Here is a 57671-nt window from a genome sequence, read left to right as displayed (position 1 = left end):
CCCGCAACACCGCCTATCTGCGCTTCGTCGACATCGACCGGCTGCTGCACACCTTCCGCCTCAACGTGGGCCTCCCCAGCAGCGCCCAGCCCTGCGGCGGCTGGGAGAGCCCCAGCACGGAACTGCGCGGCCACAGCACCGGCCACCTCCTGTCCGGGCTGGCCCTCGGCTACGCGGGCACCGGCGACACCGCCCTGCTCGACAAGGGCCGCAAGCTGGTCTCGGCACTCGCCGCCTGCCAGGCCAAGTCCCCGGCCGCGGGCTACGGCCAGGGCTATCTCTCGGCGTTCCCCGAGAGCTTCTTCGACCGGCTGGAGGCCGGTACCGGGGTGTGGGCGCCGTACTACACCATTCACAAGATCATGGCCGGGCTCGTCGACCAGTACCGGCTCGCGGGCAACGCCGAGGCCCTGGAAACCGTGGAGCGCCAGGCAGCCTGGGTCGACTCCCGCACCGGCAAGCTCAGCTACGACCAGATGCAGCGGGTACTGCAGACCGAGTTCGGCGGCATGAACGACGTCCTCGCCGATCTGCACGCCATCACCGGCGACAGCCGCTGGCTGAAGGTCGCCGAGCGCTTCACCCACGCCCGCGTCTTCGACCCGCTGGCCCGGAACGAGGACCGGCTGGCCGGACTGCACGCCAACACCCAGATCCCCAAGATGGTCGGCGCGATGCGGCTGTGGGAGGAGGGGCTCGACAGCCGATACCGCACCATCGGCGAGAACTTCTGGAAGATCGTCACCGATCACCACACCTATGTGATCGGCGGCAACAGCAACGGGGAGGCGTTCCACGAGCCCGACGCCATCGCCGCCCAGCTCTCCAACAACTGCTGCGAGAACTGCAACAGCTACAACATGCTCAAGCTCACCCGGCTGATCCATTTCCACGCGCCGGAGCGCGTGGATCTGCTCGACTACTACGAGCGCACCCTGCTCAACCAGATGCTGGGGGAGCAGGACCCGGACTCGGCCCACGGCTTCAACATCTACTACACGGGCCTCGCCCCCGGCTCCTTCAAACAGCAGCCGTCCTTCATGGGCACCGACCCCGACCAGTACTCCACCGACTACGACAACTTCTCCTGCGACCACGGCAGCGGCATGGAGACCCAGGCCAAGTTCGCGGACACCATCTACACCCACGCCGACCGCAGTCTGCTGGTGAACCTCTTCATCCCCTCCGAGTTGCGCTGGCAGGACAAGGGCATCACCTGGCGCCAGACCACCGGCTTCCCCGACCAGCAGACCACCACCCTCACCGTCACCTCCGGCGCGGCCTCCCTCGAACTGCGCGTCCGCATCCCCTCCTGGGCGGCCGGGGCCCGCGCCACGCTCAACGGCACCACCCTCGCCGACCGGCCGGCCCCCGGCAGCCGGCTGATCATCGACCGCCAGTGGAAGACCGGCGACCGGGTCGAGGTGACCCTGCCGATGAAGCTGACGTTCGACCCCACCCCCGACGACCCCGACGTCCAGGCCGTGCTCTACGGGCCGGTGGTGCTCGCCGGGGCGTACGGCGGCCGCACCGGAATGACCATGCCGCGTCTGGACACCGGATCCGTGTCCCGGACGGCCACCAGCCCCCTGCGGTTCAGCGCCACGGCCAGTGGGGAGAGCGTGACCCTGCTGCCGGTCGCCCGCGTCCACCACCAGCACTACAACGTGTACTGGCTGACCGGGCAGCCACCCACCCCGCCGCCCGCCTTCGCCGCCTGGCACCGCTTCGACGAGACCTCCGGCACCACCGCGGCCGACGCCACCGGCCGGGAGAAGACCGCCCGGCTCGTCGGCGGCGCCTCCTGGGCGTCGGGCAGGACCGGCGGCGCGGTCGCCCTGAACGGCACGGACGGCCATGTCGTCCTCGCCGACGACCTCCTGGCCGGTGCCCGTGCGTACACCCTGGCCACCTGGGTCCGGCTGGACGGCACCCCCGCCACCTGGACCCGGATCTTCGACATCGGCACGGGTGTCACCGCCAATATGTTCCTCACCCCCGTGGCCGACTCCGGGAAGCTGCGCTTCGCCATCACCGCGGGCGGCGGCGGGGCCGAGCAGCGCATCGAGGCCGCCCCGCTGCCCACCGGCCAGTGGGTCCATGTGGCCGTCGCCTACGGCAGCGGCACCGCCGTCCTCTATGTCGGCGGGCGCGAGGTGGGGCGCAACACCGCCATCACCGTCGAGCCCGTCCACTTCGGCAACCACATCCGCGCCGGCTACCTCGGCAAGTCGCAGTACCCGGACCCGTACCTCAAGGCCGCGTTCGACGACGTCCGTGTGTACGGCAGGACACTCAGCGTTAATGAGGTCGCCACTTTGGCCCAAAGCTGACAAGCTCATGCGGGCGGGCCGTCCCCACGGCCCGTCCGATCCCAACCGCACCGTACGGACAAGGACGACGCGCATGGTCCACCTCGCCGCCGAGAACCGCTACGACTCCATGCAGTACCAACGCTGCGGCCGCAGCGGTGTGCTGCTTCCGAAGGTCTCGCTCGGCCTGTGGCACAACTTCGGCGACACCCACCCCCTGGAGACCCAGCGTGCGGTGCTGCGCCGCGCCTTCGACCTCGGCATCACCCATATCGACCTGGCCAACAACTACGGTCCGCCGCCCGGCAGCGCCGAGAGCAACTTCGGCTCGATCTTCGCCCAGGACTTCCGCCCCTACCGCGATGAGCTCTTCATCGCCACCAAGGCGGGAAACCTCATGTGGCCGGGGCCGTACGGCGATTGGGGTTCGCGCAAGTACGTCCTCGCCAGCCTCGACCAGTCGCTGTCCCGGATGGGGCTGGATTACGTCGATGTGTTCTACTCCCACCGCTTCGACCCGGACACCCCGATCGAGGAGACGATGGTCGCCCTCGACAGCGCGGTGCGCCAGGGCAAGGCGCTGTACGCGGGCGTGTCCAACTACCCGCCGGAGGCGATCGCGGAGGCCGCCGCGATCCTGAAGGAGCTGCGCACCCCGTACCTGATCAACCAGTACCCGTACTCGATCCTCCAGCGCGGGGTCGAGGGCGGGGTGCTCCAGGCGTCCGCCGAGGCGGGCGTCGGGGTCATCGCCTTCTCGCCGCTGGCGCAGGGGCAGCTCACCGACCGGTATCTGCACGGAGTGCCCGCCGATTCGCGCATGGCGCTCGGCCATTTCCTCAAGCGCGAGACGCTCACCGAGGACCGGCTGGCCCTGCTGCACGCCCTCAACAAGCTCGCGGAGGGGCGCGGTCAGACCCTCGCCCAGCTGGCGCTCGCATGGGTGCTGCGGGACCCCCGGGTGGTCTCGGTGCTGATCGGCGCGAGCAGCGTCGCCCAGCTGGAGCAGAACGTCTCGGTGCTGGACGCGCCCGACTTCAGCGACGCCGAGCTGGCCGAGATCGACCGGCTCTCGGCCGAGGCGGGGATCGAGATCCCCTGACGGGCCCCGCCCGGGAGCACGAAGGACCTGAGGCCCGCCACGCCCGGCGTGGCGGGCCATGGTCACGTGCGCGACATGGTCATCGGCGGCCGGATAACATGAGCGGTCCGCCCGAGATCACCACGGACCGCCGCACGGAGACACAGCCTTGGCCACACAACGGATTCCGGTCATTCTCGTCACGGGTTTTCTGGGCTCCGGCAAGACGACGATGCTCAACCATCTGATGCGGGACAGCGTGGGCACCCGGATCGGCGTCATCGTCAATGACTTCGGATCGATCAACATCGACGCCCTGGCCGTCGCCGGGCAGGTCGATTCGATGATCCCGATCGAGAACGGCTGTCTGTGCTGTGCGGCGGACGCCTCCGAGATGGACGAGATGCTCGAGCGGCTCACCGATCCCGAACTGCGCATCGACGTCGTGGTGATCGAGGCCAGCGGGCTCGCCGAGCCGCAGAGCATGATCCGCGCGCTGCTGTCCAGCAGCAATGAGCGGATCGTCTACGGCGGCCTGGTGGAGGTCGTGGACGCCGCGGAGTTCCCGGACACCCGCGTCCGTCACCCCGAGCTCGACCGCCATGTCCGCGCCGCGGACCTCGTCGTGCTCAACAAGACGGACCGCGTCGCCGAGGACGAGTGGCGGGGCCTGCTGGAGACCCTCCAGGAGATCGCCCCCGGCGCGCCGGTCGTGACCGCCGCGCACGGGCGTGTGGACCCCGCTCTCCTCTTCGACCACCGGCCCCGCGAGACCGCCGAGGAGGGCTTCCGGCAGCTCTCGTTCGCCGATGTATGGGCCGACGAGACGGGTGGCGCGGACGGGTGCGGGGACGACAGCCGCGGCCACGGCCATGACCACAGCCACCACCTCCACGCCGCCTACCAGAGCGTGGAGTTCTCCACCGCCGAGCCGCTCCATCCGCGGCGGCTGATGGAGTTCCTCGACAGCCGCCCGGTGGGTCTCTACCGCGCCAAGGGGTACCTCCACTTCGCGGGCGCTGGCCGGGAGCGGAAGTTCGGGCTGCACGCGGTCGGTTCGTATCTCCGCTTCCAGATCTCGCCCTGGGAGCGCGGTGAGCCCCGCACCACCCAGCTGGTGATGATCGGCACCGGGATCGATGCCGACACCCTCACCAAACGGCTGGCCGAGTGCGTGGCGACGCCCGAGGAAGAGATCGACGAGACGCACATGATGGGCGTGCTCCGCTATGTGAACGAGACGGACTAGGGAAATCCTTGGAAGCGGTCGTGCAACCCTGAGGAGGCGTCACGGGTCCTGCTGGGTGTACATGAGGTAAACGCTCATCAACGAGCAGGAGGAAGTGTGCGCCCCCGTTCCCTCACCACCGTCGTGCGCTGCGCGACGGTGGCCGCACTTGTGACCACCCCCGCCTTACTCGCCGTACCCTCCGCGGGTGCCGCCGAGGCCCGCCCCGCCGCGGCCGCCGCCCCGAAGGTCGACTTCAACAAGGACGGCCGCGCCGACCTCGCCGTCTCCGCCCCCGCCGGCACGGTGGGCGGCAAGACCAAGGCGGGCTATGTCGCCGTCGTCTACGGCTCCGCCTCCGGCGCGGACACCGCCCACCGCCAGGTCGTCAGCCAGGCGACCGAGGGCGTCCCCGGCGACCCCACCGCGTCGGCGTTCTTCGGGGCCCACACCGTCGCCCGCGACCTGGACGGCGACGGCTACACCGATCTGGCGGTCCAGACGGGCGACTCCCCGGCCATCACGGTCCTGTGGGGTTCGCCCAACGGGCTGACCGGTGGCACCCAGCTGCCCGCCGGCAACGGCGACCACTGGGGCTACAGCGACATCGTGGGCGGCGACTTCAACGGTGACGGCCACGCCGACCTGGTCGACGTGGTCACCACCGACGAGGGCTCGGATGACGAGAAGACCGGAGTGCGGGTCCGTCTCGGCCCGTTCACCCGCGACGGCAAGGACGCGGGCAGCTCCTTCTCCGACACCGGCCGGTTCGACGGGCCGACCAGTCTGACCGCGGGTGACATCACCGGCGACGGCAAGGACGACCTCGTCTCGACCCATGCCTTCGAGGAGATGTCCCAGTCCAGCCTGTTCTTCAAGGGCGACGACAAGGGCCTGTCGCAGAAGGCCGCCGACCTCACCGACGCCGCCTCCGCGACCATCGGTGACGTCGACAAGGACGGCCACGGCGATCTGGTCCTGCGCACCGTCCCCGGTGACGTCATCGAGAACCTGCCGTACGACCACGGCACGCTCAAGGTCCTCTACGGCACCGCGTCGGGGCCGAGCACCACCCGCACCACGACCATCGACCAGAACACCGCGGGCGTCCCCGGCGTCAACGAGGACGGCGACCAGTTCGGCTACTCGCTGAGCTCCGGCGACGTCAACGGCGACGGCTACGCGGACATCGCCGTCGGCATCCCGTACGAGAGCCTGGACTCGGTCAAGGAGGCGGGCAGCGTCGTCCAGCTCTACGGCGGCCGGGGCGGGCTGTCCGGCACCGGCGCCCAGGCGTTCACCCAGGACACCGCCGGTGTCCCCGGTGCCGCGGAGGCGGGCGACCACTTCGCCATGGCGACCGGGCTCGCCGATACCGACGGCGACGGCAAGGACGACCTGGCGGTGGGCGCGCCCGACGAGGACGGCGCCCAGTCCACCAGCGGTGCGGCCTGGGCGCTGCGCGGCCAGGCGGGCGGCCTGACCACGAGCGGTGTCGTCTCCTTCGGGCCGGACTCCCTCGGGGCGCCGGAGGCCGGTGCGGCCCTGGGGCGCGGTTTTCAGCGGTAACCACATCGCCCCGGCATCCAACTGCTCTTCGAACGTAAACAGTTGACGATCCCTCAGGTTTACTGGACGGTAGGTCCATGCCGACTCATGAGACACGAGGGATACGGATCGGCCGCCCCCGACCGGGTCGCACCCGGCTGCTCGGGGCGGCCGTCCTGCTGCTGGCGGCGGCCGCGGCCCCGGGCACTCCGGCGGCCGCGGCCGAGGCGCCCTGGTTCGACGGCCGGGCGGCGGACCAGGTGGCCGTGGACGGCACCCGGTTCGCCGATGGCCACGGCCGCGAGGTCGTGCTGCGCGGCTTCAACGTGTCCGGCGAGACCAAACTGGAGGAGAACGGCGGGCTCCCGTTCGCCACCACCGCCGACGCGAGGAAGTCCGCCGCCGCCATGCGCCACCTGACTGGCGCCAACGCGGTGCGGTTCCTGCTCTCCTGGGCCCATGCCGAGCCCGAGCCCGGCCAGGTGGACACCGGCTATCTGGAGAAGGCCACCGCGCAGATGAAGGCGTTCCTCGACGCCGGAATCCGGGTCTTCCCCGACTTCCACCAGGACCTGTACTCCCGCCATCTCTTCGACAAGGACAGCTGGTACAGCGGCGACGGCGCCCCGAAGTGGGTGATCGACGCGGGCGGCTACCCCAAGGAGTCCTGCGGCATCTGCATCCACTGGGGCCAGAACATCACCCAGAACCAGGCGGTCAGAGGCGCCACCCGCGACTTCTGGCGCAACCGCGCCCTGACCACCGGCGCGGGGACCGTCCGCGTCCAGGACGCCTTCCTGGCCACCGCCGAGAAGACCATGACCTACCTCGCCCGGCAGCTCACCGACGACCAGTTCACCCGCGTCGTCGGCTTCGACCCGCTCAACGAGCCGTACGCGGGCGCGTACGACGACGGGCAGAACAGCCGCACCTGGGAGAAGAGCGTGCTGTGGCCCTTCTACGAGAAGTTCCGCGCCCGTATGGACGCCGCGGGCTGGCAGGACAAGCCCGCCTTCGTGGAGCCCAATATGTTCTGGAACTCCAACCTGGACTTCCAGCGCCAGGAGGGCGGGCTCCTCGACGCCGGAAAGCCCGGCCCCGACTACGTCTTCAACACCCACTACTACGACCAGAAGGCCATCTCCGGGATCTTCATGCCCGGCAAGGCGGCCGACGGCCAGTACGCGGGCGACTTCGGCGCCCTGCGCGACCGCTCCACCGCACTCGACCTGCCCGCCGTCATGAGCGAATTCGGCCATCCGCTGGCCGGCTTCACCTCGGACAAGGCCCCCACCGTCGTCAAGGGCATGTACCAGGCGCTGGACTCCCGCCTCCCCGGCGCCTCCTGGTGGACCCGGCCGGCCGCCTCCGGCGCCGTGCTCTCCTCCACCCAGTGGCAGTGGGACATCTACAACGGCCGCCACCACGAGGCCATGAACGGCAACACCGGGAAGATTCTCACCGAGGGCGACGCCTGGAACGACGAGGACCTCTCGGCAGTACGCCTCGACGACTCCGGTACCGCCGCCCTGCGCCAGGACGCCCGGCTGCTCGACCGGATCTATCCGCGCGCCGTCGCGGGCCGCACCCTCGCCTTCACCTTCGAGGACCGCTCACGCGACGGCTCCACCACGCTCAGCTGGGACCGCGTCCCCGGCAGTCTGCCCAACGTCGCCAAGGTCACCGGCTCCGGCCGCTACGGCATGCTGGTGTGGCGCTCCGACGGCGCCACCGACGCGCCCACCGAACTCCGGCTGCCCCGCGACTTCGACCCCGCCCGGACCACCGTCGTCTCCGATCTGGGCACCCTCACCGGCCCGCCCGCGTACACCGCACACGGCCACACCGCCGACCACCCCGTCGCCACCGCGGCCGAGCCCGGCGACAGCGACGGGAACCGGCTGGTGCTCTCCGCCCCGGCCGATGAGTCCACGGGCACCCTGCACTACGCGCTGATCGCCGACGGCACCGCCGCCCCCTCGGCGGAGCAGCGCGCCGCCGCCCAGCGCGAACTCGCGCAATGGGCGGCGGACGCCGGCTTCTGAGCACCGCGTGCCACCGTTACCAGCGATGGTGCACCTGGGCCCGGATCCGCCGGTCGTACAGGTCGCCGACGGCCGCCAGCGTGGCGCCCGGCAGCGGGGGCAGCCCCGCCGCGGCAGCGTTCGCCCGAGCCTGCTCGGGCGAACGCGCCCCCGGGATCACCGAGGTCACGCCCGGCTGCTGGATGATCCACCGCAGCGCCGTCTGCGCGGGGGTGGCTCCCGCCGGGGCCAGCCCGGCGAACTCCACCGCCGCCTCGACGCCCTCCTCGAAGCCCACGCCCGAGAACGTCTCGCCCTGGTCGAACATCTCGCCGTGCCGGTTGAAGGTGCGATGGTCGTTCTCGGCGAAGACGGTGTCCTTGGTGTACTTCCCGGACAGCAGACCGGACGCCAGCGGCACCCGCGCGATGATCCCCACACCGGCCTCCCGCGCCGCCGGCACCACCTCCTCCAGCGGCTTGAGCCGGAACGGGTTGAGGATGATCTGCACACTCGCCGTGCCCGGACGCGCGATCGCCGCCAGCGCCTCCGCGCATGTCTCGACGCTCACCCCGTACGCCGCCACCCGCTCCTCGGCCACCAGCGTGTCCAGCGCGTCGAAGACCGCGGCCGAGGAGTGCACCGAGGAGGGCGGGCAGTGCAACTGGACCAGATCCAGGGTGTCCACGCCCAGATTGGCCCGCGAACGGTCGGTCCACGCGCGGAAGTTGTCCAGGGTGTAGTTCTCCGCGAGCTGAGGCAGCCGCCGCCCCATCTTGGTGGCCACGAAGATCCGGGCGTCCGGTCGCTCCCGCAGGTACCGCCCGATGAGCTGCTCGCTGCGCCCGTCCCCGTACACATCGGCGGTGTCGAAGAACGTCACGCCCGCTTCGACGGCCGCGTCCAGCACAGTCAGGGCGTCGTTCTCGTCGACCTCGCCCCAGTCCGCGCCCAGCTGCCAGGTGCCCAGGCCCACGACCGAGACCTTGCGGCCGAGCCGGCCGAACTCACGCTGCTCCATGCTCCCTCTTCTCACTTACGGCGACGCGGCTCACCGTACCTCGGTTCACCAGTCGTGCACCGTGCCGTCCGCCAGCCGGTTCACCGGCAGATACGCGGGCTGGTACGGGAACCGCCCGGCGGCCTCGGCGTCCAGCTCGACACCCAGACCCGGGGTGTCGGACGGGTGCAGCAGCCCGTCCTCGAAGCGGAAGGAGGTGCGGAAGACCTCCAGCGTGTCGGCGGTGTGCGGCATGTACTCCTGTATGCCGAAGTTGTGGACGGCCAGATCCAGGTGGAGCGCCGCGGCCATGCCCACGGGGGAGATGTCGGTCGGACCGTGCATCCCGGACTTGATCCCGTAGACCGCGGCCAGGTCCAGCAGTTTGCGCATGGCGGTGACCCCGCCGGTGTGGGTCACCGCCGAGCGCACATAGTCGATCAGCCGCTCGCTCAGCAGGGTGGTGTAGTCGTGGACGTGGTTGAAGACCTCGCCGATGGCCAGGGGAGTGGTGGTGTGCTGCCGGATGAGCCGCAGCGCCGCCTGGTCCTCGCCGGGCGTGGCGTCCTCCAGCCAGAACAGGTCGTACGGCTCCAGCGCCTTGCCGAGCCGGGCCGCCTGGATCGGTGTCATCCGGTGGTGGCCGTCGTGCAGCAGCGGCAGCTCCGGGCCGAACTCCGCCCGGACGGCCTCGAACACGGTCGGCAGATGGCGCAGATAGGCCCGGGTGTCCCAGCTCTCCTCGGCGGGCAGCACCCGCGGCCCCGACCCGCGGCGCGCCGGTTCGTAGTCGTAGCGCTCCCCGCCGCCCGCGCTGGCGGAGGCCACCCCGTAGACCGAGGCCAGCCCCGGGATGCCGGTCTGTACGCGGATCGCGCGATAGCCCTGCTCCAGATGGGCGCGGATGGAGTCGAGCAGCTCGGGGACGTCCCGGCCGGAGGCGTGCCCGTAGGCCAGCGCCCCGCTGCGCGACGCCCCGCCCAGCAGCTGGTACAGCGGCATCCCGGCGGCCTTGGCCTTGATGTCCCACAGCGCGGTGTCGACGGCCGCGATGGCGGCCATGGTCACCGGCCCCCGCCGCCAGTACGCCCCGCGGTACAGATACTGCCAGGTGTCCTCGATGCGCGAGGCGTCCCGGTCGAGCAGCAGCGGCACCACATGGTCCCGCAGATACGAGGCGACGGCCAGCTCACGGCCGTTGAGCGTGGCGTCCCCCAGACCCGTGACACCGTCCTCGGTGACGATGCGCAGGGTGGTGAAATTGCGTCCCGGACTGGTGACGACGACCTCGGCCGACTCGATCCTCACCGCATACCCCATTCCTCGTGGCCGGTCCCTTCGGCGATCACGCCGTACGGGCAGCTCTACCCGCTTCCAGCCGCCGGGATCCGGAGGCGACGGCCCCTCGCGAACCCACCTCGTGCGCGGGTAGCGTGGCGGCGATGCTTTGACACCCGCCCCGCCCCCGGGGCCCACCGGGACACCTCCTTCGCATCGCCCACACGTCATCAGGTACCGAAGGAGGCATCCGCCATGACCACCCTCACCGTCGCCCTGCTCCAACTCGCCCCGCCCGGGCCCGATCTGCCGGTGAACCTCGCCCTCGGCGAGGCGGCCTGCCGCCGGGCGCGGGCGCTCGGCGCGGACATCGCGCTCTTCCCCGAGATGTGGAGCAACGGCTACAGCTGCGCCGTCCCCGAAGGCTCCGCCGACGGCGACGTCTACCGTCATCCGTCGTTGTGGGACGGCGCCCGCACCCCGGCCGGGCCGTGGCCCGAGCCCGTCTGGCTCGGCGAGCCGATCACCCGCGACTCGCCCTTCGTCACCCGCTTCCGCGAGCTGGCCGCCGAGCTCGAGATGGCCATCGCGCTCACCTATCTGGAGCGCTGGGACGGACCGCCGCGCAACTCCCTCTCCCTCATCGACCGGCACGGCCGCCTGGTGCTGACCTACGCCAAGGTGCACACCTGCGCCTTCGATCTGCCCGAGGCCGGTCTGACGCCGGGGGAGGGGTTCGAGGTGTGCGCCCTGGACACGGCGGTGGGCGAGGTGATGACCGGGGCGATGATCTGTTACGACCGCGAGTTCCCGGAGAGCGCCCGCGCCCTGATGCTCGCCGGGGCGGAGATCGTCCTCACCCCGAACGCCTGCGAGCTGGAGATCAACCGGCTCTCCCAGTTCCGCTCCCGCGCCGTGGAGAACATGACCGGGATGGCCATGGCCAACTACGCCGGTCCCGGCTGGGGCCACTCCGTCGCGCACGACGGCGTCGCCTTCGTGGGCGGGCGGTCGCGGGACACCCTGGTGGTCGAGGCGGGCGAGGCCGAGGGGGTCTATCCGGCGGTCTTCGACCTCGACGCGCTGCGCGACAACCGGCGCCGGGAGACCTGGGGAGACGCCTTCCGCCGCCCCGCCGCGTACCGGAGCCTGCTGGACCGGGAGGTGCGTGAGCCGTTCGTCCGGGTCGGGCCCGACGGCGGTCCCGTCCCCGGCCGCAGCCGTCCCTAATGGCTGGAGAGGGTTGTCAAGTACCTACAAAAACATGATCTGAGCTGCGGCGATTGCTGACGGGGTACCTGATGAGTAGGGTGTCCCGCATGTCAGCACTCAACGTGGAATTCAGCGATCGGGAACTTGAGGACCTCCGCCAGATCGCCAAGGAGCGCGGTACCACCATGAAGGCCCTCGTCCGCGAGGCGACCGTGGCCGACATCGCGCGTCACCGCGCTCTGCAGGAGGGTGCCGAGGTCTTCCGGCGGTTCTTCGCGGACAACGCCGACGCCTTCGCGGACGCGTTCCCCGACGATGAGCACCGCCAGCCCGGGCAGGCCGCCTGACCATGGCCCCGCTGCTGCAAATCGACGTCCCCTGGCTGCTGCAGCGCCATGAGGAAGTCATGCCGGAACAGCCGGCCATCTCGGACTTCTCGGGTCTGGTCGCGGCCGTCGCCCGCCACCGCGTCGACCCGCCACGCCTGGGCGTCGATCCCGACCCCGCGTGGCGGGCCGCGGCCCTGCTGCACACCATCGCGTTGCTCAGACCGCTTCCGGCGAGCAACGCGCGGTTCGCCGCGGCGACCGCGGTCGCCTATATGCACGCTTCCGGCGAGGGCATCGACCCGCCGTACGGGGCGCTGATCGACCTGGTCCGCGACATCCTCTCGGGGAAGTCCGATGTCTTCGACGCGGCCAGCCACATCCGCTCCTGGCGGATCTGAGGCTCCCGGCGGATCTGAGCGGGGACGGGCGGGGCCCTCATGGACGGGGCCCGCCGGGGCCCCGTCCCGCGTCAGCCCGCCGAGCCGAGCTCCTCGGCCAGCGCCTGCTTCTCCAGCCTCTCGCGCCGCTCCTCGGCCGGGGTGTGTCCGGCCGCCTCCGCCGCCTGGACGCGCTCGGCCTCGGCGAGCAGCGAGTGCCCGGTGGCCAGGACGCCGATGCCCAGTGCGACCGCCGCCGCCCCGATGTAGAAGGGCAGATGCACACCGTTGTGCTCGGCGATCTTGCCCGCGGCGTACGGGGCCAGACCGCCGCCGATGAAGCGGACGAAGCCGTAGGAGGCGGAGGCGACGGGCCGTTCGACGGGGGCGACGGTCATCACCGCCTGGGTGGTGATGGTGTTGTTGATCCCGATGAAGGCGCCGGCCACGATCACCGCCACGATCAGCGTCGTCCTGGAGTCGGTGAACAGGCCGATGACGAGGATGTCGAGGGCGAACAGCGCCAGATTGAGATACAGGGAGCGGGCTATGCCGAGCCGCGCCTGCAGCCAGGGGGCGCCGAAGACCGAGAAGACGGCGACGAGCACACCCCAGCCGGTGAAGACGTAGCCGAGTTCATGGGTGCCCAGGTCCATCGGGAACGGGGCGTAACCCAGCACCGTGAAGAAGCCCCAGTTGTAGCAGAGCGCGGTCAGCCCCATGGTGAGCAGTCCGCGGTGGCGCAGCGCCTTGATCGGGTCGGCGATCGAGGCCCGGCGCGCCGGGGTCGGGGTGGGCTGGACCAGCACGATGGTCGCGATCAGCGCGATGGCCATCAGGACCGCCACGCCGACGAACGGCCCGCGCCAGCTGATCGCGCCGAGCTCACCGCCCAGCAGCGGCCCGATCGCGATGCCGATGCCCAGCGCGGTCTCGTAGAGGATGATCGCGCCGGCGAAGCCACCGCTGGCCGAGCCCACGATGACGGCCAGCGAGGTGGCGATGAAGAGGGCGTTGCCCAGCCCCCATCCGGCGCGGAAGCCGACGATCCCGTCGATGCTGCCGGACGCCCCGGCCGCCGCGCTGAAGATCACGATGAGCACCAGACCGGCCACCAGGGTGCGCTTGGCGCCGATACGGCTGGAGACGAACCCGGTGATCAGCATGGCGACGGCGGTGACCACCAGATAGCTGGTGAACAGCAGCGACACCTGACTCGGCGTGGCGTGCAGCTTGGCGGAGAGGGAGGGCAGGATCGGATCCACGAGGCCGATGCCCATGAAGGAGATCACACAGGCGAAGGCGACCGCCCATACGGCCTTCGGCTGCTTGAAGGGGTTGGGGGCGCTGGGATGAGCGGACAAATGATGCTCCGTCGTTCAGGGCCCGAGCCGTGACGACATGGGGAGCCGTGGCGCGGCAGGGTGCCGGTTGATCAGGAAGCGGTGTTTCCCGGGGACTTCCGCGCCCGTGCCGCGCTCTCGACCAGCCGCTGGAAGGCGGGGGTGGCGGCGCGGACGGCGGTGGCGAGTGCCTGTTCGTCCTCGGGGGAGAGGGTGGCCAGCAGTTCGGCGAGCCGGTTCGTACGGCCGCGGCGCCGCTCGGCGAGCAGTTCCCGCCCGGCGTCGGTGATCGCCACCAGGACCACCCGCCCGTCGTGCGGATCGTCGACCCGGGTCACCAGACCCTGCCGCTCCAGCCGCTGGATCAGCTGGGTCATCGAGGGCTGGGTGACGCCCTCGTCGGCGGCCAGGGCCGTGAGGCGGGACGGACCCTCCCGGCTGAGCCGGCCGAGGGTCGAGGCCGCGGTGAAGCTGATGTCCCGGTTGGTCAGATGGCGCACCGCGAGGAACGCCAGCTGCTCCAGCGCCTCCGCGACCTCCTCGCGGGTGGCGGGGGTGTCGGATTCCCGGGCACCGGACTGCTGTGTGTATTCCACATCTAGTTTTATATCATGCCTCTATATAGGCAGGCTATGCAGATGGTCACAGGCCCCGGCGGGCACCCGCGGGAATACCGGCTCAGCGGAAGATTCCGGTGTGGCCGAGGGAGTAGCGGCCGGGCTGGGGGTAGATCGCGAGCCCGTGCGGGCCGCCGCCGACCGGGATCCGGGCGCGCAGCCGGCCGGTGCGGGTGTCGATCGCGTAGACCTCGGCGTTGTAGCGGCCCGAGAGCCACAGCACCTTGCCGTCGGCGGACACCCCGCCCATGTCGGGGCTGCCGCCGCCGGGGAGCCGCCACCGCCGCACCAGCTTGCCGGTCGTGAAGGACAGCACCGAGATGGTGCCCTCGCCGCGGTTGGAGATGTACATGGAGCGGGAGTCGCGGCTGACGTAGAGGCCGTGTGTGCCCTTTCCGGTGGGCAGCAGCCGAGGCTTGCCGAAGGTGTCGCCGTTGAGCACCCACAGGCCGTTCGCCACCATGTCGGCGATGTACCAGGTCTTGCCGTTGGGCGAGATCTTGACGTCCTGCGGCATGGCCCCGGCGATCGGCAGCCGCTGCTTGGCGATCACCTTCTTCTTCGCCGTGTCCACCTTCAGCAGCTCACCGGAGAACTCGCACGAGACGATGAAGTAGCGCCCGTCGGGTGAGAAGTCCGCGTGGTTGACGCCGTAACAGTCCACCGGCACCGACTTGATCACCTTCATGGTGTGCGCGTCCCGGAAGACCAGCGCCCGGTCCATGGACGCCATCACCACGGCGTACTTCCCGTCCGGGGTGAAGTAGAGGTTGTACGGGTCGTGGACGTCCACTGGGCGGCCCACCCGGCCGTTGGCGGGGTTGATGGGGGTGAGGGTGTTGCCCAGGTCGTTGTTGACCCACAGCGTCTTCAGATCCCACGAGGGCACCACGTGCTGCGGCTGGTGGCCCACCTGGATCGTGCGGACGACCTTGAACTTCTTCGGATCGATGACGCTCACCGTGTCCGAGAGGGTGTTGGGTACGTACACCCGCGACGGATAGTCCTTCACCGTCCGGGACAGCTTCCCCGGCCGGTCGGCCGCGTAGAGGTCATGCGGGTCCAGCGGGGGCGGCATCCCCGGCAGCAGCCGGGCCAACTCGGCCTTCTTCTCGGCCTTCTTCTTCGCCGCTGCCGACGCCTGGAGCGCGCTCTGCCGCGCCGACGCCGACGCCGCCCGGTCCGGCCGGTGTTCGCTGGAGGAGGCGCAGGCCGGAACCGCTGCCCCGCACAGCAGCAGGATCGCCGCGGCCCGGACCGTGGCACGCCGCCGGTGTGCGCGGGAGGGGAAGCGGGACGAGCCACGGGCCACGGGTTCCTCCAGCGGTGAGGGTGGGCTTCGGCCGTCACCCGCACCGTGGCCGGCCATGGCCTCACCCTGGCACCGCCCCGGCCCACCGGCATCCGCCCGCGGCCAAGCGGGGGAGCGGCGTACCGCCCTCGGCCGAAGAGGCCGGGCCGCACGGGCGTAGGATCGCGGCCGACGCCCGGGGAGGGCCCCGGGGCTTCGCACGGAGGGGGACGGACAGTGCGGTTCGGAGTGCTGGGCACCGGACACTGGGCGGCCGAGACCCACGCGGCGGCGCTCGCCGCACACCCCGTGGCCGAACTGGCCGGGATATGGGGGCGCGATCCGGTGAAGGCGAAGGCGCTGGCGGACCGCTGGGGCACTCGCGCCTACCCGGACGCCGACGCGCTGATCGCCGACGTGGACGCCGTGGCCATCGCCCTCCCGCCGGACATCCAGAGCGGCCTCGCCGAGCGGGCCGCGCTGGCCGGATGCCATCTGCTGCTGGACAAGCCGCTGGCCTTCGGCACCGAGGAGGCCGACCGGATCGTGCGGGCCGTGGACGAACGCGGGCTGGCCTCGGTCGTGTTCTTCACCAACCGCTTCGCGGCGCCCGTCGAGACCTTCCTCCGGCAGGCCGCGGCGGACGGCGGCTGGGACGGCGGCCGTGCCACCGCCTTCGCCTCGATCTTCCAGCCCGGCGGCCACTACGGCGACTCCCACTGGCGGCGGGAGCGCGGCGGGCTGTGGGACGTCGGCCCGCACTCGCTGTCCGTCCTGCTGCCGGTCCTCGGTCCGGTGGCCGAGGTCACCGCCCTGGAGGGCCCGCGCGGCGCGGCGCATGTGCTGCTGCGCCACCACTCCGGCGCCATCGGCACCCTCGCGCTCACCCTGGACGCCCGGCCCGCCGCCCAGGGCTTCTCGTGCGACTTCTACGGCGAGCGGGGGATCGCCGTGGTGCCCGAGGCGGGGACCACCGCCTTGGACGCCTTCGCCACGGCCGTCGACCGGCTGCTGAGCGCCGCCCGCGACGGCGGCGCGGCCGACCCCTGCGACGTACGGTTCGGCCGCGAGGTCGTCGCCGTCCTGGAGGCCGCAGACCGCTCCGGCCGCGAGGGGCGCACCGTCGTGCCGCGCTGAGCTAGCGCCGTTGCGTGGTGAGCGAGCGCTGTCCCGTGGTGGACGAGCGCCGCCCCGCGCTGAGCGCCCGCCCCTCGCCGAGGGCGCGCCGTGCTCCGCTGAGTGGGGGAAGGCTTCCCCTCCCCCGCATATTCCGGCGTTCCCGGGGGAGTCGGGGGCCATGACCAAGCTCTGCCTGCCCGATGGCATCCGAGCCTGCCTGTTCGACCTCGACGGCGTGCTGACCAGGACCGCGGTGGTGCACGCGGCGGCGTGGAAACAGATGTTCGATGAGTTCCTGCGGCGGCGCGACGGCCCCTCCTTCCGCCCCTTCGACTCCGGCCGTGACTACGACGAGTACGTGGACGGCCGTCCGCGTGCCGACGGGGTGCGCACCTTCCTGGCCTCCCGGGGCATCGAGCTCCCCGACGGCGAGCCGGACGACCCGCCCGACCAGGACACCGTGCACGGCCTGGGCAACCGCAAGAACATCCTCGTCCTGGAGAAGATCCGGAAGGAGGGAGTGGAGGTGTACCCGGGCTCGGTGCGCTTCGTGGAGGCAGTCCGTGCCGAGGGCCTGCGGACCGCGGTCGTCTCCTCCAGCGCCAACTGCCGCGATGTGCTGATCGCCGCCGGTATCGAGCACCTCTTCGAGGTGCGGATCGACGGTGTGGTCGCCGCCGAGCGCAAGCTGCCCGGCAAACCGCACCCCGACACCTTCCTGGCGGCCGGACAGGAGCTGGCCGTCGGGCCCGAGGAGGCCGCCGTCTTCGAGGACGCCCTGGCGGGCATGGAGGCCGGGCGCTCCGGGCACTTCGGCTGTGTCGTCGGCGTGGACCGAGTGGGCCAGGCCGACGCGCTGCGCGCACACGGCGCCGACATCGTGGTCAAGGATCTCGCCGAGCTGCTGGAGGACGACTCGTGATCATCGATTCCTCGTACGCCGTCGACCCCTGGACGCTGCGGGAGACCGATCTCCTGCTCGATCTGCTGCCCCAGAGCGAATCGGTATTCGCCCTCTCCAACGGCCATGTGGGCTGGCGCGCCAACCTCGACGAGGGGGAGCCCCACGGCCTCCCCGGCTCCTACCTCAACGGGGTGTACGAACGGCGTCCCCTGCCCTACGCCGAGGCCGGATACGGCTACCCCGAGGCCGGTCAGACCATGATCAACGTCACCAACGGCAAAATCATCCGGCTGCTGGTGGACGACGAGCCCTTCGATCTGCGCTACGGACGGCTGCGCTCCCATGAGCGGGTGCTCGATCTGCGCGGCGGACTGCTCCACCGCACCTGCGAATGGACCTCTCCCTCCGGCGTCAGCGTGCGGGTCCGCTCCACCCGGCTGGTCTCCCTCACCCAGCGGGCCATCGCCGCCGTCGCCTACGAGGTGGAGGCCGTCGACGCCCAGATCCGCGTCGTCGTCCAGTCCGAACTGGTCGCCAACGAGCAGCTCCCCGAGCGCGGCGGCGACCCCCGGGTGGCCGAGGCCCTGGAGTCCCCGCTCAAGCCCGAGGAGAACGCCGCCGACGACAAGCGGCTGCGGCTGATCCACTGCACCGACGCCAGCTGTCTGCGGGTCGCGGCCGCCGCCGACCACCTGATCACCGGGCCGCCGCCCACCCGCCACTCCAGCGAGAGCGCCGACGACGTCGCCCGGCTGACCGTCACCTCGGTGCTCGAGCCGGGCCAGGTGCTGCGGCTGGAGAAGCTGGTGGCCTACGGCTGGTCCGGCGCCCGCTCGCTGCCCGCCGTACGGGACCAGGTCGAGGCCGCGCTGGCCGGGGCCGCCAGCGCCGGCTGGCGCGGCCTGGTGGACCAGCAGCGCGCCTGGCTGGAGGACTTCTGGTCCCGCGCCGACGTCGAGGTCGAGGGGGACGCCGAGATCCAGCAGGCGGTGCGCTTCGCCCTCTTCCACGTCCTCCAGGCCGGCGCCCGCGCCGAGGAACGGGCCATCCCCGCCAAGGGCCTCACCGGCTCCGGCTACGACGGCCACTCCTTCTGGGACACCGACACCTTCGTCCTGCCCCTGCTCACCTACACCTTCCCCGAGTCCGTGGCCGAGGCGCTGCGCTGGCGGCAGTCCATCCTGCCCGCCGCCCGGGACCGGGCCCGGCAGCTCGGTCACGAGGGCGCCGCCTTCCCCTGGCGCACCATCGACGGCTCCGAATGCTCCGCCTACTGGCCGGCCGGCACCGCTGCCTTCCATGTCAACGCCGATGTGGCGGACGCGGTGGTGCGTTATGTGGCCGCCACCGGCGACGACGAGTTCGAGCGCGAGACCGCCGTGGAACTGCTGGTGGAGACCGCCCGGCTGTGGCGCTCCCTCGGCCACCACGACCACCACGGCCGCTTCCACATCGACGGGGTGACCGGCCCGGACGAGTACAGCGCCGTCGCGGACGACAACGTGTACACCAACCTCATGGCCCAGTCGAATCTGCGGGCCGCCGCGGACATCGTCGAGCGCCACCCGGACAAGGGCGCCGAACTGGGCGTCGACGACGAGGAGTCCGCCGCCTGGCGGGACGCCGCCGAGTCCATGTCCGTCCCGTACAACAAGACCCTGGGCGTCCACGAGCAGTCCGCGGACTTCACCGGCCACCAGGAGTGGGACTTCCAGGGCATGCGCCCCGACCAGTACCCGCTGATGCTCCACTTCCCGTACTTCGACTTGTACCGCAAACAGGTCGTCAAACAGGCCGACCTGGTGCTGGCGATGTATCTGCGCGGCGAGTGCTTCACCGAGGAGGAGAAGGCACGCAACTTCGACTACTACGAGCGGTTGACGGTCCGGGACTCCTCGCTTTCCGCGTGCGCCCAGGCCGTCATGGCCGCCGAGGTCGGCCATCTGCGGCTCGCCTACGACTACCTGGGCGAGGCGGCCCTGATGGACCTGAAGGACCTGGAGCACAACACCCGCGACGGTCTGCACATCGCCTCGCTCGCCGGCACCTGGATCGCCCTGGTCGCGGGATTCGGCGGGATGCGGCACCGCGACGGCAGGCTGGAGTTCTCGCCCAAGCTGCCCGAGAAGCTGGCCCGGCTCGCCTTCACCATGCAGGTGCTGGGCCGGAGGCTGCGCGTGGAGATCAGCAACCGCTCTGTCACCTACTCCCTGGCCGAGGGCGCTCCCCTGGAGATCCGGCACTACGGCCGGCCCATCACCGTCTCCGAGAAGACCCCCCGGACCTGCGACATCGACGAGCTGACGGCACGTCCCGAACCCCATCAGCCCCCCGGCCGCCGCCCGAACCGCCGCGCCTGAGGCACGGACGCCCTACGTCACGACACCCCGCACGCCACGCCACCCACAGCGAGGAGCGCCCGATGGACCCCCTGGAGGCCCTGGACCGGATCGCGTTTCTCCTGGAGCGCGCCCAGGCGCCGACCTACCGGGTGCGCGCCTTCCGCACGGCCCAGTCGGTGCTCGCCGGCCTGGACCCACAGGAGGTGGAGCGGCGTGCCGCGAACGGCACCCTCCGGTCGCTCAAGGGTCTCGGCCCCAAGACCTCGCAGGTGGTCCAGGAGGCGCTGAAGGACCAGGTGCCCGGGTACCTGGCGAAGCTGGAGGCCGAGGCCGCCGAGGCCGGGCGCGAGCCCGACGAGGACGCGGTGAAGCTGTGCGCCGCGCTGCGCGGGGACTGCCATATGCACTCGGACTGGTCCGACGGCGGTTCCCCGATCGAGCTGATGGCCCGTACGGCGGCGCGGCTGGGGCACAAGTGGGCGGTGCTCACCGACCATTCCCCGCGGCTGACGGTGGCCCGCGGCCTCTCGGCGGACCGGCTGCGCGCCCAGCTGGACGTGGTGGCGGAGCTGCGCGCGAAGCTCGCCCCGTTCCAGCTGCTCACCGGGATCGAGGTCGACATCCTCCCCGACGGCTCCCTGGACCAGGAGCCGGACCTGCTGGACCAGTTGGACGTGGTGGTGGCCTCGGTCCACTCCAAGCTGCGGATGGACGCCCGCCCCATGACCCGCCGGATGGTCACCGCCGTCAGCGATCCGCTGGTCGATGTGCTGGGCCACTGCACCGGACGGCTGCTCGGCGGCAAGCGCCCCGAGTCGGCCTTCGACCATGAGGAGGTCTTCGGTGCCTGCGCGGAGGCGGGCACCGCCGTGGAGATCAACTGCCGCCCGGAGCGGCTGGATCCACCGCGCAGGCTGCTGCGGGAGGCCGTCCGGGCGGGGACGTTCTTCTCCATCGACACCGACGCCCACGCGCCCGGCCAACTCGACTGGCAGCCCAACGGATGCGCCCGGGCCGTGGAATGCGGGGTGCCGACGGAGCGCGTCATCACCACCTGGACGGCCCGGCAGCTGGTGGACTGGACCCGCACGCGTCGGCCCCCGCGCCGTGCGGGACACGGGAGTTGACGGCGGCTATACGCGAAAGGGGCGGAGACCTCGCCTATTCGCCTCGGCGCGCGGACCCTCACGTCGATGGCCGCCTTCGTCCTCACCCTGACCGGCGGCCTCTACGCCAACAGCCGCGCCCGTCGTGCCCTGGTCACGCTGATGGAGATGCGGGCGGACGCCGAGGCCGTCACGGACGCGGAGTCGGCGGACCGGCTGTCCGCCTTCCTCACCACTCAGCAGAGGAAGAACCCGACACGGCAGAAGGCCGACCGGCTGCCGGCCCTCTCCCACGGGCGGACCGGCGGCCACCCCGCCCCCCGCGCCCGTGCCGTCGCCGCCGCATGGGTCTTCGCGGCCGGCGTCTGCCTTCCGGCGATCGGCATCTCCTGGATGGGGTGTCCGTGTGACGGATGGTCAGCGCGGGTCGTAGGGGCGGGTCAGGGGCGGTCGCAGGTCGAGAGACCGGGCCGCCAGCGGCAGGCGATGGCGGCGAACCCGCCGTCCGCCGCGACCGGCACGGACAGGGTCTGCCCGCCGCGCACCACCGTGGGGGTGCGGACCAGACCGGCCGGGCCGTCCAGGATCAGATCGACCAGCCAGCGGCCCGGCTCCAGCCGCAGCGGCACCTCGGCGGTGTGCGCGGGGCCGGTGAACGTACCGCCGATGAACCACCGCGGGCCGCTGGCGCGGGCGAGCACCGCGCTCTCACCCGGCCGCCCCGCCAGCAGCCGGGTGCGGTCCCAGGTGGCCGGGATCTGCTCCAGGAACCGGCGGGCGAGCGGACGGGCGTCGTAGGACTCCGGAGTGCCCGCCAGGTTCTGGATCCCGGACTCGTAGAGCACCGAGAGGCCGACTTCGCCCGCGTCCGACGCCGCGTTGGGGCGCTGGGGCCGGTGGAAGGCCCCGGGGGTGAAGTCCATGGAGCCGATGACATTGCGGGTGAAGGGCAGCGTCGCCAGGTGCTGCGGGGTGTTGGTCCGCTTCTCCTCGCCGTTCACGCCCTCCATCGACATCACCTGCGGCCAGGTGCGCTGAATGCCCTTGGGGATCGTCGAGCCGTGGAAGTTGACGAGCAGATGGTGGGCCGCGGTGTCCTTGAGGATCTCGTCGTACCAGCGCAGCGTCTCCTGGGACTCGGAGTCCATGAAGTCGATCTTCACGCCCTTCACCCCCCACCGCTCCAGCGTGGGGAGCCACTGCTCGCGCTCCTCGGCGGTGTCGAGGTCACGGTGGTGGATCCAGACCTGGATGCCCACTTGCCGCTCGCGGGCGTAGTCCACGAGCTGCGGGATCCAGCTGTTGCGTTGCCAGTCGGGATCGGTGACGTCCCACTGGTCGGGGTCGAAGTACCAGCCCGCGTCCACCACCACATACGGCCATCCGCGCTGGGCCGCGTAGTCCACGTACCCCTGCTGCATCGACAGGCTCTGCCCGGCCGGCTTGCCGCCCGCGAGCCAGGTCCACAGCGCGGGGCCGGGCCGGATCCACGAGGTGTCGGCGACCCGTGACGCCGGTGCCAGATCGTCGGTGAAGGTGGACTGGGTGACGGTCGGCAGATCGCCCACGATCAGGGCGCGCCAGGGTGTGCTGAGCGGCCCGTCGGACTCGACCCGCTCGTCCCACAGGCCGATGCGGTACGTGGGCAGCCCCTGCTGGTGGATCAGCCGGGCGGCGGAGTAGCGGCCGGTGAGATCCGACTCCGCGATCAGGGCGTAGCCGCCGCCCGTCTCGAAGAGCGCCTGCGCCATGTACTCACCGGTGGGCGCGGTCGCCGCGGTGTACTCCTTGAACAGGTTCTCGTTGTCCTTGCGGTAGTCGCCGAGCCACGCGGTCGCGTCCGGGGGCAGGGTGAAGGCCGAGGCCTCGCCGAGGACATCGCCGCTGCCGGAGGGCAGGTCGTAGCGATAGGCGACCCCGTCGTCCGAGACCCGCACCACAAGGTCCAGCCGGGCGTTCCCGCCGCCCCGGAACCGGAAGCGGGACTCGGTCATCCGCGCGGTGCGCGAGCGCTGCTTGCCGACCGTCGACCGGTAGCGCTCCACGACGGTGCGGTCGTGGCGTCCCAGATAGCGCAGCCCGTGCGACAGGTCCGCCCGCTCGGTGACGATGCCCACGGGCGAGGGCTCGATCACCGTCCGTCCACCCCGGGACACCTGGAGCGTCAGCGCTCCCGAGGCGCCGTCAAGCCGCAGCTGGGCGAGGGGACCGGAGTGGGGCGAGGGGCCGCGCACGGTCCAGGCGGAGTCCTTCGCCTGTGCGGGCCCGGTGATGAAGAGCGTCATGGCCAGGACGCCGCAGAGCAGAAATGCCACTGCGGAGCGTCGGTAAGATCTCGGCATCGTTGCCTCCCGAGGCGGATACGTTACCGAGTCATCCGATAACTTGGGAGGGGTTGAGCGACATTACGCCCCGTCAAGGGTCGCTGGCGCATGAGAGATCGGATCTATGGCTTGGCTGCTTCCGGAGGCGACGCCACGGGTAGCGGGTCGGCTGACGGACCCGCGCACGGTCCGGCTGAGGAGGCGCACACGATGAGCGGCACGGCTCGGCCCGGCGACCCGGACCGGGAGACGGCGGACCCGGCGCCCGCCGGGCCCGAGGGCGGGGACCCCGCCTGCTGGCTGGAGAGGGTGTGCGCCGACTGCGGCGCGATCCAGGACACCGCCCGCTTCACTCGCTGTGCGCGGTGCGGAGCCCCGAAGGAGTGAGCGGGGCGCCCGGGATGCGATGATGCCGGGCGACAAAGGCGACGGCGGAACGAGGAAGCCGGTGTGACTCCGGCGCGGTACCGCCACTGTGATCGGCGAGCGGATCCCGAACAGGTCACTGCCCGCATACGCGGGTGGGAAGGCCGGGACGAGCATCGACCCGAGAGCCAGGAGACTCACGCGGTCGCCTCCTCGAGCGACACCGGGGCGGACTTCCCCGGAGGAGGGGTGATGCGTCGTGTCCGTAAGGCCGACCGACCCACTGCCGTGCCGGGTGACCGTGTGCCGGGACTGCTGTTGCGGCAGTCCCAAGGTGACCGGCATCGACCATGCCGCGCAGATCGCGCGGCTCGGTGAGGAGGCGCCCGTACGCGTCTCCGAGTGTCTGGACGTCTGCGACCAGGCCAATGTGATCGTGGTGCAGCCGTCGGCCGCCGGACGGGCCGCCGGGGGCAGGCCGGTGTGGCTCGGCCTGGTCAACGACCCGGATGCGACGGAGGACATCGTGGCCTGGGTCCGGGCGGGCGGCCCGGGGGTGGCACCGCTGCCCGACATCCTCGATCTGTACGCGTTCTCGCCGCGGGGGAGCGCCTCGGCCGAGCCGTCACCGGGCGGTCGCTGAGCGCCCGAAGTCGCCTGTGTGGCACGGGAGTTGGTCTTACGAGCAGAACTCTGGCGGCCTTGCACCCTGTGGGCTACCGTCGGTAACACGTTGCCGGTCGGTAACACGATTCCGTCGCGGCAACCCCCTCCGTACCTCCCGCACCCTCCGAACCCCTTCCGGAAGGCAGCTCATGGAGAACTCCACAGAGAATTCCGCGTCGCCCGCCCGGAACAGCGGGAACAGCGGGAACAGCGGGAACAGCGGGAACAGCGGGAACAGCGGGATCAGCGGGATCAGCCGCCGCCGCGCCCTGACGGCGGCGGGCGGTGTGCTCGCCGGCGCCGCGCTCGCCCAGGCGGCGGTTCCGGCCTTCGCCGCCTCAGGGGCCTCCTCGGACGCGGACGCCATCGTGGTCGGCCATGGGCTCGCCGGGCTGGTGGCCACGGCGGAGCTGGCGGCCGCGGGGCGCAAGGTGCTCCTCCTCGACCAGGAGCCCGAGAGCAACCTCGGCGGTCAGGCGTTCTGGTCCTTCGGCGGCCTGTTCTTCGTCGACTCCGAGGAGCAGCGGCTGATGGGGATCAAGGACTCCCCCGAACTGGCCTGGCAGGACTGGCTCGGCACGGCCGGCTTCGACCGCGGTGTCACCGACCCCGGTGGCCAGGACTACTGGGCCCACAAGTGGGCTGAGGCGTATGTGGACTTCGCCTCCGGGGAGAAGCGGTCCTGGTTGCACGGGCTCGGCGTGCAATGGTTCCCGATCGTCGGCTGGGCCGAGCGCGGCGGCGGTCTCGCGGACGGCCACGGCAACTCGGTGCCGCGCTTCCACGTCACCTGGGGCACCGGTCCCGCCGTGGTCGAGCCATTCGAGAAGAGGGTGCGGGCCGCCGCGAAGGACGGCCGGGTCACCTTCAAGTTCCGTCACCGGGTGGACGAACTGGTGGTCACCGGTGGCGCCGTCACCGGGGTGAGCGGCTCGATCCTGGAGCCGAGCGACGCCGCTCGCGGCAAGCAGACCTCGCGCACCGTGGTGGGCGACTTCGAGCTCAACGCCCCGGTGGTGATCGTCACCTCCGGCGGTATCGGCGCCAACCACGACCTCGTACGCCGGAACTGGCCCGACCGGCTCGGCCCGCCGCCGAAGTTCATGGTCACCGGCGTCCCGGCGTATGTGGACGGCCGCATGCTGGCGATCACCGAGAAGGCTGGCGGACGGATCGTCAACCCCGACCGGATGTGGCACTACACCGAGGGCCTCAGGAACTACGACCCGATCTGGCCGGGCCATGGCATCCGCATTCTGCCGGGCCCGTCGTCGATGTGGTTCGACGCGAAGGGCAGGCGCTTCTCCAGCCCCGACATCCCGGGTTACGACACCCTGCACACCCTCGGATCGATCACCGCCACCGGCTATGACTACTCGTGGTTTGTCACCACCCAGAAGATCATGGCCAAGGAGTTCGCGCTCTCGGGCTCGGAGCAGAACCCGGACCTGACCAACAAGGACATCCTGCAGCTCCTCTCCCGCATCTGGCAGACCCCCGAGCCGATCCAGCGGTTCCGGGACAAGGGCGAGGACTTCGTCGTGGCCAACAACCTGCCCCAACTCGTGGCAGGTATGAACAAGTTGACCGGCGACAACCTGATCGACCTGGCGGACCTCAAGCGGCAGATCGAGGCCCGCGACCGCGAGATCGAGAACCCGTACACCAAGGACGTCCAGGTCATGGGCATCCGCAACGCGCTCGCCTACCCCGGGGACACCCTCAGCCGCACCGCCTCCGCGCACCGGATCCTGGACTCGGGCGCCGGACCCCTGATCGCCGTGCGCCTCAACATCCTCACCCGCAAGACCCTCGGCGGCCTCCAGACCGACCTCTCCGGCCGCGTCCTGGACGCCTCCGGCCACCCGATCAGCGGCCTGTACGCGGCCGGTGAGGTGGCGGGCTTCGGCGGGGGAGGAGCGCACGGCTACCGCTCCCTGGAGGGCACCTTCCTGGGTGGCTGCCTCTTCTCGGGCCGCACGGCGGGCCGCGCGGCGGTGTCCGCGACCGCGGCCTGACCCGGTCGGCGGGCCGACGGACGCGGGCCTCGGTTCTCAGCTGCCGCGGTGGCCCTGGGACAGGGCTTCGGCGAGGTCGGCGAGGGTCTTCGCGAGGTCCGGGACCAGGGCGTCGGGGATCTTGTCCAGGACGCGGCGGCGGGCGCCGCGACACCGCCGCCCCGGCCGCCCGCGACCTGACCGCCCATGAAGTCACCCCCGTGCAGGGGGACTTCTCCCGGCCCGAGACCTGGCGGGGCCACCTGGACGGCACGGACGCGGTGGTGCACCTGCTCATGGACATGAGCGACCCGATCGGTGCCGACCAGCGGCTGTTCGCCGAACTGTCCGCCGCACAGGACCGCGACGGCCGGCGCCGCCACCTGGTGTACACCACCGGCATCTCCGCCTACGGCCGCACCGGTCTCGCCCTCATGGACGAGAACACCCCCGGCCATCCCGACAGCCCCCTCGGCTTCCGCTTCGGCCTGGAGAAGGAGCTCGCCGCCGGCGGTCTCGCGCACACCGTGGTCCGTCCCGGCTTCCTCTACGGCGGCCCGGCCGCCACCTCCATGACCGGCCAGTGGTTCGCCGCCGCCGAGTCCGGCAAGCCCGTCTTCTACGGTGACACCAGCAAGCGCTGGAGCTGGGTCCACGTGGACGACCTCGCCGACGCCTACGTCCGAGTCCTCGACCACCCCGACCGCCGTCGAAGGCGAGGTCTTCGTCATCGCCGACGACCAGCGCCTGAGCGCCCTGGAGATGCAGCGGATCGCCGTCCGGGCGGCTGGCCGCACAGGCGAGATCGGCCTCGAGACGGCCGAAGCGGGCGGCATGCCGCAGATGGCGGCCGACCAGGACGAACTCGTCAGCAGCGCCAAGGCCCACCGCCTGCTCGGCCGGCACCCCCGCCACGTCTCCTTCACCGACGCCCCCGCCACGCACTGCCGCGCCTGGAAGGCCGCACAGCCGGCCGTCTGAAGCCCGTGGCGCACCGGGCACGTGGGAGACTCGTCCCGCACTCCGCGGCCGACCGGGAGCACTCCCGGTCGGCCGCGCGCCGTGGCAGGGAGGACGCATTGGGCGGGGACGATCCGCACATCCATGTCGAGTCGAAGGTCGTCCGTGGCGTAGCCGCCGTCCGCGAGATGATGGCATCCACGTTCGGTCTGGTCGGTGACCTGCCGAGCCTCGTCGATACCGGATGCGGACTGCGGGCCCCGTACGCGATGACCTCACCGCGCCCGGAGAACGTCACCTGCCTCGCCTGCCGTGAGCATGCGCGGCAGGAGCATCTGCGCTCCGCGGACGAGGCTGAACGTCTGGGAGGGATGGCCGGATCGGCCATCAGCACGGCCCGGGCGAAGCCGGCCGCCGACAAGCATCGCGAGCTCGCGGAGAGGTTTTCCGGCCCGCGGAGTGCTGAATGACATCGCCGCACGCGGACGGCCTGCCGTAGCCGGACTCCGCTACGGTGCGGGGTCCGACTGGGCAAGGGTGTGCTCCACCGCTGTGCGCTGCGGCGGCGTCACGCCGTCTCGCCGCTGTCGGCGCCGCCCGGAGACGCCCGCCGGGGCGGTGAGGACGGCCAGGCAGGCGAGGACGAGTGCGATACCGCCCCAGCCGACGGCGGGGAGGCGTTCGCCGATGACCAGCACGGCGAGGACGGCCGCGACGGCCGGTTCCAGCAGGGAGAGCGTGGTCGCCGTGCTGGCGGGCACATGCGCCAGCCCCCAGCCGAACAGGACGTAGCCCGCGAACATGGGCACCAGCGCCATGTACGCCCCGACGGCCATGTTGGACCCGGAGTCGAGGAGCGGGGCGCCGGTGACCAGGAGGACGGGCACCAGGAGCAGCCCGCCCACGCCGAAGACCGCGCCCATCGCCGCGCGCGAGGTGACCCCCTGGGTGATCAGCCGGTGGGCCGCCCAGGAGTAGAGGGCGTAGGTCGTGGCCGCGATGAGGCCCAGCCCCACACCGAGCACCGTGGCGGCCGTGGATGCCCGCTCCGCGCCGCCAGGGGCCCCGGCGGCCTGGCCCGCGCACAGCAGGAAGGTGCCCAACAGGCCCAGGGCGGCGCCGAGTTTCCAGCGGCGCGTCAGCCGGCGCCGGTCCATGACCCGTTCGATCACGGCTGAGGCCAGCGGGGCCATGCCGATCGACACCACGGTGCCCACGGCCACTCCGGCCAGGTGCATCGCGCTGTAGAACGCCAAGGGGTACGCCGCCACCGAGACCGCGCCGAGCAGTACGGTGCCGCGCCGCGCACGCAGCCGCGGGGCCTGACGGGCGATGCGGGGAGCGGCGACCAGGGCCTGGAGCAGTCCGCCGAGGCCCATGGCGACGGCGCCGATGGCGAGCGGGCCGACGTCCGGGGCGAAGGTGGCCGCGGTGCCGGTGGTGCCCCACAGCACGGACGCGGCGAGCACGCACAACGATCCGGCGCCCGCTGAAGAGCGGGCGCCGTGTCCGGGGGCCGTCACAGGCGCTCCAGCAGGGCCGCCGCCATCGCGCGGGCGTGCCGCAGACGGCTGTCATCCCCTTCCAGACCGGCACGGGCCATCGCGCCCTCCAGCAGGAACGCCAGGTGCTCCGCCATCGTGGCAGCGTCCTCGGGACGCTCGGGCAGCAGCTCTTCGAGGTGGCCGGTGATCAGCCGTTCGACCTCCTCCTTGTGGCGGCGTACGACGGTCCGGCCCTCGTCCCCGGCGGGCAGCTCGGCGGCCGCGTTGAGCAGGCCGCAGCCGCGAAAGCCGCGCTCGTAGGCGAACGCCGCGTGATCGGCGTAGGCGTCGAAGACCGCGAGGACGCCGTCGCGGGGGCTTTCGGCCCGCTCCAGCCGTGACCGGTACATCGCGAGCCACTCCTCGTGGCGGGCGTCGAGATAGGCCCTGACGAGATCGGCCTTGGAGGAGAAGTTGTTGTACAGGCTCATCTTCGCCACGCCCGCTTCGGCGGTGATCGTGTCGATTCCGGTCGCCGTCACGCCGTCGGCGTAGAAGCGGCGCGCGGCGGCCGCCAGCAGACGCTCACGCGCCGGCCGCCGCCTCCCGGGCTCCGTCGTCCTCGCACCGGTCTCACTCATCGCGTACACCCTGACAGACTAGGTAGGTAGGTCTACCTACTATAGGAGGCGTCGAGGGCTTCCCGGAAGTGGGTGGGTATGCCGTGCGGCGTTCGAACGGCGACGGATGGGTACCCGGAGCGTTGGGGATGTGCCTGTTCAGGCGATGAATGATCTTCCACGAGCCCACGGAGGGGACGTCATGGCCGAGACCTATGACCCCCGGCGGGCGGCAGTGCTGCTGGTCGATCCCTACAACGACTTCCTCTCCGAGGGTGGCAAGATCTGGCCGGCCGTGGAGAGCGTCGCGCGGGAGGTCGGTCTGCTGGGCAACCTGCGCGCCATCGTCGGCTCCGCCCGGCAGGCCGGAGTGCGGGTGGTGTTCGTCCCGCACCGCCGCTGGGAGCCGGGTGACTACGAGTCGTGGGACCACCCCAACCCGACCCAGCGGAACATCATGGTGAGCCACACCTTCGCCCGGGGCACCTGGGGCGGGGAGTTCCACCCCGACTTCCAGCCGGGGCCGGGGGAGGTGGTGGTCCGAGAACACTGGTCACAGAGCGGATTCGCCAACACCGACCTGAATATGCAGCTCATGCAGCATGGCATCACCCATGTGATCCTCGTCGGGCTGCTGGCGAACACCTGCATCGAGTCCACCGGCCGGTTCGCCATGGAACTGGGCTACCACGTCACACTGGTCCGCGACGCCACGGCCGCCTTCAAACCCGAGATGATGCACTCCGCGCACGAGCTGAACGGCCCCACCTTCGCCCATGCCATCCTCACCACGAGGGAGCTCCTCACCGCGCTGCAAGGGGAGGGTCCGGAGGCGTAGGGGCCGTGTTACGGCATGGAGCCTGAGCCGGAACCGGCAGGCTCCCCCGAGGCCGGCGCAGGGCCGGCAGGTGGCGGACCAGGGCGAGGACGGTGAGCAGCGCGACAAGTGCGCACACGCCCCACCAGCCGGCCCGGCCCCCGGCGCGTACCCCGAGCCAGGAACCCGCGCTGCCGCCCAGATAGGCGCAGGTCATATAGGCGGTGTTGAGCCTGCTGCGGGCGTCCGGGCGCAGGGCGTAGACGCGGGCCTGGTTGGCCACCATGCCGGACTGCATCGCCACGTCCAGCAGCAGTGTGCCGACCGTCAGGGCGGCCAGGCCCGGCGTCCCGCCCAGGGCGCCCAGGGCGAGGATCGTGGCGGAGAGGAGCACTCCGAGCAGGCAGACGAGGTTCACCGGATCGGGTCCTCGGCGGTCCACCAGGCGCCCGGCGAGCGGGGTGCACAGCATGGTCGCCCCGCCGACCAGGGCGAGCATGCCTACGGCCTGGGCGCCCAGGCCGTAGGCGGGACCGGTGAGGAGCAGCGCCAGGCAGGTCCAGACGGCCGAGAATCCGGCGAAGACGGTCGCCTGGTACCAGCAGGAGCGGCGCAGCTCCGGCTCGGTGCGCAGCAGGCGCAGCGGTTCGGCCAGGAGCGCGGGGTAGGACTGCCGGGAGGCCGGGGTCGTGGCGGGGACCGCGAACGCCAGGACGGTGGCGAGCAGCAGGGCCAGGATCGCGGCCACGAGATACGGGGCCCGCCAGCCCAGCCACTCGCCGAGGGTGCCGCTGAAGGTGCGGGCCAGCAGCATGCCGCCGGTCGATCCGCTCAGCAGGGTGCCGATCACCGCTCCCCGGCGGTCGGCGGCCACGAGACCGGCCGCCAGCGGACCGACGATCTGCGCCGCCACGGTGGTCAGGCCGACGAGAGCGCTGGCGGCGACGAGGGGCGGCAGGGCGGGCGCGCAACCCGCGGCGAACAGCGCCAGGCCGGTGAGGCCGAGCAGGACGACGAGGAACGTACGGTGCGGGATCCGGTCGCCGAGCGGCACCAGCAGGACGATTCCGGCCGTGTAGCCGACCTGGGTGGCGGTGACCACCACGGCGGCCGAGTCGGCGGACACCTGCAGCCCGTCGGCCACCAGTGGGCCGATGGCCTGCGGGAAGTAGATGTTGCCCACCGCCACCGCGCAGGTGATGGCGAGGAGCAGGACCATGCGGCGGCTCATCCGGCCGTGGTCCGCACACGCGGGGACCGCGCACGCGGGGTCCGTACACGCAGGGGGTGTCTCACGGAATGCGTCGTGGGATGTGTCATGGGCCGAAGTCCATGGCACCGGAGTTCCGTCGGCAATCGATGTAGCGTATGGCTTAATGATCAGCTTTGTGCTCGATGTCGAGGACCTGGCGGACACGCGGTTCGCCGTATCGCCCTTGAACGAGACGGTGTTCAGCCTGCGGGTACTGCACGATCCGAGCCTGTCCGCGGTGCATCTGCCGTGGCGCAGAGCGGTGCTGGGCAGACTCGGCGCCCTGGACACCGACCTGCTGATGTCCTTGGTGGCGCGGCGACGCACCCTTCCGGACTTTCTGACTCCACGGCCCGCGACCTTCGCCCCGGCCTTCGAGGACGAACTCGCCGTCGTCCGTCAGACCCATCCCGACCTGGTCCGCCGCGATCTGCTGGCCACACACGCGCCGGACCCGCTGCCCCCGGCGCTGCGCGACGCCGCCGTCGAGGACGACGCGTCCGTCGCCGGACTCCGCGACACCATCTGCGCTCTCCTGCGCCAGTACTGGGAGATCGCCGTCAAGCCGATGTGGCCGCGGATGCGACTCGTCGTGGAGGCGGACATGACCTACCGCGCGCGCCGACTGGCCATGGGGGGCGCCCGCTTGCTCTTCGCCGATATGCATCCCCATCTGCGCTGGCACAACGGGGTGCTGCACATCACCAAGATGATCAGCCGGCACCGTGTCGTGGCATCCGGCCGTGGACTGCTCCTCCTGCCCTCCGTCTTCGCGCACAAGCCAGCGCCCCCGGTGAGCCCGGAGGAACCTCCGTCGCTGGTCTACCCGAGCCGTGGCGTGGCGACGCTGTGGGCCTCGGAGCCCACCCACGACGCGTCCGCGCTCGTGTCGCTCATCGGCGCGCCCCGGGCGAGACTCCTCGGCCTCCTCGAGGAGCCCCTGCCCACGGTTGAGCTCGCCCGCCGCCTGAGGGTGACTCCGAGCGCCGTGTCCCAGCACCTGCGCGTCCTGCACGCCACGGGTCTGGTCACCCGGGCGCGCCACGGACGGCAGGTGCTGTACCGGCGAAGTCCCCTGGGCGACCGACTCACCGCCGACCCGCGCGAGTGATGGCTATTCGGACGGGGCCGGGTGTACGGGGCACCTCGGCTCCTCGCTCAACGGCGCGGGGTTCAGGGGCTGTTCGCGGGCCACGGCGACGGCGCGCTTTCCCGGGACCAGGGTGACATGCCACATGCGCTGGGCCTCCGGCGCGGGGTCGGCGGCGGTCAGTTCCACCCTCCGCAGCACCTCCCGAATGATCACCTTCATCTCCATCATGGCGAGTTGCGCGCCGACGCAGTAGCGTCGGCCGCCGCCGAACGGCAGGAATGACTTCTGTGCCGCTTGGGCGCCCTCACCGAGGAACCGCTCCGGCCGGAACTCCTCGGGGTCCGGATACGCCTCGCTGTCCTGGTGGATGAGCGAGAACATGGGGATGGCCACCCATCCGGCCGGAATCTCGTATCCGTCCAGCCGCAGCGGCTTGTCCAGCAGTCGCCCCGAGCCGGTGATCACCGGACGCAGCCGCAGCACCTCCTTGACGACCGCTTCGAGGTAGCTGTCGTCCTCGCCCCGCTCCAACTCCTCCCGCAGCCGCCGCAGTATCTCCGGGGAGCGCATCAGCCGTTCGAAGGCCCAGGAGAGGCCGGTCGCCGTGGTCTCGAGTCCGGCCTCAAGCAGGGTGAGCAGCTCATCGCGGATCTCCTGGTCGCTCATCGAGCGGCCCTGGTCGTCCCGCGCCTGCAGCAGCCGCCCCAGCACATCGGTGGCATCGCTGTCCTCCTCGTCCCTGCGCCGGGCGATCTCGGCGAAGAGGATCTCGTCCACGGCCGCGCTGGCCTTCATGGTGCGGGTCGTCGGCAGGACCGGTATGCGCATCGCCAGCGGCGACTTCTCCGCCCATGCCCGCAGCCGCGCGGGCAGCAGGAACAGGAGCGGGGAGCCACTGGCCTTGGACAGGGTAAGGAGTAACGCCCGCAGCCGGGTCAGCTGGGTGACGTCGCGGATCCCGAAGACCAGCCGCAGGGTGATCTCCAGCGTGATGGCTTGCATATGCTCCTGGAGCGCGAACGGTCTGCCGAGCGGCCACGTCCGGATGTCCTCCGCGGCGATCTCGGCGATGAGGTCCGGGTAGCTCGCGATGGACCGGCCGTGCAGGGCCGGGCTGAGCAGCTTGCGGTGCCGCCACCACGGCTCGCCGTCGTTCGTGAACAGCGAATAGTCGCCGAGCCACGGCACGTATCCCGCGCGCAGCGCCCCGGCCCGGTTGCCGTCGCCGTCCGTGCCGTAGATCTCCGCGGCGAGTTCCGCGGTGGACACCACCACCTGGGGCGGGAAGCCGATCAGCTTCATGCGGAACACCGGACCGTAGCGCCGCCGAAGTGACGCGAAGTAGTTCACCGGGTCGCGCATGCGCATGGTCTGCAGAAGGGCGGGCTGCCGGGAGCCGGGAGGAAGGAGGGACATCGGTTTTCTCCAGTTGTCCAGCGTTCACTCAGTTCTCCGGCGTCCACGGGGCAGTGGCCACTGGTGGCCACAGTGCGACCCACCAGGGATTCGCCACCGGCCGGGGAGAACAAAGGGCGTGGGGGGGCAGGAAACGGGGCGGGAGCAATGGCAAGGATCCTAGCGTTACCAGCTCACTACTACCCTCGGCGAACGCCGAGCGCCAGGGGTGGTGGGTCGGCAATCGCTAGGGAAATACGTAGCAACCAGCCAAAGCGTCAGGGCGTCTTGAATCAAGACGTCATGAAGTGGCCTTGCAAAAGAGGGGGGAAGGATCGCAATCGCCAGACCCGTGGGGTACGGTGAAACTTCCTCGTGATCAAGCGGGGTGTGTTTCGCGACGCGTGCCCGGAGGCCAAGGAAACCGATGCGAGCCATAGTCGACGACAGCCTCCCAGGTGAGGCCGCGAAGCTGGCGGGCGGGAAGGGGAAGAATCTCCATGAGCTCTCCAGGAACGGGCTCGCCGTCCCCCGGTGGGCAGTCGTCGGGCTCGATGTGTTCGAGGAATTCATCGCCGCGCTCGACGAGGCGGGGCGCATCGAGGATCTGCTCGCCGGGGTCACCCAGGACAATGTGAACCGAATCTCCCGGCAGTTGGCCGAAATCATCGAGTCGGGGGAGTTGAGCGACGACGCCGCGTCGGTCGTCGAAGAAGCGTATGCGCATGTGGGGCGCCCCCGGGTCGCGGTGCGCTCTTCCGGCGTCGAGGAGGACGGTGCGGAGCTCTCCTTCGCCGGACAGTTCGCCACCTTCCTCAATGTGTCCGGGCTCCCCGAGGTGACAGCGCACGTCAAGAAGTGCTGGGCCTCGGCGTTCTCCGAGCGATCGCTGCACTACCGGCTGCGGCACGGGCTGCCGCTGCGTGACGCGGGCATCGCCGTCGTGGTGCAGGACATGGTGGATGCCGAGCGCAGCGGCGTCATGTTCACCGCCAACCCGGTGACCGGCAATCGGCGGCAGTATGTGATCAGTTCCGTGTACGGACTGGGCGAGGGCCTGGTCTCGGGCGCGGTGGACGCCGACACCGTCGTTCTCGACGGCGCCACGGGCGCGGTGGACGACACCGTGCTCGGCGACAAGCAGGAGCGCTATCACCTGGATCCGGCGGGTTCCGGATATCTGGTCGCCGAAGTGGAGCGGGCCGACCGGGAGAAGCTGTCGCTGGAGCCGAAGGACATAGCGCGGCTGCACGAGGCCGGGGCGCGCATCGCGGCGGTCTTCGACACTCCGCAGGACATCGAGTGGGCGCTCACGGACGACGCTCTGTGGATTTTACAGGCCCGCCCGATCACCGCGCTGCCGGATGCGATCCAGCCATCGGAGGATGAGTTAGGGCCAAGCGAAGGCGAACTCCGGATCTGGGACAACGCCAACATCATCGAGAGCTTTTCCGGAATCGTTTCACCGCTGACCTACAGCTTCGCGGCCAATGTCTACGGCAGGGTCTACGAATATTACGCCCGAGGTCTCCGGGTCCCGCCCGCCGCACTGCGCGAGATCGAGGAATGGGCTCCCCATATGCTCGGCTATTTCCATGGCCGGGTGTACTACAACCTGCTCCACTGGTACCGGATGGTACGGATCGCGCCACTGTACAAACTCAACAGGAAAGTACTGGAGGTCGCGATCGGCGTCGAGGAGCCACTCGACGACGAAATGGCCGAGACCATCTACCCGTACACCTTCTCTTCTTCCTTGCGCGGTCGGCTGTCCCGCGCGAGGACGGTGGCCGCTTTCGTACGCCGCTTCCTCACCATGAACCGCTCTGTCGAACGTTTCATGGCCTACTTCTACAAGGCGTACGAGGAGTTCGACAACGTCGACTACGACGCGATGGAGGGCCAGGACGTCTACCGGCGATTCCGCGCCCTGGAGAAGGATCTGCTGGAGAAGTGGGGTCCGATGCAGACCCTGGACGCGACGATTCTCTGGTCCATCGGCGCACTCGCCCTGCTGAACAGAGGCTGGCTGCCCGACGCCCCCGAGTGGCTCACCTGGAGTGCCGCCAGCCCCGGCTCCCGGGTGGAGTCCATCGAACCCGCCCGTGCGCTGTCGGCCCTCGCCGCCACCGTCCGTGACGACGCCGAACTGAGCCGCGTCATCCAGGAGACCCCGGCCGCGGACACCTATCAGGCGCTGCGCGACGGCGGCCACACCGCGTTCCTCGCCTCGGTGGACGAGTACGTCGCCGCGTACGGCTACCGCAGCCTCGATGAGCTCAAGCTCGAAGTGCCCGATCTGCGGGAGGACCCGTCGACCCTGTTCGCCATGGTGCGTGCCGCGCTGCCCGAGGTGGACACCAATTCCGGCGAGAAGGCCGACGCCTATCTGGACGAGCACCTGCGCGGGCCGCGCCGGATGCTCTACAACGTCGTCCGCCGCAAGGCACAAACCTCCCTCTACAACCGGGAGCGGCTGAGATTCTGCCGCACCCGCGCCTTCGGCTCGGCGAAGCGGATGCTGCGCGCCATGGGCCGTGATCTCGCCAGGATGCGGGCGATCGACCACTGGAACGATGTCTTCTTCCTGCGCCTCGAGGAGCTGCGAGGTGCCTACGAGGGCACGACGGCGCATACCGATCTGCGCGGCCTCGTGGAGCTGCGCAAGCGTCAGCAGACCGAGGACGAGCAGCTGTCCGCGCCCTCCCGGTTCACCACCCGTGGGGCCGCCTACTGGCGGGGCAATCTGGAGCGGGCCGGCTTTGTGAAGGGCGGCGTGGCGCGCACCGGCGTCCGGGAGTTGCGGGGCACCCCGTCCTGCCCCGGTGTGGTCGAGGCCCGCGCCGTTGTCACGGACACCCCGGTGGATGTGGACGGCGGTGTCCTGGTGACCTACCGCACGGATCCGGGCTGGGTCGCCGCGCTGCCCTCCGCCTCGGCACTCATCATCGAGCGGGGCAGCCCGCTGACACATGTGGCGATCGTCGCCCGTGAGCTCGGCATTCCGACCGTCGTCCAGGTCAAGGGCGCGGTCACGGAGATGGAGACCGGGATGCGGCTGAGAGTGGACGGCGGCACGGGGGTGATCACGTTCCTGGACGACGACACCCCGGCCGAAACCGACACCGGGGCCGGAACGGACACCGGGGCCGAGACCGAGAAGGCGAAGGACGCGACGAGTGAGTAACGCACTGCTCTCCTGGCTGACGGATGCTCCTCGGGCGGCTGCCGGAGACCTCCACGGCCGGGGCATCCACCTCGCCGACGACCGAGGCGGCTGGGAGTTCCACGGCTACCCCGAACTCGCCGCCTCCGCACGGCGGGTGGCCGGATCACTGGCGGCACAAGGGGTACGTCCCGGCGATGTGGTGTGCGTCCTCCTGCCCACCGGTTTCCCGTGTCTGTCGTCGCTCTTCGGCGTCTGGGCCGCGGGCGCCACGGTGTGCCTCATCCCCCCGCCGGCGTTCGCCGCCGAGGCCGAGTACGTGGAGCACACGGCCGGGATCCTGCGGCAGACCGAGGCCGCCGTCACCATCACCGCCGAGGGCCTCGCCCCCCTGGCCGCCCGGGTAATGGCCGCCGCGGGCTCCGACCGCGAGCCGTGGATCTGGCGCGATGACGGCGATGAGATCCAGCCCCGCGAACCCGGCGAACTCGCCCTCCTCCAGTTCACCTCGGGCTCCAGCAGCCGGCCCCGCGGAGTCCGGGTCACCTGGGCGAACCTGGAGGCCAATCTCGCGCTGATCCGGAGCACACTCGGCTGGCGCGCGGGCGACGCCGGGGCCTCCTGGCTGCCGCTCCACCACGACATGGGGCTCATCGGCTGTCTGCTCACCCCCGTGAGCGTGAGGGACGATCTGTGGCTCATGCGCCCCGAGCAGTTCATCCGCGATCCGGCCCGCTGGCTGCGGTGCTTCGCCGTCGCCGCGCACACCGCCGCCCCGCCCTTCGCGTTCGAGTACGCGGCCCGGCGGCTTGGCGACCGGCTCGCGGACCTGGACCTGACCGCGTGGCGCAATGCCATCGTCGGCGCCGAACCCATCAACCCCCGTGCACTGGAGCACTTCGCCAGGCTCGCCGCACCCGCCGGATTCTCGCCCTCTGTCTACCTTCCGTCGTACGGGCTCGCCGAGGCCACGCTCGCGGTGACCGTCCGTACCTCCGACGCTCCCGCGCCGACCGTGCGCGTGGACACCGGCACGCTGCGCTTCGGAGGCCCCGTCACCATCGATGAGGAGGGCGAGTTCGCGAGCTCCGCGAAGACGCCCTCCGACGTTGAGGACGGCTGGCTGATCGGCTGCGGCGGCCCCGGTGACGGGGTGGGCGCCACGGTGGTCGACGACGATGGACGGCCCCTGCCGGACGGCCACCTCGGCGAGATCGAGGTGATGGGCCCCTCGGTGACCAGCGGCTACCACGCCGGGCGCACGGGCTCCACGCGGTTCGTCGACGGCGGCATCAGGACGGGGGACGCCGGGTTCTTCCACCGCGGCGAGCTGTTCGTGCTCGGCCGGATGGGCGACAGCCTCAAGGCGCGCGGACGCAGCGTCTACATGGAGGACCTGGAGGCGAAGGTGGTCTCCGCGACCGGGATCGCCCGGGAGAAGTGCGCGGTCGTCGGCGTCGAGGGCACCGGTGGCACCTCGGTGACGCTGTTCGCGGAGAAGGCCGAGGGCGCGTGGGTGGAGGACGCCACGCTCGTCCTGCGCGGCGCACTCGGTGACGACGTCGCCATCACCGTCGTCACCGGCCGCAGCGGGCTGATCAGAAAGACGTCCAGCGGCAAGCCGAGACGTCGCCACATGTGGGAAGAGCTGCGAGCGGGCCGCCTCAAAGACGCGCGCGTCCTGGAGACGGCCCATGTCACGACCGGGAGGCCCGTGTGATCCTCAGCGAGGACTATCTGCAGAACCTGCTCGACAAGACCATTCCGCAGATCCATTCCGTCGCCAACTGCGCTGTGGTCCTCGAGGGTTCGATAGCCGAGGGCTTCGGCAATTCCTCGTCCGACATCGACTTCCTGCTCATCGCGGACAGCGACGCCGACCTGCCCACCATGCCCTCGCTCCTGTTCCTGGACGGGCGGCGGGTCGAGGTCAGGACCCGCTCGGTGCGGCAGCTCGCCGAGCAGTTCTCCGCGATCACGACCGACACGCGCGACCACGTGGGCGCCGTCCCGGAGGATCTGCTGAACCGCTGTCAGCGTCTGCTGCACAGCTTCCCGCTGCGCAATCCGGACCTGGTGGCGAAGGTCAAGGGGCTGATGTCCCTCGACGACTTCCAGGACACGATGCGGGAGTGGTGGGCACACCACGCACGCCAGTCGATCCGCTACGCGCTCGCCCTGCGGGAACTCGGCCAGGAAGAGGAGGCCGCGGCATGGACCGAAGCCGGACTGCTGCAGGCGGTGAAGTCCTGGGCGGCGGAGCAGGGAGAGACCTATCTGGAGCCGAAGTGGCTGCCCATGCAGCTGGACCGCATCGGTGACCAGCCGCTGTGTGACCGGTATCGGACGCTCGCCTCGGTGGAGGCGTCGGGCCTCGACACCGCCGAGTACATCACCGCGGGCGTCCGGCTCACGGCCGATCTGGGGGTGGCGGGCGCCGAACCCGACTCCGAGCGGATCACCGTGGCCAGGGCCGCCGGGGTGACCACCTGGCAGACCGGCGACCGCGTGCATGTCGTACGCGACAAGCAGGACGTGTTCGTCCTCGGTGACCGCGCGGCGCGGGCCTGGCGTTCGGTCGTCTTCGGCCGGCCCCTGGGGAGCGTAGTGGCCGTGGCGGACGCGTCAGGAGCACCACAGGCGGGCCCGCAGATCGCCCAGTTCCTCCGCTTCGGCCTGGTGAAGGTGGCATGGAAGGGCGACGGCCCGATCGTCCCCGCCATGCCGCTGGCCGCCCCGTCCGGCCCCGTCACACCGCCACCGAGTATCGCGCGGCCCATCGTCACCGTGGGCGGGGCCGCGGTCGGCGGTGAGGAGGGCATCGATCTCGTGCCCATGCCCGCCCGCCGGTTCAGCGCCGCCGCGATGACCCTCGTGTGGTCCAACGTGCTGGTGGAGAACGCCCGCGAGGACCTCACCGGCGCCCTGGACCGCGAGCAGTGGAGCGTCGCCGAACTCAGCGCCCGGAGGATACTGCGGGCCGCGCTGCGCGGCGTGCTCAGCGCATACGGAGTCAACCCGCTGCCGCCGGACTCCGAGGTCGTCCGCAGACTGTCCCTCCTTCCGGCGGGAGCGGACACCGACGAGATCCGGGCGAAGGCCCGGCACCTCGCAACGCTCACGATCGCGTCCGGGGCCCAGGGCAGCGCGGCGCTCACCGCGCTGGACGACTTCGTCGCCCTGGTCCGGCACACGATCGGCGCGCACAGCTTCCCGTCCTCCTTCGACTCCTCGGACGGATGGCGGCAGACCCTGGAGATCGGCTACGACTGGCTGCGCCTCGGCGCCCACCTCGACGCGGACCTGCCCATCGACGAGGCGAGCGATCTGCTGTCCAGCGGTGGCGCGCAGCCGCATCTCGCCACCACCTGACGCTGAGGGAGGAACGTTGACGTCAAGCACCAGCACACCATCGCTGAACGAGGACGAGACGCGGAACAAGGTGTACGCGATCGTCGGCGCGATGGCGCCCGCGGGGGGCGCCACCCTGGCCGACGACACCGAGCTCTTCGCGGATCTGGCCTATGACTCGCTCCGGCTCATCGAACTGACGCTGGCGCTGGAGGAGGGCTTCGGGCTCGGGGAGCTCGCTCAGGAGAGGACCGCCACGGTCACCACGCTCGGCGACATCGTCCGCCTGGTGACAGAAGTACGACGAGAGACCGAAGCACGGCAGGCGGAGGCGGGCCGATGACGGAGCGCTTGAGGATTCTGGTGACCGGCGCGGCCGGGCTGGTCGGCGCGGAGGTCACCGCCCGGCTGGTGGCGGCCGGGCACCAGGTCACCGCCCTGGTCCACAACCAGCCGGCGGTCATACGCAACGACGGCACCCCGCTGGAGCCGGACGCCGTCACCTGCCTGCCGGGCGATGTGACCAAGCCCCGGCTCGGCCTGCCCGAGGCCGCGTACCAGGCGCTGGTCGCGGACGGCCTCGACCGGATCGTGCACTGCGCCGCGATCACCGACTTCGGCCTCCCCGACGAGGTCTACCAGGCGGTCAACGTCGACGGCACCGCCCACGTCCTGGAGCTGGCCCGCGCCGGCGGCGTGCCCCTCGTGCACGTGGGAACCGCCTATGTGTGCGGTGAGCGCGACGGGCTGATCCGCGAGACGGAGCTGGACGAGGGCCAGCGCCTCGCCAACGCCTACGAGGACAGCAAGTTCCGGGCCGAGAGCCTGGTGCACAAGGCCCAGGCCGACGGTGTGCGAGCCGCGATCGTCCGCCCCAGCATCGTCGTCGGTGACGAGCGCACCGGCGTGGTGCGCGACTACAAGAACATCTACGTCGTGCTCAAACTGGCCACCGAGGGCAAGGTCCGCTCCATCCCCGGCCAGTACGAGGCGCGCCTCGACCTGGTGCCCGTGGATTATGTGGCGGACATCATCACCGAGGTCACCCACCGGTTCGAGGAGGCGGCGGGCCGGACCTTCCATGCGGTGGGCGCACCGCTGACGCTGAGGGACTTCTCCGATGTGATGGCCGAGTACCCGCCGTTCCACGTGCCGCGGTTCGTCCCGCCGACGAGCTTCGACGCCCAGCGGCTGCCCCGCCGGGAGCGGGTGTACTACGAGCGTGTCATGACGCTCTACGAGAGCTACTTCCGACGCCGGATGCGTTTCGACGACTCCCACACGGCGGCCCTTGCCACTCGCAGGCCACCGGCGGACGGGCAGGACTTCCTGCGCGCGCTGATCGACCACTGCCTGGAGACGGGCTACCTGGGCGCGCCGCCGGCCGATGCCACCGAGGTGCTGGCCCGGCTGAACATAACGGGCCCGGACGGGACCTCCGCGGCGAACGGGACCAGCCCCGCGAGCGATGTGAACGGAGCCGGCCGATGACCGATGACACCACGAACGGCCGGCCCTTCGGCGACGACATATCCCCGGCCCTCAGCTGCGATCCGCGCAAGCGGACTCTCTTCGGCTCGGACACGTACTTCCTGGAGAGCGTCGAACAGCTCGCCACCCTCACCGCCGACGTCGACGGCTTCCTCCACCGGCACGCCGCGCTGCTGCTCAAGCCCGACGCCGTGGTCAGCAGGCAGTTACCGACGACCGTCGACTGGCTGGCCCGGGAGGGCTTCCGGATCGTGGCCGCGGAACGGACCCGGCTCACCCCCAACACCGTGCGGGCGCTGTGGTACTTCCAGTGGAACCTGGCCACACCGGAGCGCCGCCGTCTCGCCGATCTGTTCACCGACACCTGCGACGCGGTGGTGCTCGTGGTGCGCCAGGACGCCGACGGGGCCGAGGCTCTGCCGAGCGCACCCGCGTCGGTCGTCCTGACCGAGCGGAAGGGCCCGACCGACCCGCGGGCCCGGGTACCCGGTCAGCTTCGCTACGCGACCGGCCGCTACAGCTATCTGCTCAACCTCGTCCACACTCCCGACGAACCCGCCGATGTGGCACGGGAGTTGGGCATCTACTTCGGCGCGGCACTCCGACAGCGGGTCTACGCCTCCGCGCTGGCGGGCGAGGACCAGTCGGCCCGCGCGCGTGAGCTCGGCGAGCGGTTGCACACCGAGGTGCCCGAGCGGGATCTCTCCTTCGAACCGGCCGCGGAACGGCTCAAGCGAGCCGTGGAGGAGGCGGAGGAATCCCTGGCCCCCGGCGCCGTCCGGGACGAGCTCCGCGCGGCCCGGCTCGCCGCCCGGGACCAGGAGGGCTACCGGCGGCTGATCGAAGCCGTCTGGCGGGCCGGGTTGCCGCTCGACGCCTGGGACACGGTGATCGTCGGCTCCCATGCCCTGCCCATGAAGCGCAAGGGGCTGGCACCCGTGCTCGGTGGAGTCAGTGTGTCCGACTGGCATCACCGCCTGGCGCGGTCGGCGGTTCGGTAACACAGAGGGGGAAGCATGGACACGGTGGAATTCAGCCAGACGGTGCCGCGTGAGCTCGTCCATCGGCTGAGCCTGGCCGAGGTGTTTCTGACCGGCGTGCTCGCCCGGGACGAGGACACCCTCGACATCGGGGTGCAGATACCCCGCTCACACGCCTTCTACCGGGACACGGCGGGCTGCCGCCACGTCTACGACCCGATGGTCCTGGTGGAGGCCGTCCGGCAGTCGCTCCTCATGCTGGGCCACGATCTGTTCGAGAACCCGTTCGGCACGAAGTTCATCCTGCGGGACATCGCCCTGCGCGACGCGGACATCACCGCGCTCGCGGTGGGCGACGTACCCACCGAGGTGGTGCTGCGCTGCCGCATCGTGCGCCGCTTCCGTGGCCGCGAGGGCCTGAAGGGGGCGCGGCTGTCCTACAGCGCGCTGATCGGCGACCGCGTGGTGGCGACGCTGGAGGGCTCCATGTCCTGGTTGACCCCCGCCCAGTGGCAAGCGACGCGGGAGGACGTGCGTGCCACGCTGGGGCTGCCCGTCCAGGCCACGTTCACGGCCTGTGAGCCGGGGCCGCGGATCGGGGAGGCCCTGGTCGACCGCAGGGACGCCGCGAACGTGGTCATCTCCCCGCTTCAGCTCCAACTCCGGCCGGACGGTGGCGAGATGGGGACCGCGCGGCTGCTCGTCGACACCAGCCACCCCGTGCTGTTCGACCACCCCCTGGACCATGTCCCCGGCATGCTGACCCTCGAGGCGTTCCGGCAGCTGAGCCTCGCCACCGCCGTGGAGACCGGGGCGCTGCCGTCGGCGTCGGCCGTCCTCACGGGGCTGAGGGCGCGCTTCACGGGCTTCGGCGAGCTGGATCTGCCGATCACCTGCGAGAGCGTCCGGGTGGAAGACGACGGGACGAGCGCCGTTCTGCGCTGCGCCATGAAGCAGGCCGGGCACGCCATCGCCGACGGCGAACTGCGCCTCACACCGGCCCCCACGGAAGCGCGGCCGATATGACCGCCGCCCCCGGCACGCTCGACGGTCCCATGTCCGGGAGATGGTGGCGGCGTTGAGCGATGTCCTGACCGCCTCCCGCGTGCCGGCCCGGCTGGGCCGTTTCGTCCTGCGGATGTTCCGCCCGCAGATCTACGTCACCTACGGCGTGCTGTGGACCCTGACCCTGGAAGGCTCGGCCGAGGCACTCTCCGGCCCCTCCTCGCACTGGACACCTTCCGGGGCGACCGTGGTGCGCGCGGTGAGTGTGGTGCTGGCCCTGCTGTTCGCCCGCATGGTCGATGAGCAGAAGGACCTGGAGTACGACCGCCGGCACAACCCGGACCGGCCGCTGGTGACGGGCGCCATCACGGTGGCGGAGCTGCGCGGCGCCATGGCGCTGATCACGGTGGTCGTCGTCGTGCTCAACGCACTCGTCTCGGCCCTCTCCGTGCTGCTGATCCTGCTCGCCCTCGGATACACGCTGTTCCTGGTCGCGCTGGAGCGCTGGTCGCCGCGGATCGGCGAGGCCCTCATCGCCAATCTCCTCGTCAGCTACCCGGTGCAGCTGCTGCTCTCCGTCTACCTCTATGTCTCGCTGCTGACCAGCGACGCGATCGACGGTGACGGGCGGGCCGTCCCGCTGATGGCCATGTTCGCCTGCGCCTTCCTCCAGTTCGAGTTCGCCCGGAAGACCGAGTGGCGGCGGGACCCGGAGGCACGGCTGTACTCGGAGGTGCTCGGCCCGCGCGGCAGCGCGGCCGTGTGCCTCGCTCTCGCCGTGGGCGCGGTGGCACTCGGGCTCCTGCTGTTCGGGACGCGGGGCCTGCTGCCGGCGCTGAGCATCGTCTTCCCCGCGCTCGGCGCCTGGCGCTTCCTCGTGAGGAGGAAGCCATCCGGGCTGATGCTCCCGGCGATGGGCTTTGTGCTCTTCTTCAACCTGCTGTGTTTCTACGGCTCCACAGCGATCGCGATCGGACGGTGAGAGAGGTGCGGCCGGTGATCATCGAGAAGGTGCGGATCTTCGACGGGACAGCGATGCTGGGCCCAGGGGCGGTGGAGTTCGCCGACGGGATCATCACCCGCGTCCTGACGGAACCCGCCGCGGCATCGGATGCGTCGGCGTCGGCCGATGTGATCGACGGAACGGGGCTGACGCTGCTGCCGGGTCTGATCGACGCGCATACGCATGTGTTCGGCGCCGAGAGCAATCTCGAACTGGCGCTGGCCTTCGGTGTGACCACCGAGCTGGACATGTTCATGGGCCCGCCGGAGCTCACCCAGGCCCTGTGCACGGCGGCGGGCGAGCGTGCCGACCTCGCCGATATGCGCAGCTCGGGGCTGGTGGCAAGCGCGCCCGGAGGCCACCCCGGCCACGCCATGCCGCTGCTGCCGACGGTGGCCGGGCCCGATGAGGCCGACGCGTTCGTGGCCGCGCGACAGGCGGAGGGCGCACACTTCATCAAGGTCATCGTGGATGACGGCGCGAACCACGGGATGTCGCTGCCCGCCCTGGACCGGGCGACTGTTACGGCGCTCGCCGACGCCGCGCGGCGCCGTGGCCTGCTCACCGTGGCCCATGTGTCCGCCGGGTGGTCCGCGCGACTCGCCCTGGACAGCGGTGTGGACATGCTGACGCACCTTCCGCTGGAAGCGGCTCTGGACGACGCGTTCGTCAGCCGGACCGCGGACGAGAAGCGGGTCGCCATCCCCACCCTGGCCATGCTGGAGGCGTCCGCCCCGGAGACCTCCTCCCGGCCCCGTACGGGACGATCGCTGGCGGCCGATCCGCGCATCGTCGCCTACCTCCCGGATCACGCCCGTACCGCGATCGCGGAAGGCCGCGAGGGCCTCTGCGTGGAGAAGGAGTCCCCCGAGCACCACTTCACCCACGCCCTGGCGAGCGTGGCCCGTCTGCACCGGGCAGGAGTGCCCGTGCTGGCGGGGACCGACACCAACTACCGGCCGGACCGCGCCTGCCCGGTCGTCCACGGCGCCAGTCTCCACACCGAGCTGGCCCTCCTCGTGGAGGCCGGACTGACTCCGGCGGAGGCGCTCACGGCGGCGACCTCGGCGCCCGCCGCGCACTTCGGCCTCTCCGACCGCGGAGTGATCGCGCCGGGCCGGCGCGCGGACCTCGTCCTCGTCGAGGGTGACCCCACGCGGGACATCACCCGCACCCGGTCGATCGAGGCGATCTGGCGCGGCGGCGTCCGCTTCGACCGTGCGGCGTACCGCGAGCGCACCGCCTCATGAGCAGGTGCGACACGCGCGTGAGCAGGGACGACACGCTCTTGAACGGGAGAGATGACATGAGAGACAACCACACGAAACGGAGGACCACGTGACCGACGGACACGAGCGCCTGGCGGGAGTCAGCAGTACCGCGCTGTTCGTGGGCATCACCCGCGCGGACGAGAGCCGGCGCCCGGACCGGCTGTTCGATGACACCCTGGCCACGCGTTTCGTCGACGCGGCGGGCGCCGAGCAGCAGGCGGTCTGGACCGAGGGGCAGGGAAAGCTGTTCACCGAGGCCATGGGCGACTACTTCGCCCTGCGCACCCGGTACTTCGACGACTACTTCATACAGGCGTGCGCGGCCGGCTGCCGCCAGGCGGTCCTGCTCGCGGCGGGCCTGGACACCCGTGCCTTCCGTCTGCACTGGCCGGACGGGACGCGCCTCTTCGAACTGGACCAGCCCAATGTGCTCGACTTCAAGGAACACGTCCTCCAGGGCGAGGAGCCGCGCTGCGAGCGCGAGGTGATCGCGGCCGACCTGCGTGAGGACTGGCCTTCGCTGCTGGCGAAGCAGGGCTTCCGCGAGGACGTGCCGACGGCCTGGCTGGTCGAGGGGATACTCGTCTACCTGACCGAGCGCGACGCGGACCATCTGCTCGACCGGATCACCGCGCTGTCCGCGCCGGGCAGCCACCTCGGGGTGGAGCATGTCACCCGGTCGATGGTGAACACCGACCAGGCCCAGGAGGCGGCGTCGGCCTCACCGGAGGGCATCATGGGCATGCTGTCCGCCCTGTGGAAGAATGAGATGACGCAGCCTCCCGCCAACTGGCTCGCGGACCACGGCTGGAGCGCCGCGGAAGAAGCCCTCCCCGACCTGGCGGAGCGCCACGCCCGGCCGGTCCCTCCGGCGTTCGACCCGGCCCTCCCCGGCACGGGCCGCGTCCGTCTGCTGACGGCCGACCGCTGACCGACCGCCATCGCCAGATGGCCGCCTTGACTTCAACTTAGGTTGAACTTCTACGGTCGATCCCATCGTCAATCGAGTTCACGCAACGACGGAGGGCCGGCCATGGAGTACTCCCACAGCGACGCCGAACTGCTCAAGCAGCCCATCGGGTACTGGAGTTGGGCGGCTTACAAGGCGGTGGTCAGCCGCATCCGGGCCGCTCTCGCCGGGGTCGGGGTCACCCAGCCACAGTGGTGGGTCATCGCGCAGGTCGCACGCGCCGACACCGTCAAGACCCGCGGCGAGGTGTCCGGCCTTCTCCGCGACTATCTCGACACCGGTCCGGAGGTCATGGAGGCGGAGATCGACCGGGCCGTCGCCCTGGGCTGGATCACCGAGGACGCCGAGGGACGCCTGGGCATCACGGACGAGGGCCGGGCCTTGTACGACAAGGCCGCGGACCTCCAGGACGAGCTGTGGGCGGAGCGGCACGCGGGCATCTCCGACGAGGAGTACCTGACGACCATGAAGGTGCTGCAGCGCTTCATCCACAACACGGGCGGGCATGACCGGCACCACTAGTTTCCGTTGCCTTGGATGGTGCCATGTCATCGCGGATGAAGTTGACAGCGATCACACTCGACTGCCCCGATCCACTGGCTTTGGCGGCGTTCTATCAGCAGGCCACCGGCCTCGAACGGGCGGTTCTCACCGCCCGGAACACACGACGCCAGGGCAGTGGTGCGCTTACCTCGCCAGTTCGGCCGGTACGTCCAGCCGGGTCAGCTTCCCCGGGTTTCTCACTACGTAGATCCGCGCCACCCGCCCGTTCTCCACCAGGAGGCTCACCGCGGACGGCTCGCCGTCGAAGGCGAGCCGGCCCGCGGGGGCGCCGTTGAGCCATACGGGCGTCGTCTCGAACGCGGCCACCACCTGGTTCGCGCGCGCGAGCACCTTCGCCACCTCGTCGGCCCCGTGGATCGGGGCCAGGGCGGCGGCCACCACCCCGCCACCGTCGGTGATCATGACCACGTCCGGCGCCATGACCTCCATCAGCTCCCGCAACTGCCCGGTCCGCAACGCGACCAGGAACCGCTCCACCACGGCCTGTTGCTCCGACCGGCTCACCCGCGTCCGCGGCCGCCGGGCCGCCACGTGCTCACGTGCTCGTCGGGCGATCTGCCGCACGGTGGCCGCGGACTTACCGATGGCCCCGGCGATCTCTCCGTACGGCATGTCGAAGACCTCACGCAGCACGAACACCGCCCGCTCGGCCGGCCCGAGTGTTTCCAGGACGGTCAGCATCGCGATCGACACGCTCTCCGCGAGTTCGATGTCCTCGGCGACATCGGGGCTGGTCAGCAGCGGATCCGGCAGCCACTCGCCGACGTACTCCTCGCGGCGGCGCGACAGCGTCCGCAGACGGTTGAGCGCTTGGCGGGTGACCGTGCGGACGAGGTAGGCCGTGGGGCACGGACCTGTGACCGGTCGACGCCGGCCCACCGCAGTCAGGACTCCTGGACCACGTCCTCCGCGTCGGCGGCCGACCCGAGCATCTCGTAGGCGACCGTGAACAGCAGGCTGCGATGGGCGACGAACGGATCCTCGGTCATGCCGTGGACGCTACGCCGGACGGCGCGGGACGCGCGGCCAGGGGAATCTCGCAGGCGTCGGAGTAGCCCTGCGAGGTGATGCCGAGCGCCGTATTGGACCGGCCCGCGAAGTTGGCGAAGGCGATGAACACGGTGAGTTCGACCAGCGCCGCCGGGCCGAGCCGGTCGAGCAGGCGCGCGGACAGCTCGTCCGTGACGGTGGGCGGCGTGTTGGTCATGGCCTCGGCGTAGGCGAGGACGTCCCGCTCCAGCGGTGTGAACACCTCCGACTCCCGCCAGCGCGGCACCTGGCCGGCCTTGGTCAGGTCCAGGTTCTGGTTCAGGGCGAGGAAGTAGTTGACGTCGAGGCACCAGCCGCAGCCGATCTGGGCCGCGACGGCCATGTGCGCGAAAGTCTTGAGGCTCGCGTCGGCGGCATCCCAGGTGTGCAGTCCGGCCGAGAACTCCTGGTTCACCTCGGCCACTTTGGGGTTGTTCCACAGCACCTCGACGGGCTCGGGCACGGCGCCGAGCTGCTGGAGCAGATTCTCGCGGAGCTCGGCGGGGAGTTCCGCCTTCGGAACGCGGAGCGACATGGTGTTCTCCTTCTACGTTTGCCGGTTCGGCATGAAGACACCGTCGGGTCCGCGGATGTGACAGCCATGGCCACGACGCGCCTGGATCGTCAGGGTCGCGATCCAGGCGCGCGCGATCAATATGGGCTGCTGATCAGTATGTGGTGGCGATCAGTATGTGGTGGTGAGGATGTTCAGGACCTGCGTCTGATCGGGGGACAGCGGATTGTTCTTCGTCACCGCGTCGGCCACCGCCCCGGCGGCGATGGAGGGCAGCATGGCGCGGTCGGCGCCGAGCGTCCTCAGGGGGCGCTTCACCTCGACGGCGCCCGCGATCTCGCGCACCCCGTCGATGGCCGCCCGCGCCCAGTCCCCGTCGGCGGGCGGTGCGAGGCGCATGGCACGCGCCACCTGTTCATAGGCGCCCTGTGCGGCGGGAGCGTTGAACTCCATCACCTCCTCGAGAACGGCGGCGAGGGCGACGCCGTGTGGCGTGCCGGTGTGCGCGGTCAGCACATGGCCGATGCCGTGCACGAGCCCGAGCCCGGAGAGGGTGAGTGCCTGGCCCGCGAGATGGGCACCCAGCATCAGCTCGGCGCGGGCGTCGAGGTCCGCGCCGTTCCGGTACGCGGCGGGCAGGGCGCGGCTGACCATGGCCACGGCCTGTGTGGCATAGGCGGTGGAGATCGGGTTCGCGCCGCGCGAGGCGAGCGACTCGATGCCGTGCACGAGGGCGTCGATCCCGGTGGCGGCGGTGGCGGGCGCGGGCAGACCCAGGGTGAGCTCCGGGTCGAGCAGCGCGACGCGCGGCTTCACCGACGGGTGGCCGATGTACACCTTGCGGCAGGCGACGGTGTCCTCGATGACCCCGAAGCCGTTGGTCTCGGCGCCGGTGCCGGAGGTGGTGGGGATCGCGACGAGTGGTAGTCCGTCGCCCGCCTCCCAGAGGTCGTCGGCGTCGGCCGCCGTGGCGCTCGGGTTGCCGACCAGCAGGGCGATGCCCTTCGCCGCGTCGAGTACGGAGCCACCGCCGAGGGCGACGACCGCGGCGGTGCCGAACGTACGGGCCCGTGCGGCACCCGCGTCGACGTTGGCGGTGGAGGGGTTGGGCGCCACATCGTCGTAGACGGCGTACTCCAGCCCGGCGGCTTCGAGGGCCTTGAGGACCGGCTCGAGGACGCCCGCGGCACGCAGACCGTGGTCGGTGACGACGAAGGCGCGATCGTGGCCGGTTGCCGCGATCAGGGCGGGGAGCCGGCCGATGCGGCCGGGGCCGAACTCGATGCGGCAGATGGGGTCGATGCTCAGCGGTGTGGGACCGCCGGGCCCGGAAGAGGTCATGGGTGCGGCTCCTGACATCGTGGGGCGGGGTGGCGTTCGCTCGTTGTCAGACCGCGACGGTCGCGCCCACCGGCGCGGTGGCCTGGATGGCCAGCCGGAACTCCTGCCCGGCGAGTGCCTCGTAGAGGCGGACGGGGCTCATCTCGCCCGCGAGATCGCCGTGCTCGGTCCTGGAGCGGCGGAAGATCTGCTCCACCACAGCCGACAGCTCGGTGGGCACGCCCAGGTCGCGGCCGAGGTCGATGGCGAGACCGAGGTCCTTGCAGGCGAGGACCATGGCGAAGGAGTCGTCGTAGTCGCCGTCGGTGAGGATGCGGATGAAGTCGTGCTCCAGGAAGTAGGACGCGGCGGAGCTCTTGAGCAGGGAATCACGCAGCAGGCCGAGGTCGACGCCCGCCTTGGCGCCCATCGCGAACACCTCCGACGTGGCCACGAGCTTGCTGAACCACAGCAGGTTGAGCAGCAGCTTGACCGTGTAACCGGCGCCGAGCGGGCCCACGTGCAGGATGCGCTCCGGGTCGCCCATCGCCTCCAGCGCGGGCAGCGCGGCCCGGAAGTCGTCCTCGGCACCGCCCACGAAGATCTGCAGGGTGCCGGAGTCGGCGCCGTGCGACATCCCGCAGACGGGCGCGTCGAGCCGGCGCACCTTCTGCGCGTCCAGCACCTCGGCGGCGATCCGCTCGGCGGCCGCCGGGGTCGAGGTCGACATGTCGACCCACAGGGCCCCCGGCGCCAGGGCCGCGGCGGCGCCACCGCGCAGCAGCACGTCCTCTACGACTCGCGGCGTCGGCAGGCTGGTGATCAGGAGTTCCACGCCGTCCGCGCACGCGGCGGGCGTGTCGGCCCAGCCGGCGCCGAGCGCGACATGCTCCGCGGCGGACTCGGGGCGGATGTCGTGCACGGTGACCTGGTGTCCCGCCTGGATCAGGTGGCGGGCCATGTGGCGACCCATGTTGCCCAGGCCGATGAAACCGATCCTCATCGTTGTCCTCGCTGTGGTGAGAAGAGAAGTAAGGGGAGAGGGGCGTTATGGAGGCGGCCGTGAACCGTGTCCGGTTCAGGCCAGGTTGACCCAGGTGGTCTTCAGCGCGGTGTACGCGTCCAGCGCGTGCAGGGACTTGTCACGGCCCGCGCCGGTGGCCTTGAAGCCGCCGAACGGGGTGATGACATCGCTGGCGTCGAAGGTGTTGATCCAGACCGTCCCGGCCCGCAGCCGCTTGGCGGCGCGGTGGGCGACGGCCACGTCACGGGTCCATACGGAGGCGACGAGCCCGTAGTCGCTCTCGTTGGCCAGCCGGATCCCCTCGTCGGTGTCGCCGTCGTAGGACACGATGGCCAGGACCGGGCCGAAGATCTCCTGCTGGGCGACGGCCGAGGTGTTCACCACTCCGTCCAGGACGGTCGGTTCGACATAGCTGCCGCCCGACTCGGTGAGGGTGCGGCCACCGCCGAACACCACGGTCGCCCCGTCCTCCACGCCACGCTCGATATGGCCGAGGACCGAGGCCAGCTGGTTCTCGTCGACCAGGGGGCCCATGACGGTGGCCGGGTCGAGCGGGTCGCCCATCCGGAAGGTGTCCGTGGTGATCCGGCGCACGGCGTCCAGGAGCCGGTCCTTGACGGAGGCGTGGACCACGACGCGGGAACCGGCGTTGCAGGTCTGCCCGGCGTTGTAGAAGATGCCCCATGCCACGGCCGACGCGGCGGCCTCGATGTCGGCGTCCGCCAGCACGAGCTGGGGCGACTTGCCACCCGCCTCGACGGCTACCTGCTTGCCGTTGGACTCGCCCGCGTACACCTGGAAGAGCCGGGCCACCTCCACCGAGCCGGTGAAGGCGATCTTGTCGACCTCGGGGTGGCGGCCCAGCGCCTGTCCGGCGACCTCGCCACGTCCGGGGATGACGTTGAAAACCCCGTCCGGCAGACCCGCCTCGGTGGCGAGGGCGGCCAGGCGCAGGGCGGCCAGGGACGTCTGTTCGGCGGGCTTGAGCACGACGCTGTTGCCGGTGGCCAGGGCCGGGCCCAGCTTCCAACTGGCGATGAGCAGAGCGTAGTTCCACGGGATGACCGCGCCGATGACACCCAGGGGCTCCCGGGTGACCAGGGCGAGCGCGTCCCCCGGCGTCGGTGCCACCTCGTCGTAGGTCTTGTCGATGGCCTCGGCGTACCAGGCGATGGTCTCGGCGGCCTTGTCCACGTCGATCCGCACGGACTCGGTGATGGGCTTGCCCATCTCCAGGGTGTCGAGGAGGGCGAGTTCCGCCGCGTTCTCCCGGATCAGGTCGGCCCAGCGCAGCAGGACGCGCTTGCGCTCCTTGGGCGGGAGGTCACGCCAGCGTCCGTCCTCGAAGGCGCCGCGCGCGGCGCGCACCGCACGGTCCACGTCCTCGGCGCCGGCCGCCTGCACCTTGGCGAGCACCGCGCCGTCGCGCGGCGAGTGGCTGGTGAAGGTGTCGCCGGAAAGCGCGTCGGTGAACTGGCCGTCGATGAACGGCCTTGTCTCGAAGGTCAGTTGGTCGGCCGCGGCCAGCCACTGGTCATGCGTACGGGAGAGCAGGGCGTCGATGCCGTGCGTCATGTGATCCTCCACCGGTCGATCGCGTCTTCGTCCAGCTCGATGCCGAGGCCCGGCCGCGCGGGCACCTCCAGGTCGCCGTCGCCGCCCACCCGCACCGGGTCGGCGAGCATGAAGTCCCGGCGCTCCGGGGTCCACCCGGGCGGGTCGTAGGGGAACTCGAAGTACGGGCCGCCGCCGACTCCCGCCGCCACGTGCAGATTGGCCAGCACACCGATGCCATTGGTCCAGCTGTGCGGGGTGAAGTGGCGGTGCTTGAGCTGTGCCAGTTCCGCCAGGGTGCGGGCGCGGTGCATGCCGATCGCGAGCACCACGTCCATCTGGTAGATGTCGAGGGCGTCCTCTTCGAGGTAGCGCAGCAGCTCGGTGGGGGAGTGGTGCATCTCGCCCGCGGCGATCCGCACCCCGGGGTTCTCGGCCCGCAGGCGCTTGAAGCCCGCCACGTCGCAGTAGGGCAGCGGCTCCTCGACCCAGAACACATCGAGTTCGGCCAGCCGCGCGATGGTCTTGCGGGTCCGGGCCAGGTCGGTGGCGCCCGCGGTGTCGCCCGCCATGCGCCACGACTGGTTCAGATCCACCATGATCTCGAAGTCCGTGCCGAGCTCCTCGCGCACCGCGCGGACCGCGGCGATCCCCTCGTCCACCCGGTTGCGGTCGATGCGGATCTTCATCGCGCGGAAGCCCGCTTCGCGGACCTTCAGCGCGGTGGCCACGCGCTCCTCGGGCGATTTGAGCTCACCGCAGGAGGCGTAGGCGGGCAGCTTCTTGGCCGCGTTGCCGAACAGCTCCGCCACCGGACGGCCGTGGACCTTGCCGATGATGTCCCACAGCGCCGCCTCCAGCGGCCAGTAGTAGGCGCCGTGGAAGTTCGCGGTCTCGATGGCCTTGACATGCCGGGTGATGTCGAGCGGATCCTCGCCGACGAACAGGTGCTTGTAGGTGTCGAAGCCGTCCATGAGGTCACCGGAGCCGATGCCGGTGATCCCCTCGTCGGTGTGGACGCGGACGATCGTGGCGTCGAAGTGGCGCCGCGGCTCGGGGTCCCAGGCGGCCCGGAACGGCGGGTCCAGCTCCAGCCGCAGCCGGTCCAGGGTGATGTCCGTGATCTTCATCGGGCGAGCGCCTCGGAGGTGGGGGCGTAGAACGGGTTGGCCGGGCCTTCCTCGACGGCCGTGAGGACATCGGCCACGGTCGGGGTGGCGTTCACCGCGGCCCGCACCGCCTCGTACGCGGCGGTGCGCTGGTTGCGGAAGGACACATCCAGGTCGTCGACCGCCGGGTTCACCCAGATCGCGGCGATGATCAGCAGGTCGTCGGCCTCCTCGGCGGGCAGCAGACCGTCCCGGACCGCCTCCGTGACGCCCTGCGCCAGACCCCCCTGGGCGGAGCCCCACGTGGCGCGCTGGTGCAGCTCACCTTCCGCGGCGGCCTTGGTCACGAACAGCGTCAGCGGCTTCACCGGGACCGAGGGCCGCACGATCGTCAGGAACGGGACGTGTCCGGCGCTGGGCGTGGCCAGCGCCGTGGCCCAGGCCGTCTCGACGGGTCCGCCCTTGCGTCCGATCACGACGTTCGTGTGCGCGGCGTTGGCACCCTCCCCGGCGAAGGACTCGCCGATGAGGGCGGTCGGGGCAAAAGGCGATGGCATGGGATCTCCTGGATCTCCGGGAGCGGGGAATCGGCGGACCGACGGGATGAACCTCGCATTCACCGCAGTTCATCCGGTCCGATGCGGCGAATCTAGAACCGCCGCCACCCCCTCGCAAGGCACCGGCTGGAATCGAAATGCCGGTTGCTCTCCCGACAACCCGGCGGCTGACCTGGGGGTTCCCAGGGGCGCGCCCTTAGGATGGCGCGCGTGACGAACCTCCCCCCTCGCGGCACCGACGGCCCCGAGGACCCCGCCGATCCGCACGGCGCGGGCCCCCGAGCCGACTCCTCCGGCCCCGGAGACACCACCGCCCCGCGCGGCCACGGGCTGCGCCGTGACATCGACCTGCTGGAGGCGCTCGCTTCCGACGAGGCCCAGAACGCCGGCGGACTCGGTGTCGTACGCCTGGCGCAGCTGGTGGGCCGGGAGAAGACCCAGGTCTCGCGGGCCCTCAAGGCCCTGGCCGCGGCGGGCATCGTGGAGCGGGACCCCGACACCCTGGAGTACCGGCTGGGCTGGCGGCTCTTCTCACTCGTCGCGCGGACCTCGCAGAACCGGCTGGTGCGCATGGCAGAGCCGGTGATGCACGCGCTGTCGGCGGACGTGGAGGAGACCAGCCATCTGTGTGTTCTGAGCGACCGCGAGGTGCTCACCCTGCTCTCGGTCTCCGGACACTCCTTCCGCGTCCACGGCTGGGAGGGGCGCGGAGTGCCCGCGTGGCAGACCTCGGCCGGGCGTGTGCTGCTGGCCGATGCCACGCCCGATGAGCTGTACGTCCGCTTCGGCACCACCTCCACCCCGCCGATTCCCGAGCTGTGGGCGCTGATCCAGGAGGCGTCGCGCAAGGGGTACGCGAGGGTCAGCGAGGAGTTCGAGGCCGGTCTGGTCGGGGTCTCGGCGCCCGTGCGCGACTTCCGGGGACGGGTCGTGGCGGCGATCAACATCTCGGCGCCCAAGTCCCGGCTCGGCGACCGCCTGGACCAGGCGGGTCGCACCACCGCCAAGGCGGCGGCGCGCGTCTCCGCGCTGCTGGGCTGGGAGCCGCGGCACACCCCGTTCCCCCGGGCACGGCTCACCTGAGGACGTCCGGGCCGGGTGGCCGCCCCGCCCGTCCTCTCCCTGTCGTATGCGGTGAGTTGCCCTGACAGCAACCACCATTGCGATCCGAGAAGCAGCCTTGTCGGCCGTATGACGCGCTCGTAAATTCACCGCGAACCGGACCAGCCCTCGTTCGGAACGGAGAAAAGAGCAGCTCATGAACCTCCCCGGCATAGAAACCCTCGTCAAGGCACCGTTCGCCGAAGGCGATGTGTTCATCGCCGGCCGCTGGTACGCGGCCGAGGACGGACGGACGTTTCCGGTGCACGATCCGGCCACCGCGGAGCTGATCCGCGAGGTGTCCGGGGCGGGTCCGGGTGACGCCGTGGCGGCGGTCGACGCGGCCCAGGAGGCCGCCGCCGGATGGCGGGCGACGCCACCGCGCCGTCGCTCGGAGGTGCTGCACACCGCCTTCGCGCTGATGCGTGAACACACCGACACCCTCGCCCGCCTGATCGTCCTGGAAAACGGCAAGGCGTACCGGGACGCGGTGGCCGAGGTCGGTTACGCGGCGGAGTTCTTCCGCTGGTTCGCCGAGGAGGCGGTACGGATCGGCTCCTCGTTCGGCGACGCACCCGGTGGCGGCTTCCGCCATGTCGTACGCAGGCACCCGGTGGGCGTCACCGCCTTCGTCACCCCCTGGAACTTCCCGGCCGCGATGGCCACCCGGAAGATCGCCCCGGCGCTCGCCGCCGGCTGCCCGGTGCTCCTCAAACCGGCCCCCGACACCCCGCTCACCGCCCTCGCGATCGCCGCCCTGCTGAGCGAGGCGGGCCTGCCCGACGGGCTGCTGAACGTGCTGCCCACCGACCGCGCACCCGAGGTGGTCTCCGTCTGGCTGCGCGACGAGCGGGTCCGCAAGTTCTCCTTCACCGGCTCCACCGCCACCGGCCGGAAACTGCTGGAGCAGGCGGCGGCGAACGTCGTCAACGTGACCATGGAACTGGGCGGGAACGCCCCCTTCGTCGTCTGCGAGGACGCCGACGTCGACGCCGCGGTGCGCGGTGCGATGGACGCCAAGATGCGAGGCGGTGGCGAGGTCTGCATCGCCGCCAACCGGTTCTATGTCCATCAGTCCGTGGCCGCCGAGTTCACCGAGAAGTTCGCGGCGGCCATGACCGCGGTACGCGCCGGAGCGGGCCTGGAGGAGGGCATCACTCTCGGCCCGATGATCAACCGGACCGCCGTGGAGTCCATCCGGTCCCTGGTCGACGACGCGGTCGGGCATGGCGCGAAGATCGCCGCGCGGGGCGGCGTGCCCGAGGGCCCCGGCTGCTACCATCCGGCGACCGTCCTGGTGGACGTCCCCGAGGACGCCCGGATCATGAACGAGGAGGTCTTCGGGCCGGTCGCGCCCCTCGCCACCTTCGCCGACGAGGACGAACTGGTGGCCCGCGCCAACGCGACGGTGCACGGCCTCGCCTCGTACATCTACTCGCGCGACGTGGCCCGGGCCCTGCGCATCGCAGAACGCCTGGAGAGCGGCATGGTCGGCCTCAACCGTGGCCTGCTCTCCGACCCGGCGGCGCCCTTCGGCGGCGTCAAGCAGTCGGGTCTGGGCCGGGAGGGCGGCCGCG

At 71.0% G+C, this 57671-nt stretch carries 48 protein-coding genes, 2 pseudogenes and 1 riboswitch (1 of these 51 running past the window's edge); of the genes and pseudogenes, 33 read left to right on the top strand and 17 right to left on the bottom strand.

Annotated elements, in window-relative coordinates; translation table 11 throughout:
• The 5 genes from GWI24_RS00965 to GWI24_RS00945 form a co-directional block, all read left to right on the top strand.
• Window positions 1–2333 carry the 3' portion of a beta-L-arabinofuranosidase domain-containing protein gene (locus GWI24_RS00965; RefSeq protein ID WP_210943933.1) on the top strand. Its footprint begins 205 nt before the window's first position, so only the last 2333 of its 2538 coding nucleotides appear in the window; its start codon lies beyond the left edge, outside the window; its stop codon occupies window positions 2331–2333.
• A 73-nt stretch (window positions 2334–2406) separates the two neighbouring features.
• Complete coding sequence (locus tag GWI24_RS00960; RefSeq protein ID WP_210943931.1) at window positions 2407–3414, top strand: aldo/keto reductase; 1008 nt, start codon at window positions 2407–2409, stop codon at window positions 3412–3414.
• Window positions 3415–3562: 148 nt separating this feature from the next.
• Window positions 3563–4642, top strand: a complete 1080-nt coding sequence (locus tag GWI24_RS00955; RefSeq protein WP_210943929.1) for a GTP-binding protein — start codon at window positions 3563–3565, stop codon at window positions 4640–4642.
• Between the two features lie 96 nt (window positions 4643–4738).
• Window positions 4739–6190: an FG-GAP-like repeat-containing protein gene (locus tag GWI24_RS00950; RefSeq protein ID WP_210943927.1), complete on the top strand. Its 1452-nt coding sequence runs from the start codon at window positions 4739–4741 to the stop codon at window positions 6188–6190.
• Window positions 6191–6267: 77 nt separating this feature from the next.
• Complete coding sequence (locus GWI24_RS00945) at window positions 6268–8214, top strand: cellulase family glycosylhydrolase (protein ID WP_210943925.1); 1947 nt, start codon at window positions 6268–6270, stop codon at window positions 8212–8214.
• A 16-nt stretch (window positions 8215–8230) separates the two neighbouring features.
• Here GWI24_RS00945 and GWI24_RS00940 read toward each other — a convergent pair whose 3' ends face one another.
• Window positions 8231–9214, bottom strand: coding sequence for an aldo/keto reductase (locus GWI24_RS00940; RefSeq protein WP_210943924.1), 984 nt, complete (start codon window positions 9212–9214; stop codon window positions 8231–8233).
• Window positions 9215–9259: 45 nt separating this feature from the next.
• Window positions 9260–10501, bottom strand: coding sequence for a D-mannonate dehydratase ManD (gene manD, locus GWI24_RS00935; protein WP_210943922.1), 1242 nt, complete (start codon window positions 10499–10501; stop codon window positions 9260–9262).
• A gap of 225 nt (window positions 10502–10726) precedes the next feature.
• Here manD and GWI24_RS00930 point away from each other — a divergent pair, with 225 nt between their 5' ends.
• The 3 genes from GWI24_RS00930 (at window position 10727) to GWI24_RS00920 (ending at window position 12410) form a co-directional block, all read left to right on the top strand.
• Entirely contained in the window at window positions 10727–11701 is a 975-nt protein-coding gene (locus GWI24_RS00930) for a carbon-nitrogen hydrolase family protein (protein ID WP_210943920.1), read from the top strand.
• A gap of 89 nt (window positions 11702–11790) precedes the next feature.
• On the top strand, window positions 11791–12030 hold the full coding sequence (locus GWI24_RS00925; RefSeq protein ID WP_020865818.1) for a hypothetical protein: 240 nt from the start codon (window positions 11791–11793) through the stop codon (window positions 12028–12030).
• Window positions 12031–12032: 2 nt separating this feature from the next.
• Complete coding sequence (locus GWI24_RS00920; protein ID WP_037951357.1) at window positions 12033–12410, top strand: hypothetical protein; 378 nt, start codon at window positions 12033–12035, stop codon at window positions 12408–12410.
• A 71-nt stretch (window positions 12411–12481) separates the two neighbouring features.
• Here the strand turns inward: GWI24_RS00920 and GWI24_RS00915 are convergent, their stop codons facing one another.
• The 3 genes from GWI24_RS00915 to GWI24_RS00905 form a co-directional block, all read right to left on the bottom strand.
• Window positions 12482–13753, bottom strand: a complete 1272-nt coding sequence (locus GWI24_RS00915; RefSeq protein WP_210943918.1) for an MFS transporter — start codon at window positions 13751–13753, stop codon at window positions 12482–12484.
• A gap of 71 nt (window positions 13754–13824) precedes the next feature.
• Entirely contained in the window at window positions 13825–14328 is a 504-nt protein-coding gene (locus GWI24_RS00910; protein WP_210943916.1) for a MarR family winged helix-turn-helix transcriptional regulator, read from the bottom strand.
• 82 nt (window positions 14329–14410) lie between these two features.
• Window positions 14411–15661, bottom strand: a complete 1251-nt coding sequence (locus GWI24_RS00905) for a beta-propeller fold lactonase family protein (protein ID WP_210943914.1) — start codon at window positions 15659–15661, stop codon at window positions 14411–14413.
• Between the two features lie 216 nt (window positions 15662–15877).
• Here GWI24_RS00905 and GWI24_RS00900 point away from each other — a divergent pair, with 216 nt between their 5' ends.
• The 4 genes from GWI24_RS00900 (at window position 15878) to GWI24_RS00885 (ending at window position 21132) form a co-directional block, all read left to right on the top strand.
• Window positions 15878–16777, top strand: a complete 900-nt coding sequence (locus tag GWI24_RS00900; RefSeq protein WP_210943911.1) for a Gfo/Idh/MocA family protein — start codon at window positions 15878–15880, stop codon at window positions 16775–16777.
• 160 nt (window positions 16778–16937) lie between these two features.
• Window positions 16938–17681, top strand: a complete 744-nt coding sequence (locus tag GWI24_RS00895) for an HAD family phosphatase (RefSeq protein WP_210943909.1) — start codon at window positions 16938–16940, stop codon at window positions 17679–17681.
• The gene (locus GWI24_RS00890; RefSeq protein ID WP_210943907.1) at window positions 17678–20023 is read left to right on the top strand and encodes a glycoside hydrolase family 65 protein; all 2346 of its coding nucleotides are present in this window, start codon (window positions 17678–17680) and stop codon (window positions 20021–20023) included. Before GWI24_RS00895 ends, GWI24_RS00890 begins: the two co-directional genes overlap by 4 nt.
• Before the next feature lie 62 nt (window positions 20024–20085).
• Window positions 20086–21132, top strand: coding sequence for a PHP domain-containing protein (locus tag GWI24_RS00885; protein ID WP_210943905.1), 1047 nt, complete (start codon window positions 20086–20088; stop codon window positions 21130–21132).
• A gap of 419 nt (window positions 21133–21551) precedes the next feature.
• Here the strand turns inward: GWI24_RS00885 and GWI24_RS00880 are convergent, their stop codons facing one another.
• A complete protein-coding gene (locus tag GWI24_RS00880) occupies window positions 21552–23453 on the bottom strand; it encodes a glycoside hydrolase family 97 protein (protein WP_210943904.1) in 1902 nt (633 codons plus the stop codon).
• Between the two features lie 192 nt (window positions 23454–23645).
• Between GWI24_RS00880 and GWI24_RS00875 the strand changes: the two genes are divergently transcribed.
• From GWI24_RS00875 to GWI24_RS00860, 5 genes are all read left to right on the top strand, one after another.
• Window positions 23646–23822 carry a hypothetical protein gene (locus GWI24_RS00875; protein WP_210943902.1) on the top strand — a complete coding sequence of 59 codons (177 nt, stop codon included), beginning with the start codon at window positions 23646–23648 and terminating at the stop codon, window positions 23820–23822.
• 48 nt (window positions 23823–23870) lie between these two features.
• A riboswitch (cobalamin riboswitch) is annotated at window positions 23871–24000 on the top strand.
• 60 nt (window positions 24001–24060) lie between these two features.
• On the top strand, window positions 24061–24444 hold the full coding sequence (locus GWI24_RS00870) for a (2Fe-2S) ferredoxin domain-containing protein (RefSeq protein WP_210943900.1): 384 nt from the start codon (window positions 24061–24063) through the stop codon (window positions 24442–24444).
• Window positions 24445–24616: 172 nt separating this feature from the next.
• On the top strand, window positions 24617–26485 hold the full coding sequence (locus GWI24_RS00865; protein ID WP_247615681.1) for an FAD-binding dehydrogenase: 1869 nt from the start codon (window positions 24617–24619) through the stop codon (window positions 26483–26485).
• 48 nt (window positions 26486–26533) lie between these two features.
• On the top strand, window positions 26534–26665 hold the full coding sequence (locus GWI24_RS46025; RefSeq protein WP_281788693.1) for a hypothetical protein: 132 nt from the start codon (window positions 26534–26536) through the stop codon (window positions 26663–26665).
• Window positions 26662–27894, top strand: a complete 1233-nt coding sequence (locus GWI24_RS00860; protein WP_247615689.1) for an NAD-dependent epimerase/dehydratase family protein — start codon at window positions 26662–26664, stop codon at window positions 27892–27894. The genes GWI24_RS46025 and GWI24_RS00860 overlap by 4 nt, the downstream gene beginning before the upstream one ends.
• Before the next feature lie 39 nt (window positions 27895–27933).
• Here GWI24_RS00860 and GWI24_RS00855 read toward each other — a convergent pair whose 3' ends face one another.
• Window positions 27934–28893, bottom strand: a complete 960-nt coding sequence (locus GWI24_RS00855; protein WP_210943973.1) for a DMT family transporter — start codon at window positions 28891–28893, stop codon at window positions 27934–27936.
• A 50-nt stretch (window positions 28894–28943) separates the two neighbouring features.
• A complete protein-coding gene (locus tag GWI24_RS00850; protein WP_210943896.1) occupies window positions 28944–29549 on the bottom strand; it encodes a TetR/AcrR family transcriptional regulator in 606 nt (201 codons plus the stop codon).
• A gap of 181 nt (window positions 29550–29730) precedes the next feature.
• Here GWI24_RS00850 and GWI24_RS00845 point away from each other — a divergent pair, with 181 nt between their 5' ends.
• The gene (locus tag GWI24_RS00845; RefSeq protein ID WP_210943894.1) at window positions 29731–30366 is read left to right on the top strand and encodes an isochorismatase family cysteine hydrolase; all 636 of its coding nucleotides are present in this window, start codon (window positions 29731–29733) and stop codon (window positions 30364–30366) included.
• On the opposite strand, the gene GWI24_RS00840 is transcribed toward GWI24_RS00845, so the two are convergent.
• On the bottom strand, window positions 30332–31576 hold the full coding sequence (locus GWI24_RS00840) for an MFS transporter (RefSeq protein ID WP_247615680.1): 1245 nt from the start codon (window positions 31574–31576) through the stop codon (window positions 30332–30334). The genes GWI24_RS00845 and GWI24_RS00840 overlap by 35 nt on opposite strands.
• A gap of 145 nt (window positions 31577–31721) precedes the next feature.
• Here GWI24_RS00840 and GWI24_RS00835 point away from each other — a divergent pair, with 145 nt between their 5' ends.
• Complete coding sequence (locus tag GWI24_RS00835) at window positions 31722–32708, top strand: helix-turn-helix transcriptional regulator (protein WP_210943892.1); 987 nt, start codon at window positions 31722–31724, stop codon at window positions 32706–32708.
• A gap of 3 nt (window positions 32709–32711) precedes the next feature.
• Here the strand turns inward: GWI24_RS00835 and GWI24_RS00830 are convergent, their stop codons facing one another.
• The gene (locus GWI24_RS00830) at window positions 32712–34106 is read right to left on the bottom strand and encodes a cytochrome P450 (RefSeq protein ID WP_210943890.1); all 1395 of its coding nucleotides are present in this window, start codon (window positions 34104–34106) and stop codon (window positions 32712–32714) included.
• A gap of 406 nt (window positions 34107–34512) precedes the next feature.
• Here GWI24_RS00830 and GWI24_RS00825 point away from each other — a divergent pair, with 406 nt between their 5' ends.
• From GWI24_RS00825 to GWI24_RS44705, 12 genes and pseudogenes are all read left to right on the top strand, one after another.
• Complete coding sequence (locus tag GWI24_RS00825; RefSeq protein WP_210943888.1) at window positions 34513–37272, top strand: phosphoenolpyruvate synthase; 2760 nt, start codon at window positions 34513–34515, stop codon at window positions 37270–37272.
• On the top strand, window positions 37265–38971 hold the full coding sequence (locus GWI24_RS00820) for an AMP-binding protein (RefSeq protein WP_210943886.1): 1707 nt from the start codon (window positions 37265–37267) through the stop codon (window positions 38969–38971). The genes GWI24_RS00825 and GWI24_RS00820 overlap by 8 nt, the downstream gene beginning before the upstream one ends.
• Window positions 38968–40623, top strand: coding sequence for a hypothetical protein (locus tag GWI24_RS00815; RefSeq protein WP_210943884.1), 1656 nt, complete (start codon window positions 38968–38970; stop codon window positions 40621–40623). Before GWI24_RS00820 ends, GWI24_RS00815 begins: the two co-directional genes overlap by 4 nt.
• Before the next feature lie 16 nt (window positions 40624–40639).
• Window positions 40640–40945, top strand: coding sequence for a phosphopantetheine-binding protein (locus tag GWI24_RS00810; RefSeq protein WP_210943882.1), 306 nt, complete (start codon window positions 40640–40642; stop codon window positions 40943–40945).
• Window positions 40942–42093 carry an SDR family oxidoreductase gene (locus tag GWI24_RS00805; protein ID WP_210943880.1) on the top strand — a complete coding sequence of 384 codons (1152 nt, stop codon included), beginning with the start codon at window positions 40942–40944 and terminating at the stop codon, window positions 42091–42093. The genes GWI24_RS00810 and GWI24_RS00805 overlap by 4 nt, the downstream gene beginning before the upstream one ends.
• Complete coding sequence (locus tag GWI24_RS00800) at window positions 42090–43094, top strand: nucleoside-diphosphate kinase (RefSeq protein ID WP_210943879.1); 1005 nt, start codon at window positions 42090–42092, stop codon at window positions 43092–43094. Before GWI24_RS00805 ends, GWI24_RS00800 begins: the two co-directional genes overlap by 4 nt.
• Before the next feature lie 15 nt (window positions 43095–43109).
• Window positions 43110–44099 carry a ScbA/BarX family gamma-butyrolactone biosynthesis protein gene (locus tag GWI24_RS00795; RefSeq protein WP_210943878.1) on the top strand — a complete coding sequence of 330 codons (990 nt, stop codon included), beginning with the start codon at window positions 43110–43112 and terminating at the stop codon, window positions 44097–44099.
• 52 nt (window positions 44100–44151) lie between these two features.
• Window positions 44152–45060 carry a UbiA family prenyltransferase gene (locus GWI24_RS00790; RefSeq protein ID WP_210943877.1) on the top strand — a complete coding sequence of 303 codons (909 nt, stop codon included), beginning with the start codon at window positions 44152–44154 and terminating at the stop codon, window positions 45058–45060.
• A 14-nt stretch (window positions 45061–45074) separates the two neighbouring features.
• Window positions 45075–46331, top strand: coding sequence for an amidohydrolase family protein (locus GWI24_RS00785; RefSeq protein WP_374103250.1), 1257 nt, complete (start codon window positions 45075–45077; stop codon window positions 46329–46331).
• A gap of 88 nt (window positions 46332–46419) precedes the next feature.
• Entirely contained in the window at window positions 46420–47283 is an 864-nt protein-coding gene (locus GWI24_RS00780) for an SAM-dependent methyltransferase (protein WP_210943876.1), read from the top strand.
• Window positions 47284–47385: 102 nt separating this feature from the next.
• Window positions 47386–47844, top strand: a complete 459-nt coding sequence (locus GWI24_RS00775; RefSeq protein ID WP_210943875.1) for a MarR family winged helix-turn-helix transcriptional regulator — start codon at window positions 47386–47388, stop codon at window positions 47842–47844.
• A 23-nt stretch (window positions 47845–47867) separates the two neighbouring features.
• Window positions 47868–47960: pseudogene (locus GWI24_RS44705) on the top strand (VOC family protein); the annotation flags it as partial.
• A gap of 49 nt (window positions 47961–48009) precedes the next feature.
• Here GWI24_RS44705 and GWI24_RS00770 read toward each other — a convergent pair.
• The 7 genes and pseudogenes from GWI24_RS00770 to fae form a co-directional block, all read right to left on the bottom strand.
• Window positions 48010–48875, bottom strand: a pseudogene (locus GWI24_RS00770) (RNA polymerase sigma-70 factor).
• Window positions 48872–49450, bottom strand: a complete 579-nt coding sequence (locus GWI24_RS00765; protein ID WP_210943874.1) for a carboxymuconolactone decarboxylase family protein — start codon at window positions 49448–49450, stop codon at window positions 48872–48874. The pseudogene GWI24_RS00770 and the gene GWI24_RS00765 overlap by 4 nt, the downstream one beginning before the upstream one ends.
• A gap of 150 nt (window positions 49451–49600) precedes the next feature.
• The gene (locus GWI24_RS00760; protein ID WP_210943873.1) at window positions 49601–50770 is read right to left on the bottom strand and encodes an iron-containing alcohol dehydrogenase family protein; all 1170 of its coding nucleotides are present in this window, start codon (window positions 50768–50770) and stop codon (window positions 49601–49603) included.
• A gap of 46 nt (window positions 50771–50816) precedes the next feature.
• On the bottom strand, window positions 50817–51752 hold the full coding sequence (locus GWI24_RS00755) for an NAD(P)-dependent oxidoreductase (protein ID WP_210943872.1): 936 nt from the start codon (window positions 51750–51752) through the stop codon (window positions 50817–50819).
• A 75-nt stretch (window positions 51753–51827) separates the two neighbouring features.
• Window positions 51828–53348 carry an aldehyde dehydrogenase gene (locus GWI24_RS00750; protein ID WP_210943871.1) on the bottom strand — a complete coding sequence of 507 codons (1521 nt, stop codon included), beginning with the start codon at window positions 53346–53348 and terminating at the stop codon, window positions 51828–51830.
• Window positions 53345–54457: a mandelate racemase/muconate lactonizing enzyme family protein gene (locus GWI24_RS00745; protein WP_210943869.1), complete on the bottom strand. Its 1113-nt coding sequence runs from the start codon at window positions 54455–54457 to the stop codon at window positions 53345–53347. Before GWI24_RS00745 ends, GWI24_RS00750 begins: the two co-directional genes overlap by 4 nt.
• Complete coding sequence (gene fae, locus GWI24_RS00740) at window positions 54454–54993, bottom strand: formaldehyde-activating enzyme (protein ID WP_210943867.1); 540 nt, start codon at window positions 54991–54993, stop codon at window positions 54454–54456. The genes GWI24_RS00745 and fae overlap by 4 nt, the downstream gene beginning before the upstream one ends.
• A gap of 210 nt (window positions 54994–55203) precedes the next feature.
• Here fae and GWI24_RS00735 point away from each other — a divergent pair, with 210 nt between their 5' ends.
• Both GWI24_RS00735 and GWI24_RS00730 read left to right on the top strand, forming a co-directional pair.
• Window positions 55204–56076 carry an IclR family transcriptional regulator gene (locus tag GWI24_RS00735; RefSeq protein ID WP_210943865.1) on the top strand — a complete coding sequence of 291 codons (873 nt, stop codon included), beginning with the start codon at window positions 55204–55206 and terminating at the stop codon, window positions 56074–56076.
• A gap of 175 nt (window positions 56077–56251) precedes the next feature.
• Window positions 56252–57671 (top strand): NAD-dependent succinate-semialdehyde dehydrogenase (locus GWI24_RS00730; RefSeq protein ID WP_210943863.1); only part of this gene is annotated, 1420 nt, incomplete at its 3' end.

Origin of the sequence: Streptomyces sp. MK37H, from assembly GCF_018035285.1 — a bacterium.
Lineage (GTDB): Bacteria > Actinomycetota > Actinomycetes > Streptomycetales > Streptomycetaceae > Streptomyces > Streptomyces endocoffeicus.
The sequence above is the reverse complement of the archived record's forward strand: the minus strand, read 5'-3'. Positions and strand labels throughout refer to the sequence as shown.

Coding starts and splice junctions, on each gene's coding strand:
- GWI24_RS00960 (WP_210943931.1), top strand. CDS start 2,407: ATGGTCCACCTCGCCGCCGAGAACCGCTACGACTCCATGCAGTACCAA.
- GWI24_RS00945 (WP_210943925.1), top strand. CDS start 6,268: ATGCCGACTCATGAGACACGAGGGATACGGATCGGCCGCCCCCGACCG.
- GWI24_RS00940 (WP_210943924.1), bottom strand. CDS start 9,214: ATGGAGCAGCGTGAGTTCGGCCGGCTCGGCCGCAAGGTCTCGGTCGTG.
- GWI24_RS00930 (WP_210943920.1), top strand. CDS start 10,727: ATGACCACCCTCACCGTCGCCCTGCTCCAACTCGCCCCGCCCGGGCCC.
- GWI24_RS00925 (WP_020865818.1), top strand. CDS start 11,791: ATGTCAGCACTCAACGTGGAATTCAGCGATCGGGAACTTGAGGACCTC.
- GWI24_RS00920 (WP_037951357.1), top strand. CDS start 12,033: ATGGCCCCGCTGCTGCAAATCGACGTCCCCTGGCTGCTGCAGCGCCAT.
- GWI24_RS00895 (WP_210943909.1), top strand. CDS start 16,938: ATGACCAAGCTCTGCCTGCCCGATGGCATCCGAGCCTGCCTGTTCGAC.
- GWI24_RS00885 (WP_210943905.1), top strand. CDS start 20,086: ATGGACCCCCTGGAGGCCCTGGACCGGATCGCGTTTCTCCTGGAGCGC.
- GWI24_RS00880 (WP_210943904.1), bottom strand. CDS start 23,453: ATGCCGAGATCTTACCGACGCTCCGCAGTGGCATTTCTGCTCTGCGGC.
- GWI24_RS00875 (WP_210943902.1), top strand. CDS start 23,646: ATGAGCGGCACGGCTCGGCCCGGCGACCCGGACCGGGAGACGGCGGAC.
- GWI24_RS00865 (WP_247615681.1), top strand. CDS start 24,617: ATGGAGAACTCCACAGAGAATTCCGCGTCGCCCGCCCGGAACAGCGGG.
- GWI24_RS00850 (WP_210943896.1), bottom strand. CDS start 29,549: ATGAGTGAGACCGGTGCGAGGACGACGGAGCCCGGGAGGCGGCGGCCG.
- GWI24_RS00845 (WP_210943894.1), top strand. CDS start 29,731: ATGGCCGAGACCTATGACCCCCGGCGGGCGGCAGTGCTGCTGGTCGAT.
- GWI24_RS00840 (WP_247615680.1), bottom strand. CDS start 31,576: ATGAGCCGCCGCATGGTCCTGCTCCTCGCCATCACCTGCGCGGTGGCG.
- GWI24_RS00835 (WP_210943892.1), top strand. CDS start 31,722: ATGATCAGCTTTGTGCTCGATGTCGAGGACCTGGCGGACACGCGGTTC.
- GWI24_RS00830 (WP_210943890.1), bottom strand. CDS start 34,106: ATGTCCCTCCTTCCTCCCGGCTCCCGGCAGCCCGCCCTTCTGCAGACC.
- GWI24_RS00825 (WP_210943888.1), top strand. CDS start 34,513: ATGCGAGCCATAGTCGACGACAGCCTCCCAGGTGAGGCCGCGAAGCTG.
- GWI24_RS00805 (WP_210943880.1), top strand. CDS start 40,942: ATGACGGAGCGCTTGAGGATTCTGGTGACCGGCGCGGCCGGGCTGGTC.
- GWI24_RS00800 (WP_210943879.1), top strand. CDS start 42,090: ATGACCGATGACACCACGAACGGCCGGCCCTTCGGCGACGACATATCC.
- GWI24_RS00795 (WP_210943878.1), top strand. CDS start 43,110: ATGGACACGGTGGAATTCAGCCAGACGGTGCCGCGTGAGCTCGTCCAT.
- GWI24_RS00775 (WP_210943875.1), top strand. CDS start 47,386: ATGGAGTACTCCCACAGCGACGCCGAACTGCTCAAGCAGCCCATCGGG.
- GWI24_RS00765 (WP_210943874.1), bottom strand. CDS start 49,450: ATGTCGCTCCGCGTTCCGAAGGCGGAACTCCCCGCCGAGCTCCGCGAG.
- GWI24_RS00760 (WP_210943873.1), bottom strand. CDS start 50,770: ATGACCTCTTCCGGGCCCGGCGGTCCCACACCGCTGAGCATCGACCCC.
- GWI24_RS00755 (WP_210943872.1), bottom strand. CDS start 51,752: ATGAGGATCGGTTTCATCGGCCTGGGCAACATGGGTCGCCACATGGCC.
- GWI24_RS00750 (WP_210943871.1), bottom strand. CDS start 53,348: ATGACGCACGGCATCGACGCCCTGCTCTCCCGTACGCATGACCAGTGG.
- GWI24_RS00745 (WP_210943869.1), bottom strand. CDS start 54,457: ATGAAGATCACGGACATCACCCTGGACCGGCTGCGGCTGGAGCTGGAC.
- fae (WP_210943867.1), bottom strand. CDS start 54,993: ATGCCATCGCCTTTTGCCCCGACCGCCCTCATCGGCGAGTCCTTCGCC.